The 48,928-nt window shown below is 42.0% G+C and carries 44 protein-coding genes and 1 tRNA gene; 25 read left to right on the top strand and 20 right to left on the bottom strand.

Features of this window, described 5'->3' with window-relative positions; genetic code table 11:
* The first annotated feature begins 498 nt into the window (after positions 1 to 498).
* From QZZ23_RS10915 to QZZ23_RS10905, 3 genes are read left to right on the top strand one after another with little or no spacing between them, the layout of a single operon-like run.
* Entirely contained in the window at positions 499 to 747 is a 249-nt protein-coding gene (locus QZZ23_RS10915; RefSeq protein ID WP_292469971.1) for a thioredoxin family protein, read from the top strand.
* 5 nt (positions 748 to 752) lie between these two features.
* Complete coding sequence (trxB, locus tag QZZ23_RS10910) at positions 753 to 1,667, top strand: thioredoxin-disulfide reductase (RefSeq protein WP_292469969.1); 915 nt, start codon at positions 753 to 755, stop codon at positions 1,665 to 1,667.
* 35 nt (positions 1,668 to 1,702) lie between these two features.
* On the top strand, positions 1,703 to 2,122 hold the full coding sequence (locus tag QZZ23_RS10905) for a DUF2111 domain-containing protein (protein WP_292469967.1): 420 nt from the start codon (positions 1,703 to 1,705) through the stop codon (positions 2,120 to 2,122).
* A 9-nt stretch (positions 2,123 to 2,131) separates the two neighbouring features.
* On the opposite strand, the gene QZZ23_RS10900 is transcribed toward QZZ23_RS10905, so the two are convergent.
* Complete coding sequence (locus tag QZZ23_RS10900; protein ID WP_292469965.1) at positions 2,132 to 2,344, bottom strand: hypothetical protein; 213 nt, start codon at positions 2,342 to 2,344, stop codon at positions 2,132 to 2,134.
* Positions 2,345 to 2,438: 94 nt separating this feature from the next.
* On the opposite strand from QZZ23_RS10900, the gene larB reads away from it, so the two are divergent.
* From larB to QZZ23_RS10870, 6 genes are all read left to right on the top strand, one after another.
* Entirely contained in the window at positions 2,439 to 3,224 is a 786-nt protein-coding gene (larB, locus tag QZZ23_RS10895) for a nickel pincer cofactor biosynthesis protein LarB (RefSeq protein WP_292469963.1), read from the top strand.
* Positions 3,225 to 3,274: 50 nt separating this feature from the next.
* Positions 3,275 to 4,459, top strand: coding sequence for a nickel pincer cofactor biosynthesis protein LarC (gene larC, locus QZZ23_RS10890; protein WP_292469960.1), 1,185 nt, complete (start codon positions 3,275 to 3,277; stop codon positions 4,457 to 4,459).
* Positions 4,460 to 4,558: 99 nt separating this feature from the next.
* Positions 4,559 to 5,455 carry a serine/threonine-protein kinase RIO2 gene (locus QZZ23_RS10885; protein ID WP_292469958.1) on the top strand — a complete coding sequence of 299 codons (897 nt, stop codon included), beginning with the start codon at positions 4,559 to 4,561 and terminating at the stop codon, positions 5,453 to 5,455.
* A gap of 32 nt (positions 5,456 to 5,487) precedes the next feature.
* Complete coding sequence (locus tag QZZ23_RS10880) at positions 5,488 to 7,467, top strand: DUF460 domain-containing protein (protein ID WP_292469956.1); 1,980 nt, start codon at positions 5,488 to 5,490, stop codon at positions 7,465 to 7,467.
* Between the two features lie 40 nt (positions 7,468 to 7,507).
* On the top strand, positions 7,508 to 8,128 hold the full coding sequence (locus QZZ23_RS10875) for a molybdenum cofactor guanylyltransferase (protein ID WP_292469953.1): 621 nt from the start codon (positions 7,508 to 7,510) through the stop codon (positions 8,126 to 8,128).
* 27 nt (positions 8,129 to 8,155) lie between these two features.
* Complete coding sequence (locus tag QZZ23_RS10870; RefSeq protein ID WP_292469951.1) at positions 8,156 to 8,689, top strand: hypothetical protein; 534 nt, start codon at positions 8,156 to 8,158, stop codon at positions 8,687 to 8,689.
* Positions 8,690 to 8,776: 87 nt separating this feature from the next.
* Here the strand turns inward: QZZ23_RS10870 and QZZ23_RS10865 are convergent, their stop codons facing one another.
* The 5 genes from QZZ23_RS10865 to QZZ23_RS10845 form a co-directional block, all read right to left on the bottom strand.
* Positions 8,777 to 10,048 carry a hypothetical protein gene (locus QZZ23_RS10865; protein WP_292469947.1) on the bottom strand — a complete coding sequence of 424 codons (1,272 nt, stop codon included), beginning with the start codon at positions 10,046 to 10,048 and terminating at the stop codon, positions 8,777 to 8,779.
* 61 nt (positions 10,049 to 10,109) lie between these two features.
* Entirely contained in the window at positions 10,110 to 10,742 is a 633-nt protein-coding gene (locus QZZ23_RS10860) for a CDP-alcohol phosphatidyltransferase family protein (protein ID WP_292469945.1), read from the bottom strand.
* Positions 10,742 to 11,857: an aminotransferase class I/II-fold pyridoxal phosphate-dependent enzyme gene (locus QZZ23_RS10855; RefSeq protein ID WP_292469943.1), complete on the bottom strand. Its 1,116-nt coding sequence runs from the start codon at positions 11,855 to 11,857 to the stop codon at positions 10,742 to 10,744. The genes QZZ23_RS10860 and QZZ23_RS10855 overlap by 1 nt, the downstream gene beginning before the upstream one ends.
* Positions 11,847 to 12,839 carry a phosphocholine cytidylyltransferase family protein gene (locus QZZ23_RS10850; protein ID WP_292469941.1) on the bottom strand — a complete coding sequence of 331 codons (993 nt, stop codon included), beginning with the start codon at positions 12,837 to 12,839 and terminating at the stop codon, positions 11,847 to 11,849. Before QZZ23_RS10850 ends, QZZ23_RS10855 begins: the two co-directional genes overlap by 11 nt.
* 91 nt (positions 12,840 to 12,930) lie before the next feature.
* The gene (locus QZZ23_RS10845; RefSeq protein WP_292469939.1) at positions 12,931 to 13,776 is read right to left on the bottom strand and encodes a metallophosphoesterase; all 846 of its coding nucleotides are present in this window, start codon (positions 13,774 to 13,776) and stop codon (positions 12,931 to 12,933) included.
* A gap of 289 nt (positions 13,777 to 14,065) precedes the next feature.
* Here QZZ23_RS10845 and QZZ23_RS10840 point away from each other — a divergent pair, with 289 nt between their 5' ends.
* Positions 14,066 to 14,707 carry a tetratricopeptide repeat protein gene (locus QZZ23_RS10840; RefSeq protein WP_292469937.1) on the top strand — a complete coding sequence of 214 codons (642 nt, stop codon included), beginning with the start codon at positions 14,066 to 14,068 and terminating at the stop codon, positions 14,705 to 14,707.
* A 23-nt stretch (positions 14,708 to 14,730) separates the two neighbouring features.
* On the opposite strand, the gene QZZ23_RS10835 is transcribed toward QZZ23_RS10840, so the two are convergent.
* The 5 genes from QZZ23_RS10835 to QZZ23_RS10815 all read right to left on the bottom strand — a co-directional run bounded on the left by QZZ23_RS10835 (position 14,731) and on the right by QZZ23_RS10815 (position 20,142).
* Positions 14,731 to 15,969: an MBL fold metallo-hydrolase gene (locus QZZ23_RS10835; protein ID WP_292469935.1), complete on the bottom strand. Its 1,239-nt coding sequence runs from the start codon at positions 15,967 to 15,969 to the stop codon at positions 14,731 to 14,733.
* 16 nt (positions 15,970 to 15,985) lie between these two features.
* Entirely contained in the window at positions 15,986 to 18,226 is a 2,241-nt protein-coding gene (locus QZZ23_RS10830) for a DNA topoisomerase I (RefSeq protein ID WP_292469933.1), read from the bottom strand.
* 310 nt (positions 18,227 to 18,536) lie between these two features.
* On the bottom strand, positions 18,537 to 19,034 hold the full coding sequence (locus tag QZZ23_RS10825; RefSeq protein ID WP_292469932.1) for a ferritin-like domain-containing protein: 498 nt from the start codon (positions 19,032 to 19,034) through the stop codon (positions 18,537 to 18,539).
* A gap of 36 nt (positions 19,035 to 19,070) precedes the next feature.
* Positions 19,071 to 19,745: a peroxiredoxin gene (locus QZZ23_RS10820; RefSeq protein ID WP_292469930.1), complete on the bottom strand. Its 675-nt coding sequence runs from the start codon at positions 19,743 to 19,745 to the stop codon at positions 19,071 to 19,073.
* A 1-nt stretch (position 19,746) separates the two neighbouring features.
* Positions 19,747 to 20,142, bottom strand: a complete 396-nt coding sequence (locus QZZ23_RS10815; RefSeq protein WP_292469929.1) for a Fur family transcriptional regulator — start codon at positions 20,140 to 20,142, stop codon at positions 19,747 to 19,749.
* A 242-nt stretch (positions 20,143 to 20,384) separates the two neighbouring features.
* Here QZZ23_RS10815 and xth point away from each other — a divergent pair, with 242 nt between their 5' ends.
* Positions 20,385 to 21,158 carry an exodeoxyribonuclease III gene (gene xth, locus QZZ23_RS10810; protein WP_292469926.1) on the top strand — a complete coding sequence of 258 codons (774 nt, stop codon included), beginning with the start codon at positions 20,385 to 20,387 and terminating at the stop codon, positions 21,156 to 21,158.
* 42 nt (positions 21,159 to 21,200) lie between these two features.
* Here the strand turns inward: xth and QZZ23_RS10805 are convergent, their stop codons facing one another.
* Together QZZ23_RS10805 and QZZ23_RS10800 are read right to left on the bottom strand one after the other, a co-directional pair.
* Complete coding sequence (locus QZZ23_RS10805; RefSeq protein WP_292469924.1) at positions 21,201 to 21,653, bottom strand: TIGR00725 family protein; 453 nt, start codon at positions 21,651 to 21,653, stop codon at positions 21,201 to 21,203.
* A gap of 32 nt (positions 21,654 to 21,685) precedes the next feature.
* Positions 21,686 to 22,207, bottom strand: a complete 522-nt coding sequence (locus QZZ23_RS10800) for a DUF367 family protein (RefSeq protein WP_292469975.1) — start codon at positions 22,205 to 22,207, stop codon at positions 21,686 to 21,688.
* Between the two features lie 175 nt (positions 22,208 to 22,382).
* Here QZZ23_RS10800 and minD point away from each other — a divergent pair, with 175 nt between their 5' ends.
* The 4 genes from minD to QZZ23_RS10780 all read left to right on the top strand — a co-directional run bounded on the left by minD (position 22,383) and on the right by QZZ23_RS10780 (position 27,256).
* The gene (gene minD, locus QZZ23_RS10795) at positions 22,383 to 23,180 is read left to right on the top strand and encodes a cell division ATPase MinD (RefSeq protein ID WP_292469922.1); all 798 of its coding nucleotides are present in this window, start codon (positions 22,383 to 22,385) and stop codon (positions 23,178 to 23,180) included.
* An 84-nt stretch (positions 23,181 to 23,264) separates the two neighbouring features.
* Positions 23,265 to 25,349 carry a type II/IV secretion system ATPase subunit gene (locus QZZ23_RS10790; RefSeq protein WP_292469920.1) on the top strand — a complete coding sequence of 695 codons (2,085 nt, stop codon included), beginning with the start codon at positions 23,265 to 23,267 and terminating at the stop codon, positions 25,347 to 25,349.
* Positions 25,342 to 26,265, top strand: a complete 924-nt coding sequence (locus tag QZZ23_RS10785; RefSeq protein ID WP_292469918.1) for a type II secretion system F family protein — start codon at positions 25,342 to 25,344, stop codon at positions 26,263 to 26,265. The genes QZZ23_RS10790 and QZZ23_RS10785 overlap by 8 nt, the downstream gene beginning before the upstream one ends.
* 1 nt (position 26,266) lies before the next feature.
* The gene (locus QZZ23_RS10780) at positions 26,267 to 27,256 is read left to right on the top strand and encodes a type II secretion system F family protein (protein WP_292469916.1); all 990 of its coding nucleotides are present in this window, start codon (positions 26,267 to 26,269) and stop codon (positions 27,254 to 27,256) included.
* A gap of 28 nt (positions 27,257 to 27,284) precedes the next feature.
* Here the strand turns inward: QZZ23_RS10780 and QZZ23_RS10775 are convergent, their stop codons facing one another.
* From QZZ23_RS10775 to QZZ23_RS10765, 3 genes are all read right to left on the bottom strand, one after another.
* On the bottom strand, positions 27,285 to 27,860 hold the full coding sequence (locus QZZ23_RS10775; RefSeq protein ID WP_292469914.1) for a FumA C-terminus/TtdB family hydratase beta subunit: 576 nt from the start codon (positions 27,858 to 27,860) through the stop codon (positions 27,285 to 27,287).
* On the bottom strand, positions 27,860 to 28,699 hold the full coding sequence (locus QZZ23_RS10770) for a fumarate hydratase (RefSeq protein WP_292469913.1): 840 nt from the start codon (positions 28,697 to 28,699) through the stop codon (positions 27,860 to 27,862). The genes QZZ23_RS10775 and QZZ23_RS10770 overlap by 1 nt, the downstream gene beginning before the upstream one ends.
* Before the next feature lie 18 nt (positions 28,700 to 28,717).
* Positions 28,718 to 28,803, bottom strand: a tRNA-Leu gene (locus tag QZZ23_RS10765).
* A gap of 221 nt (positions 28,804 to 29,024) precedes the next feature.
* Here QZZ23_RS10765 and QZZ23_RS10760 point away from each other — a divergent pair.
* The gene (locus QZZ23_RS10760) at positions 29,025 to 29,273 is read left to right on the top strand and encodes a winged helix-turn-helix domain-containing protein (protein ID WP_366931347.1); all 249 of its coding nucleotides are present in this window, start codon (positions 29,025 to 29,027) and stop codon (positions 29,271 to 29,273) included.
* 32 nt (positions 29,274 to 29,305) lie between these two features.
* Here the strand turns inward: QZZ23_RS10760 and QZZ23_RS10755 are convergent, their stop codons facing one another.
* Positions 29,306 to 29,770: a hypothetical protein gene (locus QZZ23_RS10755; RefSeq protein ID WP_292469911.1), complete on the bottom strand. Its 465-nt coding sequence runs from the start codon at positions 29,768 to 29,770 to the stop codon at positions 29,306 to 29,308.
* Positions 29,771 to 29,905: 135 nt separating this feature from the next.
* Between QZZ23_RS10755 and QZZ23_RS10750 the strand changes: the two genes are divergently transcribed.
* The gene (locus tag QZZ23_RS10750) at positions 29,906 to 33,331 is read left to right on the top strand and encodes a DNA polymerase II large subunit (protein ID WP_292469909.1); all 3,426 of its coding nucleotides are present in this window, start codon (positions 29,906 to 29,908) and stop codon (positions 33,329 to 33,331) included.
* Positions 33,332 to 33,374: 43 nt separating this feature from the next.
* Here the strand turns inward: QZZ23_RS10750 and mmp10 are convergent, their stop codons facing one another.
* A complete protein-coding gene (gene mmp10, locus QZZ23_RS10745; protein WP_292469908.1) occupies positions 33,375 to 34,610 on the bottom strand; it encodes a methyl coenzyme M reductase-arginine methyltransferase Mmp10 in 1,236 nt (411 codons plus the stop codon).
* A gap of 365 nt (positions 34,611 to 34,975) precedes the next feature.
* Between mmp10 and mcrB the strand changes: the two genes are divergently transcribed.
* The 6 genes from mcrB (at position 34,976) to QZZ23_RS10715 (ending at position 42,173) form a co-directional block, all read left to right on the top strand.
* Positions 34,976 to 36,280, top strand: coding sequence for a coenzyme-B sulfoethylthiotransferase subunit beta (gene mcrB / locus QZZ23_RS10740; RefSeq protein ID WP_292469906.1), 1,305 nt, complete (start codon positions 34,976 to 34,978; stop codon positions 36,278 to 36,280).
* 48 nt (positions 36,281 to 36,328) lie between these two features.
* Complete coding sequence (mcrD, locus tag QZZ23_RS10735; RefSeq protein ID WP_292469903.1) at positions 36,329 to 36,823, top strand: methyl-coenzyme M reductase operon protein D; 495 nt, start codon at positions 36,329 to 36,331, stop codon at positions 36,821 to 36,823.
* 7 nt (positions 36,824 to 36,830) lie between these two features.
* Positions 36,831 to 37,433: a methyl-coenzyme M reductase I operon protein C gene (gene mcrC, locus QZZ23_RS10730; RefSeq protein ID WP_292469901.1), complete on the top strand. Its 603-nt coding sequence runs from the start codon at positions 36,831 to 36,833 to the stop codon at positions 37,431 to 37,433.
* A gap of 12 nt (positions 37,434 to 37,445) precedes the next feature.
* Complete coding sequence (mcrG, locus tag QZZ23_RS10725) at positions 37,446 to 38,195, top strand: coenzyme-B sulfoethylthiotransferase subunit gamma (protein WP_292469899.1); 750 nt, start codon at positions 37,446 to 37,448, stop codon at positions 38,193 to 38,195.
* A gap of 10 nt (positions 38,196 to 38,205) precedes the next feature.
* Entirely contained in the window at positions 38,206 to 39,924 is a 1,719-nt protein-coding gene (gene mcrA / locus QZZ23_RS10720) for a coenzyme-B sulfoethylthiotransferase subunit alpha (RefSeq protein WP_292469896.1), read from the top strand.
* A 200-nt stretch (positions 39,925 to 40,124) separates the two neighbouring features.
* Entirely contained in the window at positions 40,125 to 42,173 is a 2,049-nt protein-coding gene (locus QZZ23_RS10715; protein WP_292469894.1) for a hydantoinase/oxoprolinase family protein, read from the top strand.
* A gap of 27 nt (positions 42,174 to 42,200) precedes the next feature.
* On the opposite strand, the gene aroA is transcribed toward QZZ23_RS10715, so the two are convergent.
* Positions 42,201 to 43,481, bottom strand: coding sequence for a 3-phosphoshikimate 1-carboxyvinyltransferase (gene aroA, locus QZZ23_RS10710; RefSeq protein ID WP_292469891.1), 1,281 nt, complete (start codon positions 43,479 to 43,481; stop codon positions 42,201 to 42,203).
* Between the two features lie 309 nt (positions 43,482 to 43,790).
* Between aroA and QZZ23_RS10705 the strand changes: the two genes are divergently transcribed.
* Complete coding sequence (locus tag QZZ23_RS10705; RefSeq protein WP_292469889.1) at positions 43,791 to 44,225, top strand: DUF488 family protein; 435 nt, start codon at positions 43,791 to 43,793, stop codon at positions 44,223 to 44,225.
* A gap of 12 nt (positions 44,226 to 44,237) precedes the next feature.
* On the opposite strand, the gene htpX is transcribed toward QZZ23_RS10705, so the two are convergent.
* Positions 44,238 to 45,095, bottom strand: a complete 858-nt coding sequence (gene htpX, locus QZZ23_RS10700) for a zinc metalloprotease HtpX (RefSeq protein ID WP_292469887.1) — start codon at positions 45,093 to 45,095, stop codon at positions 44,238 to 44,240.
* 484 nt (positions 45,096 to 45,579) lie between these two features.
* Here htpX and QZZ23_RS10695 point away from each other — a divergent pair.
* The coding region (locus tag QZZ23_RS10695; protein WP_292469885.1) for a GLUG motif-containing protein at positions 45,580 to 48,928 on the top strand (3,349 nt) is incomplete at its 3' end.

The following is a 48,928-nucleotide window of genomic DNA, read 5'->3' as shown; positions in this document are numbered from 1 at the left end:
GAAAATGTTTTGTCTAATTAGAATGGAAGAGGTTGGGAGCTGATTAGATAACCTCGATATCCAATAAGATGCTAGACAATAACATTTAATAGAGAGTAAAGTTTTCCACTCTATTTTTATTTTATTCACATTCTGGATTCATTGCAAAGAAGAACGGTTGTGTAGATTGGTTTTTCACGGACTAGAATAAAGACGTCTGGTATTATTGATATATAAAGTTTGATTCTGATGGGCAGAAAAACCTATGAAGAGGTATGTCAGACTAAGATGGTCTGGGAAGTAAGAGAGCTGCACATTATACTTATTCAAGTTCGAAATTTCCCTGTCCAAGGTCTTTTTGCCCTGTACTTTTCACAAATTCATCTATGATGTTCTTCTTCAAAAGATAGCAGGTCAATGAGACTGGTTAACAGTGAAAACTAACTTTTTACAGTCATTAATTTGATATACTCTACTAACTAATAGAATAATGACCAGTAAAAAGGAGTGTGGAATATAATGGTAAAGGTTACTTTAGTTCATTCTGAATGGTGTCACTTTTGTCCTACTGCAAAGAAAATGTGGCGGGACTTGAAAGAACAGTGCGATTTTGAGTACGAGGAAGTAGAATTGGACACGCCTGAAGGAAAAGAGCTTGCAAAAAAGTTCAAGATCCGTTCAATACCTACAACGATCATTGATGACAAGGTTGCCTTTGTGGGAGTTCCTGACAAAGAAAAGGCAAGCAACGTTTGTGATGCTAGCTGATTGACATGCATGATCTCATTATTATAGGAGGGGGTCCCGCAGGATTAACTGCAGCTATATATGCGGTTCGTTATGGCCTTGATACCCTTGTACTTGAAAAGAACGTTGTTCCTGGACAGATATCTACAGCCGATAAGGTGGAGAATTATCCGGGCTTTTCCTCGATATCAGGAATGGAACTAATGCAAAAATTCAGCGACCATGCAGAAAAGACAGGTGTGAAGGTACAGGTCACTGGTGTGAAAACTGTCAGGGACGCAGGTGACAGAAAAATAGTTGTAACAGATGACGGTGAGCTTGAGGCGCTTGCAGTGATAATTGCAACCGGTGCAAATCCCAGGCATTTGGGAGTTCCCGGTGAGGAACGTCTGCTTACAAAAGGGGTTTCATATTGTGCTACCTGCGATGGTCCATTCTATAGTGGTCTGGAAGTGATCGTTGTAGGCGGTGGTGAGTCTGCGGTTACCGATGCTCTCATACTTTCAGGTATTGCAAGTAAGGTCCACGTGGTGCACAGACGTGATGAGCTACGGGCATGCTCTCTGCTTCAGAAAAGGGCGTTCAGTACAAAGAATGTCAGTTTTATATGGGACACTGAAGTGCAGGAGATCAAGGGCGAGGAACTCGTTGAAAAGGTTGTCCTGAAGAACACGAAGACAAGTGAAATGACCGAGATGGATATTGATGGTGTCTTTATCTATGTAGGCATTGACCCAAACACTGCAATGGTGGATGTTGACAAGACAGATGTAGGGTTTATTGTAACCAATGACCGGATGGAAAGTTCGGTAAGCGGGATATTTGCAGCAGGTGACTGCAGAAGAACTTCCATGTGGCAGGTTGTTACAGCTGTTTCTGATGGTGCGGTAGCAGCTATATCTGCTCATGAATATATTACGTCTGTTAAATTTGATAACTAAATTCTCTTCCATTCAATTAAAAAGGTGAGTCTAAAATGATATGCGATGAAGAATCCAGTGGTGCGTTTTGTCTAAAAATATGCTCTGACTCCACGTCTGATGACCTGGAACCAATAGCAATTGCAATACACTCCCTTCTTGGGATTCCAATAACCATTCGCAGTCTCAACTGTAGAGGGATTCGGATGGAAAGAGGAATGATAATTGACAGGGAATACACCGGTCCGATACTCGAAGAGGTCATCAGGACAAACAACACTATAAGAACCGTGCCTACAGAGGGAATATACAGAGGCAAATCAGTTGTAGTAGCTCCTATCAGGACAATTCAAGGTGAAGCTATCGGTGCAATAGGTGTTGTGGATATTGTTGCAGCCCTTGACATCCTCTCAATGTTCAAGGAATACCCCGGAATAGTTGATGAAGTGGAAGAATCAAGAAGGAAGATGAAATAATAACATATACTATCTAAATTCTTTCATTTTCTGAAATTTAATTGCCTTACTTATCACAAAAGCTACAATAGAAATCGCTACTGCAAGTAATATTACCATCAATAAGTTTCCATTTTCTGCCGCCTTCATCAGGCTATAGAAAAGGAAAACACTCAAAACCATGCCTATTACCAGCAATATAACAGATGGCATGCTGTAAATTTTCCCAAGTAGTCCTTCCATAGTTGGTACAACATTTTATCCATATTATAGTTTTCTATTCGTATCCTCTGTTTACTCTTAAATACCAGTTCATCTAAAATAGACGTGAATAAAAATGGATCTGAAAAGCGTATTAAACAAGCTGAAAAATAACGAAACGGACATGGAAACTGCAGAGTCCCTTATTCGTTCTATGGGGTACGTTCCCGTCACAGATATCGCCAAGATCGATATATTCCGCAAGCATCGTACGGGTATCATGGAAGCGATACTTGCTGAGGGCAAAGACCCAAAGGATGTTGTAGAAATAGCAAAAGCACAGGTAGCCGCAACAGGTAGGGTGCTTATCACCAGACTTGGGGATAAACACAGGGAATTGCTGATCTCAAGTTTTAAAGCTGAAGAACTTGAATGGACTCTTCATTCAACAGCCGCAGTGGTCCATAACGGGACGCCTGCACCCCGAACAGGTGGCGTTGTTGCAATAATCACTGCTGGTACTGCTGATATTGACGTTGCGGAGGAGGCACGGATGGTGGCATCCGAGATGGGGTGCGATACAGTTGCTATTTATGATGTCGGTGTTGCCGGATTTCATAGGCTTATCGGTGAGATGCAGATATTGCAGGACAAAAAACCGGATTCCATTGTCGTGGCTGCCGGAAGGGAAGGTACTCTGCCAACGGTTGTCTCAGGTCTTATGGACGTTCCTGTCATAGGACTGCCTGTATCAACAGGATACGGTGCCGGTGCAAAGGGAGAGGCTGCCCTGTTATCAATGTTGCAATCATGCTCCGTGCTTTCTGTTGTGAATATAGATGCAGGGTTTGTTGCAGGTGCTTTTGCAGCAAGGATAGCCAACAGGGTTGCTGAGGCAAGGAGCCGTAAACCTCAGGAATAATCACTTGTTTAATGTTTACAGTTTGAAATATACAACTTGGAAATGATAATATGAGATCCCTGATATTCGATCCATTCTCAGGTGCAGCCGGAGATATGATACTTGGAAGCCTCATTGACCTTGGAGTCGATGGCTCAAAGATACGTGAGATCATTGAATCCGCAGTTGATGTGTCAGTCTCTCTGAACCGTGCCAATAAGAAAGGCATCGATGCTACTGATGTTCATATACATGTACCACATGAGGAACATTCACGACACTATCATGAGCTTGTAGATATCATCATATCTGCAGGTCTGCCTTCACAGGTTGAAAAGAGTGCCCTTGATGTCTTTGCCATCATGGCAGAAGCCGAGTCTAAAGTACATGGCGAGTCCTTGGAAAAACTCCATTTCCACGAGGTTGGACAAAATGATGCCCTTGCTGATGTTATTGGTTCATGTGCAGCTATCCATGAACTAGGTGCCGATTCAATTTTCTGCACTCCTGTGAATGTAGGTGGTGGCAGGGTAAAAGCCGCACACGGCACCATGGCTGTACCGGCACCTGCAACTCTTGAGATTCTAAGGTCAGGCAATCTTCTTTCATACGGTTCAGGTAACAGGGAATTACTAACTCCTACAGGTGCTGCTTTATTGTCCTATTTTGCAAAGCCCATTGATAATCTTCCCAAAGGCAAGGTCCTTTCTGTAGGTTACGGAGCGGGAGATGCTGATACAGAAGATCCAAATGTATTGCGTACCATGCTCATGGAAGTTGCCGACGTGCTGACAAAGGACCAGATAGAGGTACTGGAAACCAATGTGGATGATGTAACCGGTGAGGTACTGGGAAACCTGTTTGATAAGTTACTTGCCGCAGGAGCACGGGATGTTGCCATCACTCCTACGATAATGAAGAAAGGCAGGTCCGGTCATATTATCAAGGTCATAACAAAGTCACAGAACAGTGAAAGGGTTGCCCGAGAGATTATGAAAGAGACTGGTACCTTGGGGATACGTGTGATTCCTACTGTCCATCGTTTTGTTGCTGACCGCAGGATGGACACGGTAAGCATTCATTTAAAGGGTGAGGAATTCACGGTTGCCGTAAAGATAGCTCAGGACAAGACAGGTGAGATATTGCACATCTCTGCTGAGTATGAGGACTGCCGCAAGGTTGCTGATAAAGTTGGTCTGCCATTGAAGGAAGTTATCAGGCGGGTCGAGGAAGAGGCGTGGGGGAAGTTTGAATAGACTTCCTTCATATTTTATTCGTATTATCTTTTTTGTTTTATCTCTTTATTCTTTGACCTACCACAAACAATCTAAACCATCCCGGCAATTAGAAAGCAAATGATAGACGACGTTGTGAAGTTATTCAACAAAATGGATAGCAAAGACCTGCGCATCCTCACAGGTATTGAGCTTAGCATGAAGCACTTTGAATGGGTGCCGGTGGAGGAGTTACTGAAGTTCACCCGCCTACCGTATTCTTCCCTTGAGTATAAGCTTAAGTTGCTGATAAGGAACAACATGGTCATCGGGACCAACCAGCCATATGAAGGTTATCAGATATACTTCGATGCCTACGATGCCCTTGCTCTTAATGCATTTGTAAAAAAGGGAGTTATCAGTGCAATTGGTGATGAGATTGGTGTTGGAAAGGAATCCGTGGTCCATGAGGCTGTGAGACAACCGGAACTTGGTCTGGGTGATCCCCAGGGTGTCATTCTGAAATTCCATAGAGAAGGCAGGACCAGTTTTAAGAGTATCAAAAGGTCACGCTCTCATCTTGACGGAAAGGATCATTTTTCATGGATATATGCCGCAAGACTTGCTGCACAAAGAGAGGCAGAAGTCATCAGGAAACTATATCCTGATGTGTCGGTTCCAAAGTTAATTGATAGTAATCGTCATGCTCTTGTCATGGAAGTTGCAAAAGGGACTCTTCTCTACAAGACAAAGCTTGCAGAGCCGCAGTGGTTCCTTGATGAGATACTAAGGCAGGTAGCCATAGTCTACGAAAAAGGCTACATACATTCTGATCTTAGCGAGTACAACATATTTGTTATCGATGGCGGAGTGCAGTTCATAGACTGGCCGCAGTCTGTGGAAATAAGCCATCCTCATGCGGATGAGCTGCTTGAAAGGGATGTCTCCAACGTACTCACACATTTTAAGCGCAAATACAATATTAAAATGGATGTGGGTGAAGCCATATCACAAATAAAAAGTGGTATAGAGTCATAGATATATCCTAGTAACAACATAAAATAAACTGTATGCAAAACGGTGTCATATACGGCATTGACATAGCAAAGGGCTCTTCCAGAGCACAGGTAGCTCCCAGATATGCCGTTGCCGTTCTCAAGGATGGCGAAATAAACCATTATACTATGGTCCGGTTACACAGGATATTCCGGATGCTGAACCAAGATCGTCCTGATTACATTGCAGTAGATAACATTTTTGAACTCGCCCCAAATAAAAGGGAACTAATACATTTTCTTGAAAAACTCCCTGAGAATACAAAACTGGTACAGGTCACCGGGGGTATCCGCCAGAAACCGCTGCTTCGGCTGGCCAAGGAACACGGCCTTTCCCTAAATCAGTTCGACCCGAATCAGGAAGCAGAAGCATGTGCAATTCTTGCAAGTCTTGGTGTAGGTGCTGAAGTATCTCTTTTTGAAGATATCACCCGCATAAAAGTAAGTCGTGCCCGTTCCCTTGGCAGAGGTGGATGGAGCCAGAACCGTTACCGCAGAAAAGTACACGGTGCTGTCAGGGAAAAGAGCAGGGAAGTAGAGTACACCCTGCGCAGATTCTCCCGGGAAACTGGATTCACTTTCTCCGAACATATCACTGAAGGTTTCGGTGGTTATGTCCGGGCAGAATATACTGTAAGTGCAAGACGTGAACGTGTACCGGTCAAACCATCTGCAAATGCTGATGTACAGGTCACTGTTAAAAATGTTGAAAGGGATAAGATCCAGTACCTGCCGATCAAAAAAGCAGGACGCAAATATACTATCGTCGGAATTGATCCCGGAACAACAGTAGGAGTTGCCATTCTCTCTCTTGACGGAGAACTGCTTCTTTCTGATAGTACACGTGGTATCTCACACGATGAAGTTGTCAAGTTGATAGCCGACTACGGTAAACCTGCACTGGTAGCCACAGATGTCTATCCTGTTCCGTCAGCCGTTGAAAAGATACGCCGTAGTTTTAAAGCGGTTGCCTGGACTCCCGGAGGGGAGATAAGGTCTGAGGATAAGATTGCAATTGCCCGGGAATTCGGATACTCCAATGATCATGAGCGTGATTCACTCACTGCAGCATTATCTGCATACAAAGCTTACAAAAATGTATTCACAAGGGTTGAGAAGAGAACTCCTAAATATCTTGATGTTGACAATATAAAGTTCCATGTTATCAATGGTGATTCCATAGATGAAGCTATTGAAAAGGTGGCAGCCGAGTCAAAGATACAGGTAAGGATAAAACCGGGACCTGAACCACAAAAAGAAGAGCCTGCAGATGTGGATGAACAAATAAAAAAGCTGCGTAGTGAGATCAGTCAAAGGAATTCCCAGTTAAAACAGCTCAAAGAGTATGTTGCCGAACTGAAATACCAGAGTGGACAAAAGGAAAGACTCATCGAACAACTTGAAATGCACATCAAGAAGGTAAAAAACTCTATTTACCGTCAGGTTAGGCGTGAAAAAGAGATGCAGATAAGGGATAACGAAATCGAACGTCTCAATAAGGAGCTTAGTAAAACAAAAAAAGCCTTGCGTAACCAGCGTAACCAGAACAAACGCCTTAAACAGATACGTAAAAAAGAAGTGCGGGGCGAAGGTCTTCCGGTAAAAGTTATCTCATCATTTACAAGAGAAGCGATACAGCACACAAAGGAGCTGTATGGTATCAAGGAGAATGATGTTATCTATCTGAACGATCCAAGCGGCGGAGGTCCTGTAACTGCATCATTGCTGGTCGAATCTGGAGTAAGGGCAGTTCTCATAAGTGAGGATATGCCACATAGTGCACTGGAATCATTCTATGATGGTGAGGTTCCCGTATTGAAGGATATGCAGATCCAAATCATTGGTGACCTTGCTTCTGTGAATCCTGAAATTCTGGAAAGTGCAATAGGTGTATGGCAAAAAGGGGCTGATGAGCGGCGTAAGGAAAAAGAACATAAGCAGGTCCAGTTCATTCTTGAAGAATACAGAAGTGAACGCAGGAGAGGACTTGCTTAGATAGGGTGCTTGCAGGAAAACGAATGAGAGGTTACAGTTTATGAAAAGGTCTTCACTATTACTGGCAGGTGGTTTAGGAACTCGTCTTGATGGAAGGGAAAAAGCATTGCTGGTATGCCAGGACAGCACTTTGCTACAACGTACTCTGACAGTACTGGAAGATATCTCCGATGAGGTTATAGTGTCACTAAGGGATGATGAACAGGTGCAGCAATTCTCCAAATATATGGGGGATAGGAAAGTTGTAACCGATAAAATTAGGAACGCGGGTCCGCTTGCGGGAATGTTTGCAGGTTTTGAGGAAGCTTGCGGGGACTATGTTTTTACGGTAGCATGTGACATGCCATTTCTCAATGGGCGCTTAATCGATATGATGTTTGATATGGTAGGGAATCATGATGCTTTGATGCCTATTAGTGAGTATGGCAAAAAGGAACCTCTACATTCTGTGTATCGCCGGGACAAGATGCTTGCAGCAATTGAAACTGCCATGGAGGACGGGCACAGGAGCATACTTACTCCGGTATCCTATCTGGAAAATATTTTATATCTGGATGCCGATGCAATGAAAAAAATAGACAAAGACCTTAAAAGTTTTGTCAACATAAATACACCATCAGATATGGTAAAGCTGGATAACCTTAATCCTGATGATGTCTGATTGTTCTGCCGGCAGGGATGTGTCAAAATGATAGATCATGGTATTGTTATAGAAAAAGCTATCTGGAAAATTGCAGATGAGTACGACATTGATATTGAGGTCGTGGAGAATGCGATAAACTTTTCAGAAGAACCACTGGACCTTAATACATTGGTCACAGAAGGTATATTCTGCTTCAGAGGACCGAATGATAATGTTAAATATGACAATGCATCCATCTGTCTTTCCAATAAAATCCTTTCAAACATCGGTGTGGCAAAAGTTCTCATTTCTCTTATGTGCGAGAGAATTAGGAAGTGGGACCATGAAGATATAAATGTCCTGTTGTCACTGCTAAAGAAAGTAGTTACAATAATGGAACTCAATCCTGATGAATATCCGGGTCTTCAGGCATGTAGTATTAACCCCGCTGAACTACCATCTGAGAAGATACCGGAGGACATTGATGACAATTATTATGTATGGGCAATGGACAAAAAAGGTATGTGTCTGGTGGGTATAGATGCCAACAGGCTTATGCATATAGATGATATAAGGAAAAATATTACAGGCAAATGTTAGTGTTGATCATTCATCAAGCCATAAAATTTATTTTTAAGTATTTTTTCTTATATTATTGCTATTTTTCTTTATGTTATACAGGTTTGATTAAAACCATTTAACACCTATTTCTTTCAAATTTTCTTCCATTTTAAAAATCTCATCCATGTTTTGGGCTAACATTATAACAGCAAAATCACCAGATACCGGTAACGAGTCACAACAAAAAGGAAATACAGAGTTTGATTTTTTGCCGTCATATAGTATTGGACCAATACGTTCAATGAGTTCAGGAAATGAACACACTGCTGTTTTCATTTTCATAAACTTCCAGTATGGAATAGGGAATGTCAGTTCTTCAATGTTATCTACTATCATGCCCACATAGGAGGAACCATTAAAACGAGCATTATTTTCAACCGGAAATATACCATCATTCGACACAATGTAATCAATGCCTACTACTCCCCGATAGCCTGATTCAAACATATTGTTTACAATTTCTGCAGATGTTTTGGTAATATAATTTGAAATATCGGGTGAAGTTTTTGCCCCTTTAAGTGTACCAATGTGTATCATGCCTCTTTCGCATATCTGATCTCGCATACCAAGAGAATGCACAGTTCCATTTCTGCTAATTACCCACTGATCATTCGGAGAAGACGATACATTCAGAAAAGGCTCAATAATAACTGTTTTTTCACCGCTGATTGCAATTTCGTGATATATATCTGAAATATCATTGCCTTTTGTTTTGTATAAAGACATGCCTGCTTCGCCTATAGTACCTCGAATTATAACCGTTTCACAGGTTGAGAGATACCCTTCGATAACGTTTTCCATCTCTACGCAATTATTAGTATCTTCAGGATACATGTCAAATAAACTGCCTTCAACAACAGATATGTCCAATTTTCGACATAAGGTCTTAAAAGCGGATTTATCATTATACGTTAGTGTTGCAAGTTCAGTAGCCCCGAAAAGATCAGCTCCAAGGGCCTTTGCAGCTTCGGCCTCCATGCACCCTGAAAACCATGGCACATATATAGGCAGTTTCCCAAGCCGTCTGATTATTTTATTGACTGGTTCAGGATCATTAATGATCAGTTCTGAAAGAGTCATTTCTGGAGAATGAATATTATATTCGGCAATATTATCCGACCCAAGCCCATGAGAACGCAGCCATTTATGATAGTCACGATCCAGTTTTCCACGTAGAACTACCAGATCATCATGGCGTGCAATTGGAAGTGCTCTGTCACATTTTGAATGTACAGATGCATCACGGCGAGGGAACTGAGAGAAAGAATCTGCTCCGTAAACTATTAACTCATCATCATTGTTTGAGATACATTTCCTTAGTGGCTGGTAACCATACATATGGTGTACCTCCTTTTTTAATTATAATCTGATTCAAATAGAATGATATTTGTTCAGAAAATCATATGTAAATAGCTGTCAATCCCATAACGTAAATCAGGAGAACAGAAAACCATTTACTGGAAAACTTTGGGGTTCTGATTGGTGCTACATTAAAGGCAGCTATGATCATTAACAGTGCATATACAGCTATTGTAAAGACCGGCTGGCTGAAATAACTATTAAACAGAAAGATAAAGGCAAGAATAAGGACATTGTTGTCAAGTGCTAATCCCATATATGTCGAGTTATCGACAAGACCGAAAACATTGAAGTAACTCAGCCTTATTACACCAACAGCAACAATTACGAAAGCACCGGGCAGGAACCACGGACTAAAATTTCCATAGCTTAAGAGAAATACAGCGGGGCAAATTCCAAAACTTACTATATCTATCAATGAATCAAGCTGTCCGCCAAAAGCCCGATATTCATCAGTTCGTCCTTTCATCCGCCGGGCAATTAATCCGTCTCCCCAGTCAAAAACAACAGCCCAGAGCATTCCAATTATCGCAATTGACAAATTGCCTAATATAGCATAGTATATACTAAGGACAGCAAACAACAGTCCTGCAAGAGAACAGATATTTGGAAGATCTCTGGCAAAAGCAAGCATTCCTATCTGATGCGATTGCTGCTGATCAGAATCGTTCATCAGAGTGCTTCCACTTTATTTGAGTTAATAACATCTACCAACGATTCAACTAATTTGCAATTTTCTGCTTCAGTACGGCTGGCGATACGAACATAACGGCTGGAATCGGGTAGGGTCTTGTCCAAGCAGTGTTTTATGTACATGTTATGCTCAATGAACAATCTCTTCGTGACTTCAGGACCACTTTGTGCGTGATCTGGGAGGCGACAGAAAATAAAGTTTGCATCAGGTTTATAAACGATTATTCCAGGGATAGTGCACAAGTGTTTATATAGATTATACCTGTCTGTCCGTACCTGCTTACAGCTATCGATAAATTCCTGTCTGTAATCAGGCAATATTCGCAGAAACTCTTCGGCAAATCCGTTAATATTCCATATATGCACGCCTTTTCTTACAGATTCAGCAAATTCTAAATTTGCAGTTAGCATGTACCCGATTCTGAGACCACAGATGCCATAGGCTTTGCTCATGCTTTTAAGGATTGCTATATTTGGATAATGTTCGAGTTCATGTTCCAGAGTTGCCTTATCAGGATCATGCACAAAATCCATGAAGGATTCATCGATGATCAACATACAATCATGGTCTGCAAGTTTTTGTGCAAGAGATATTAGATCGGACTTGGGAACTAATATCGATGTAGGGTTATTAGGTGTTACCACAACAGCAACATCTGCTTTAACTTTGATCGCTTCATCAGCGAATTTGTCTACATCTAATTGAAAAGATGGAAATTCAAGAGGAAATTCAACTACTTTGCCTAATGGTGCTGCATTCACATATTCATTAAAAGATGGTACTGGAACGATCAACTTGCTGGCTATGTGGCCGGATATGATTTTGATAAGTTCGGCAGCACCGTTTCCTACAACGATCCTTTCAGCAGGCTGGTCGATCAGATCACCGATGAGATCGGCAAGAGCATCCTGTGCAATCGGGTAGTTAAGGACAAGGTCATGAATTTTATCTTTTAAAGTTGTAAAAACTGCCTCTGGCGGGAAATACAAATTGTAAAGATAAGAATGATCAATAAAGTCATGGTGATAGTAACCACCATGTTGTCCGGATACGAATTCGTATTTTTCAGTTTGAGTCTTGTAATTATGTTGCATCAGGTATTATTTCTCTTAAATGATTTAGAAAAGGCACTTCCTTTTTTAAAGGATGGGCTTTATGAATTGCCTTTAAATTCAATGGGTTAGACTGGGTCAACGGGCTTAGGCTGGAAAGTGAACGAGTAACCGCTTTTTCTCCATGTTTTTTGCGTGTCAAAAAAAAGGGTCTTGATATTCCAGATATCTTTGGCATGATATTGTAAGGAATTATCGTTTCATATTTGTCTGCTGAAAATAGTTTCTCAGCTTTTGCAAGGTCTGCAATTGTGTCTATTTCGTACCATCGCTTGCCATCAAATGATACTGTTTCAAGAGATAGACTGCCATCAGCTACCATTTCCGCAAAAACGTTTTCATAATAGTCATTTACTTTGCCGGCTGAAATGTACTGACCCAGCCTTTCTTTAATGCTATGCCACGAAGGGAGGGAAAAACTGTAAATATTGACAGTCTTGTATCTTATCTCATCAAGAGGGCCGGCAATACCGCTTTGGAATTTCTTAACATGATGTGATCTACTGGCTGTAACAGTGGAACCATTCATCCATGGTTGCATACATCCAACGGCAATTCGGTCAGGAGAGCACATACCATCCAGAAGGGATTCATCAAAGATGAGGTCGCTTTCAATAAGTAAGAAAGGCTCATTAATAATATCCCGCGCCATCCAGAGTGAATAGATGTTATTGGTGGTCGCGTAAAGGGGACTGAAAATATAATCGATTGTCATACCGCAGGAACGCGTTTCTAAAAAGTCACGAATACATTTTTCCTGATATCCTGTGACAATGACAAGACGTTTGAAGCCTTGTTTTTTCAAATTAATGACAAGTCGTTCAAGTATAGAAGCCTCATGAACCATTGTAAGGCACTTCGGTGTGTCGCTTGTTAGAGGATACAAACGACTGCCCTTGCCAGCTGCCAATAATAATGCGGTTGTTATAACTCCATTATCACTATTGCTGTGATTCGAATTCATTGGAAATCCGATTGGTTGGTATTCATCGTATATATAAGACTGTCAACTGTATTAAAGGAACTTATAAAAGTATTATTTCTGAAAGTCTTCCCTAAAATATTATTTCGTGTTTGAAATGTACCCTCTCCATCTCTGAAAAGATTCGTATCAGATGCATATGCATATCTTCGCTGCCCACATTTTCATAATACAAGAACATGTTATCATCATTGGGATGATTGCTAGAGGATAAACTGCCACACATAGAATGAATAAATGAATGACCTTGGTATAGATCATTGGCTTGCATAATTTCCAGTTCGTGAGTATGACCGCAAAAAACGTATTCGATTTTATGTTTTTGTACAAAATCAATAAGTGCAGCGGAATTTTGTAGGGGAAGCTCATCTGTACCCAAAATAGAATAATGGGTAATCAACAAAAGCAGGTCATATTCTAGCTGTTCAATTTCTTTTGAAACAGCATTTAGCATCTCTTTTTCAACATACCCTTCATCACTATATAGTTCAGCGGTATCGATGCTGAGAATTAATACCTTTTTTCCAGTAATCGAAATAGATTTAATGAAATTCAGATCGGTAAAATTCTCATCAACCTTAGTGATTTCCCGGTTTAAAAAAAGGTTTTTCTTTGTTGTTTTTATTGTTTTGGAGATAGTTATTATCTCGGAGCTATCAATATATTTCCGGAATAGTTCATGGGAGCGCATATTCCTTTTGTCATGATTGCCCAAAGTAGAGATTACATTTTTGCACTTTATTCCTTTTAGGAAACGGCCTGCTTCAGCACATTCATCTTCCATGCCATCTGTTGTATTGTCCCCTGTGTTGATTACGATGTCAGCATCAAACGAATTGATCATATCAAGCAGAATTTGATCGTCTCCATCCCAGTGACGAGGACCGAAATGCATATCCGAAATATGTAATATGTTCATATAATCCTCCTTGATTATAATGTTGTACGTATAAAAATAATACTATACTCTGTTTCCTTATGTTAACTAGGTTTGCATGAAGTAACTTATTTTGGAGATTCTTTTAAGAAAATCATCTCAAATTAGAAATGGAGTTTTAAGAACGAAGTTGATATACTTTTCATAGCGGCCGAATAATTTCGATAACTTAATTAATATGTTATGTACATTAAGGAAAAGTAAAAATTAAGAATATACTGTTTAGACACGATATTATGCTGTGTTATTTATCTTGGAGTTGGTCAGCTGGATGGATCCTGATAAACCGGAAGAATGGTTCAAATTAGCATTTGATGCCGAAGATCCGGAAGAGAAGATTGAGTATTTTTCGCTTATACTGGAGTGTGAGCATCTGGATCCTGAGCTATGGAGCAATGAGGCTATGGCGCTGGTATGGAACAATAAGGGCATAGCGCTTTCTTTTCTGGGACGGGATGAAGAAGCGGTGGAATGCTTCAGGAAGTCTGTTTTTCTTAATAAAAACGATGTTGATGTTTTATGTAATATGGGTGTGGTTCTTTTTAATATTGGTCGATATGAAGAGTCCATTAAATGCTATAACCGGATACTCACCCTTGATCCCAACAATGAAAATGCATGGGTAAACAAAGGGGATATTCTGGAATTGATGGGAAATCATAATGAAGCCATTGAATGCTATAGCAAAGTTCACAAGGAAATAGAACTGGATAATAAATTTGCGATTGTGTGGAACAAAAAAGGACTTGCTTACTTTGGTCTTGGAAAATATGATGATGCAGCGGAATGTTTTACCAGAGTCCTTAAAATAGACCCTGAACATAGTGATGCAATAGAAAATCTGAAGGCTGCAATGGTAAAAGCTAAAAAGGTGAACGATGATATGAAATATCAAAGTTCTTCCTATATGTGAATAAAATTGTCTTATATTTTACTTTATAATGTAAAGCGTTCACCGATTTCAGGTGCGAATGTCTCAACACCTATTTCTTCTTTAATCCAGTCTGCAAATCCTTCGCAGTTATCTCCATGCATCGTGAAGACATGCTCAGTTCCATTGTTGCAGAAAGCCCTTACCATTTCTTTAAGCTCCCTGTCCCCGGAATGGGCGGAAAAATCATATTGTTCTATTTTTGGTTTGAGGTGCTGGATAACTCCGTCATTGTCTATGTTGCCAGTATCCATTGCCATTCTGCCGTTGGTGCCCTCTACCTGATATCCTGTAAGTATTATCTTTGATTTCGGGTCCTTGTACAGTTTGTTGATGTAATAAAGCACAGGTCCACCGTTGAGCATTCCGGCCGTAGTTACAATTACGGAAGATTCAAGGGCTATTTTATTTCTTTTATGGCCAGTTACCAGTGTGGCATTATCAAATGCCTTTTTAAGGTGAGTTGGATTGTGCAGGTATTCAGGATGTTTTGACATGATCTTGTATGCCTGTACACCCATTCCGTCAACGTAAGCCCTGATGCCGTATGCATCCAGAAGCATCAGTATTTCCTGCGTTCTTCCAATAGCAAAGGCAGGAATTATCACACTGCCTCCTATGTTCAGTGTGTCATGAACGGAATCAATGAATTCCTTTTCAATTTCTTTTCTGGGAAGATGTTCATCTCCAAAATACGTGCTTTCAGTTATTAGTATGTCTGAATCAGGGAAGTCAATTGCACCAAGAACCAATCGCGTGTCAGCAGTATTGATATCTCCTGTATAGAACAGGCTTTTATTCTCTTTGTCCCTTACATGGATAGCTGATGCACCGGGTATGTGTCCGGCATTCAGGAACTCAACATCGTATCCATGTACGTTAAATTCAATTCCTGTATCTACCTGTTTTGTTTGATGCGCAAATTTAGAGAGTTCAATGGCGTCATATGCCGGCATCTCTCCTTCTCTTTCTGCAATTCTTAATGTATCCTTTGCAAGCATATATGTAAGATCAAAAGTAGGTGGTGTCATGTAGACATCAGGTTCAAAGTCCATGAGATTTGGAATTGCACCGGAATGGTCTATGTGTGCGTGGGATAGAAGCACAGCATCAGGACGCGACCCATTCAAGGGGTACTTAACGTGTTCTCCGGGAGATACCCCGTAATCCATCATTAGCTTATCATCGACAAGAACTGCCGATCTTCCGACTTCCCTGCATGCACCCTTGAATTCCAATTCCATTTATACTTCACTCCTGTCAATCTATTTCAGATTGCCATTTCTTTAATTTCTTAACAGGTATACTTGTAACTTTCGCAAGTTCTACAGCATCTGCGGTACATAAGTCTTCTACACTGCAAATACCGGCATCAGAAAGTTTTTCCGCAGTAACCTTCCCAATCCCTGATATGTCATTGATCGTCTTCGGACGCTCTTTATTATTGTCAGTGCCTTGTTTTTCTTTCTCCTCTGCTTGCGATTTTTGCCATTCGAGGAAATTACAATGTGGACATCCCAGGTTCCAGGGTCTTTTTCCTGAATTGATGATGCGTATGTGGTACATTCCATGTTCTTCGCACAATTTATCCGTAACCACTACCTGCCCTGAGCGTGGGAGTGGCAATGCGAAATTGCAGTCCGGGTAACCGTCACATCCTATAAATCGTGAACCTCGCTTTGACCTCATTACCATGAGGTTGGACTCACAATTGGAACATACGCCTATGATCTTATCCTCGCGAAGACCGGCACGTAGTGATTCGCTGATATCTTCCTTGTTTATTTCAAGTTCTTTGAATATGAGTCCCAACATTTCCCTGGATTCGTTCAACACTTCATCTTCTGGTATTTTACCTTCTGCTATCCTGTCCATATCAGCTTCAAGTTTGCTTGTCATGTCAGGTTTGGACATTGTTGGTGCGAATGTTTCAAGGGTGTCCACAACTGCAATTGCGGTTTTTGTGGGTTGCAGGGGGTTTCCATGCACATATGCTCTGGAATAGAGTTTGCTGATAATCTCATGGCGTGTTGCTTTGGTACCGAGTCCCATATCTTCCATTATCTTAATGAGTCTGCCCTGGCCGTATCTTCCGGGTGGTTGTGTCTCTTTAGCCTCAACTTCCACTTTGTCCACTTTGAGCTTATCGCCTTCGGTCAGTTCTGGTAACAGTCTGTCCTCAGGTGCATTATAATGATAATACCATCTCCATCCGGGAACAACGAGTCTTGCACCATTTGCTTTGAAATCCTCTCCGTTTATGTCGAATTTCGATTTGATGGTCTCCCATTTTGCAGGGTCGGCAAATGTCGCAAAAAAGCGCCTGACCACGAGTTCGTAAAGTTTCCATTCCTGCTCATTCATTTCTGATTTTTTGGCAAGGGATGCAGGGAAGATAGGTGGATGGTCTGTTGTCTCTTTCTTGCCTTTTGTAGGTACAAGTTCTTCTTTTTCAAGTAATTTGAGTGCGTATTGCTTGAAAGCACCGGTCTTGAATATCTCTATCTGTGCCCTGAGATCAATACTTTCAGGGTAGACTGTGTTATCGGTTCTTGGATATGAGATGAAACCGTTTGTATAAAGTGTCTCAGCAATTCTCATTGCATTAGCCGCTGTAAAACCGATAGAACTCGCAGCACCAATGAATTCGGTAGTGTTAAAAGGCGTTGGTGGTTTGTCTATCTTCTCGGAAGTGGTGAGTTCGATTACAAGAGCATCATCGCCTACTGATACATTTGCCATTGCAGCATCTACTTCTGCTTTCTCCCAGAAACGCTTCGTACGATGTTCTACCTTGAACTGTACTCCGCTTTTACTATCCAGTATTGCTGATAGTTCCCAATATGGTTTCGGGATAAAAGCATCTCTTTCCTTCTCACGCTCCACTATTAGTGAAAGAGTGGGTGACTGTACTCTTCCTACTGAAAGGAACATTTTTCCAAGGCGTCCGGCCGCAAGAGATATGTAACGAGTCATTGAAGCACCCCATACAAGGTCTATGACCTGTCGTGAATGTCCGGCATCTGCCAGGTTGAAGTCAACATTCACAGGGTTTGAAAAAGCATCGTCAATAGCTTTTGGGGTAATGGCACTGTAATGTACACGTTCAAATACCACATCAGGATTGATCTCTCTGATTATGTCAAGGGCTTCAACTCCAATGAGTTCTCCTTCCCTGTCGTAGTCAGTTGCAATGGTTACTTTGGTAGCTGTTTTTCCCAGTTTCTTCAGTGCAGCTACTATTTTTACCTGTGTCGAAGTTGTGATCACATCTGCGTCAATAAGCTCGTTTGCCTCTACTTTTTGCCAGTTGTTGTAGGCTTTGGGGAAATCCAGTTTTACAATGTGTCCACTAAGTCCTATAAATATCTTTGTTCCTTCATCTGATTCATATTCATATGTATCTACTCCGCTTACACGGACCTGTTTTGTCTTCCCGGGAGCCAGGATAGCAGCTATCCTTTTTGCTGCAATGTGCTTTTCTGCTATGATGAGATGCATGTTATCTCCGTGATTTTTGAATAGTCAATAAATGTGTTATTGGATGTTACATTAGATAGTTCTGATCGAAAATCTTTATTTTTATACGGTTATTTAATGACTAAATCTAACAAACATTCTTCTAAATATATCTATCGCAAATCCAAAAGATATGGAAACTTGGATGTATGTAGGAAAAACACTATCAAGTAACAGTATTATGAACTGTCAACATGTGTGCACTGACGCACAGTATCAAAAAAGTAGATGAACATTTCCTATCCCTTTTACCGGGACAGAAAATGACCAATCTTATCCAGCCATTGAATGGTTAATCCATTCTTTGCATAAGTTCGATATCTTCCATGATGGCCTGTAGGTCATCTTCATGCTCGATCTCATCGGTAAGGATCTGTAATACCATTTCGTATGTAACAGGGTCCTTATCCTTGACCTTTCCAAGGATGGAATTGTACACCTGGATAGCACACTGCTCTCCTTTGATGTTCTGCGCAAGTATCTTTTTCACAAAAGGGTCCTCTGGAGATTCGTATCCGCAGTTGCTGAGTTTCTCCCAGTCCATTGGGGAGAGGACAGGTGTTCCACCAAGCTGTAATATCCTGTTGGATACCATATCAGCATGGCGCAGTTCATCTGTGGCATGCTGGAGAAGTTCAGCTACAGTAGCTTCTCTCATTGGTCCTTTGATAACCTTTGCACCAATCCAGTACTGGTAGTATGCCAGCCACTCATCTGCGAGTGCCTTGTTCAGTAAATCTATCAGTTCATTAACATCTAAGTTAAGTATTTCAACGCCTTTTGTTCCCATAATTGGTCACCTCTAAAATATATTTTTGCATCGTACTTAAGACTGTTTCCTGAGGCACATGAACCAGTCAAGGCAGTACTTTCCTTCTTCTTCAGTCTCAACTCTTTCCTTTGCAGATCCGCATGATCCTGGTGGTGGAATGATTACATCGTCACCTGGTTGCCAGTTGGCTGGAGTTGCAATATTCTCCGCATCTGACTTCTGCATTGCCAGAATTAATCTCTTGATCTCATCCATGTTCCTTCCATTGGATAGTGGATAATAGAGAATAGCTCTTACCTTTGCCTTTGGGTCCATCATGAATACTGCTCTTACTGCCTGGGTGTCCGATGCATTTGGTTGTACCATCCCAAACTTCTTTGCAACATCCATTTTAAGATCTTCAATGACAGGGAAATTCACTTCAACGTCTTTCATTCCCTTGTACACGATCTTTTCTTTGATGGTCCTAAGCCATGCAATGTGTGCATAGATACTGTCAATGGAAAGTCCGATTAACTCGGTATTTAATTCCCTGAATTCTTCCTGCATTGTCGCAAATGTCATAAATTCAGTTGTACATACTGGTGTAAAGTCAGCAGGGTGACTGAAAAGAATTACCCACTTCCCTTTGTAATCTTTTGGGAAATTAATTTCTCCCATTGTTGTTTTTGCTTTAAATGACGGTGCATCGTCGCCTATAAGCGGCATTGTTACTATTTCTTCTTCCATATTACTCCATCTCCATGCATTTTTTGCATATCCCGTAAAAATTAGTATCGGATGATTCTATTTTGAAGTCATCTATTTCTTCTGCTATGCTCATGGCATATTGGCTAAGCTCTTCTGATTCGTAGTCTCTTATTTCTCCACATTCTATACAGATTGTGTGATGGTGAGGTATCAGATTGGATTCAAATCTTGAAACCCCTTTTACATTCACCTCCTTTATCAGGCCTTTTTCAGCCAGGAACTTCAGATTACTATAAACTGTAGCCTTGCTGATACGTGTTAATTTTTGTCTTACTCCCTCATAGACATCATCTACAGTAGGATGACCATCAAATTCCCTGAGAAAATCCAGGATCTCAATCCGCTGGTTTGTGTACTTGATGTCTTGTTGTTTCATATTTGTCCCACTTTTTTGTTTTTCATATTTCTCACATCTCATATGTAAGAACAAATCCTAAATAGTAATTATTATTATTTAAGCATTATTCTTATTTAGTATTTAGACCTATTTAGTACTATATATCATGATCGTTCTTAGTAGGAATATGGTTTTTCAGGCTCAGGAAAAATACAAGCTGTTGAGCAAGATACTTAATAGATAAGTTCTCAACTACTCATCAAAGTTCCCGGAGACACAAAATGAGCAACATAAGGATAATTTCATGGAATGTAAATGGTATCAGGGCAGTTCACAAAAAGGGTTTCCTTGATTGGTTTAATGAAGAGGGACCCGATATACTCTGCATCCAGGAAACAAAAGCCCGCAGGGAACAACTTCCTACTGAGATGCTTGAAATTGACGGTTACCTCAATTATTTTTCCTCCGCTGAGAAAAAAGGTTACAGCGGTGTTGCTATTTACACTAAAAAAGAACCGGTTGATATTAAATGTGGATTCGGCATTGATAAGTTTGACAGTGAGGGCCGCATTCAGATAGCTGACTATGGGGACTTTGTCCTTTTCAACATATACTTCCCTAACGGTAAGGCATCCACTGAGAGGCTTGATTATAAAATGGAGTTTTATGATGCTTTCCTTGATTATGCCAATACCCTCAAGTCTAAAGGCAAGAAAATTATCGTATGTGGGGACGTTAACACTGCGCACAAGGAAATAGACCTTGCCCGCCCGAAAGATAACGAAACAGTCTCCGGTTTCCTTCCAGAAGAACGTGCTTGGATTGACAAACTATTAGATAACGGATATGTGGATACTTTAAGAATGTTCAATGAAGGACCGGAGAACTATACTTGGTGGAGTATGAGGACAAGGGCAAGGGAAAGAAATGTTGGATGGAGAATAGATTACTTCTTTGCAAGTGACAATATTAAAAACAATATAAAAGATGCGTTCATTCTGCCTGATGTAATGGGTTCCGACCACTGTCCAATAGGCATCAACCTTGAATTTTAATCTAAAAATAAAATGAATAAACAATAAAATCCAGTTGTATTCTTACATTTCAATGCTGTTAATTGCGATTCTGACAGCATCCTCTGGACATTTTGCTTTAATGGTGCCTTCAATATCCCATTTTGAATCCAGTGTAACTACGGTTTTGCCCATTTTCAGGGAGTGTGCTATTTCCGAAAGCGTGCCAAACTCTCCTCCGACAGCTATTAGTGCATCAGCAGAGCGTGCAATTATGACATTGCGTGCATGTCTCATTTCAGTCACAATTACTATGTCTATAAAAGGATTAGCAGTTTTGCGGCTATCTCCCGGGAGAATCCCAACTGTGGTTCCACCTTCCTTTTTAGCACCGGCAGCCGATGCTTCCATTACCCCTCCATGTCCTCCACAGATAAGTATAGCATTCTTTTTTGCAATCTCAGCGCCTACTTCTTCTGCTATTTGCCTCAAATTTAGATCACATGAGCCTGCACCAATAACTCCTATTTGTATCAATTTCCCACTTCCGATTGTCTCAGCCTGTCAGTTTACATATATTCACTTTGTATCTTTAAGATATCTTTGCTATCTTTTGCTTGTGAGTATTCCTCAAGAGGTTCGTGGTTCAGTTCAATGAACGTGTGCCCCCAGTTGAATTTGGACATGATTTTCTCTGCCTGCTGTTTATTTCCCAGTATGTACAGAGTGGCGGCAAAGGCCTCAACTGATGTGAGTTTGAAAGGCCTTCCAAAATTCACTGGATTTGCAGCAACAAGGTATGGCAGTGCACGGTGTTCAAGTCGCAGTTTCATCAGTTGAGGAAACACCCTTTCAACTTCTTCCCATGAACAGTCAAGGACAGTGATTCCTTTTTTAGTATTATCTGTAGGAGACAGAGCTTTTTCTGCCATTGGGTCAAGAAGTATGGACCCTGAAGGTATTCTATCTATTTTTTCAAAAAGATTCACAAGTCCGAACTTTGCCATTTTCTTGCCAGTGCATTTCTTTGGATCACATTGTTTTGCGTGATAAAGGAAGAGATTAATGTCCTTTTCTTCAGGTAGTGTCATGTGAACAAGATGTTCTCTGATCATATATATTGATAATTGATACATCAAATTTATCAGTATATTATATAGATATGTATTTATATTTATAAGTGATATTTAGTTTAGTATATACTTTAGATGACATGATATTGACAGGTCTTCAACTGGAAAGGAAACTATAATATAGAGGCATTTTATGACAGCAACGACTATTACGATTGTTTCAGGGAAGGGTGGTGTCGGCACAACTACGGCTGCAATTAATCTTAGTGCTGCACTTGCAGGGTTTGCAAAAAAGACTCTTATAATTGATGCTGATATCGGAATGCCCACTATCGGGCTGATGTTGGGATTAGATACTTCAAAAGCGAGCCTTCATGATGTTCTTGCAGGCACTGCAGATTTAAAAGACGCCATTTACGATGGTCCAAATAATCTGCATGTTTTACCGGGAAGCATTTCTCTTCACAGTTTTTTGAACGCAAATACCGACATTATCGGTGAGATCATAGATGGTATAAAAGAAAAATATGATTTTATTGTCATTGATTCTCCCACAGGTATCAACAAAAATTCTATTAATTCCATATCACTTGCAGATGAGCTTATTCTGGTCGTAAACCCGGATATAGTATCCCTTGCCGGTGCAATGAAAATAAAGGCAATTTCTGATAACATGGGAAAACCTTTCCGTGGAGTTTTTCTCAACAGGACAGGTGTTACTCAGAATGAGTTAAGTGCAGAACGAATTGAAACAGCTCTTGGTCTCAAAATACTGGCAACAATAAGGGAAGATAATAACGTGAAGAATTCTCTGGCCTTTAAAGCACCAGTTGTCGTTAAGTATCCAGGTTCCCAGGCAGCAGTTGGCTTCAACAAAGAAGGGGCTGAAATAGCAGGCATAAAAGTATCTGCTGAAACTGTTGGAAGGGAAGCAGGAAAAGATCAGAAAAAGAAGGGGAAGAAATTTTCATTGTCAAAGGACAAGAAATGACCTCGCAATCAAATTCATGATTAGATGCTGTATGGTTAATTTTGAAGAAAATTATATGACCACTAATATTGGGGTTGGTAGTAATTGAATAACATTTCAGGTGACCGAACTGAAGATAAAGATGATGAAAGCGGTCTTCCGGTTGAAACGGTGAGTGTTGATGACAAGGGGCTTTTTTTAGAAAGAGAAGAAGTTCCTCTTTTATATCCGGAAGCCTCGGAAGATGATGGATCTGAAGAAATTAAACCTGACTCTTCTTCAGATATCATAGACTCTTCTGCTATTCCTGTTGAAGGGATTTCAAATGAAAAACAGGATGAAGAAGATGAGAGTACGTTGTTAGATCATGTCTTGGCAGTAGATCAGGATGATTTCATAAATGAACTTGCAGATCTAATCTTGCCGGATGCAGAGCCTGTGAGCATCGAGAGCCTAAAGAGTAGGGTTGATGAAGTCTATATTTCATCTTATAGTGATGCTGTTCCGGATGATAGGGAATCCTTCTGGGAAAAGACCATTTCTGAAATATTGAAAATAGAGCCAATTGAGGACGAATTTGTCATCGATGAAGAAGAAACAGAGTCAGTAATTGATCGCGTCAGTAAACTTTTTTCCAGAAAGAAAGTAAATCTTGATCCTTACAATGTAGTAGACCATGGGCCTATTGTGGATCTTACCATGCCTGTAGACAGTCCTTTTAAGGAAGTTGAGTTATATGAGGTAAATCCTCTTTACGGTTACATCAGAATAGCATATGATCCTGAATCCCATGAATTTCAGTATCAGGCTGTTAAACCGGTTCTTTCCAAAAAAGAACAGGAACTTCTGGATGCTATAAAGTTAAAGTTCGTTGAAACTCTTGACGTAAATCTCAAAAAGGTATCCCGTAAGGATGCAGAAGAGTACCTATCTGAAAATATGTATGAGTATCTGAAAGAATTCCAGATAGATATCTCTCCGAGAAAACGTGAGAGGATCAGATATCATATTGTTCGTGACTATGTGGGCTACGGTATGATAGATGTACTAATGAGGGATCCATACATTGAGGATATTTCATGTGACGGTCCTAATACGCCTATATATATTTACCACAAAGAATACAACTCAATACCTTCAAACATAGAATTCGCTTCTGATGATCAGCTGGATTCATTTGCTATCAGGATTGCTCAAATTTGTGGCAGACACATATCAATTGCAAGACCATTGCTTGATGCTACTATGCCTGATGGTTCACGTATACAGATGACATTAGGCAGAGAAATTACAACTCGTGGAAGTACTTTTACTATAAGAAGATTCAAGGATAATCCAATCACTCCTGCAAATCTGATTGAATTCCATACTTTCTCAACTGCAATGATGGCATACATGTGGCTTGCTGTAGACTCGAGCAAGAGTCTTGTCTTTGCAGGAGGTACTGCTTCAGGTAAGACAACAGCCATGAATGCAGTTTCACTTTTCATCCAGCCGGAAATGAAAATTGTTTCCATTGAAGATACAAGGGAACTTAACCTTACTCATCCTAACTGGATACCTGGTGTTACCAGACAAGCATTCTCCGGAGAGGAAAAAGGTTCCATTGAGATGTATGAACTCTTGAGAGCATCTCTTAGGCAGAGGCCTGAATACATCCTTGTAGGTGAAGTTCGAGGAGCTGAAGCTTATGTTCTTTTCCAGGCAATGTCAACTGGTCACACTACATTTTCAACCATGCACGCTGATTCAGTGCAATCGGTGGTACACAGGCTTGAGAATCCTCCTATTAACGTACCAAGGATTATGATCCAGGCACTTGACCTTGTGGCAATACAGGTACAGGTCAAAGTGGGTGATGAACGTGTCAGGCGTTGCAAGAGTCTTACAGAAATAGTTGGTGTTGATCCAAGAACAGGTGAACTTCTTACCAATGACGTGTTTGTATGGGATGCTTCAAAGGACATGTTCCAGTATTCAGGTAGATCCTATGTTATAGAAAGTGTTATGGAAAGCCGTGGCTGGACTGAAGAAAGAGTTCGTGATGAGTTAAAGCAGCGACAGGATATCCTCGAATGGACCCGTGTAAAGAAGATAACGCATTTCAGGGATTTCACAAAAATTATTGTGGGTTATAGCCGTGAACCGGAAATGATAATGAAAGTTGTAAGGCAGGAATTATATGGTTAATATTTATGAAGTTTTTGCTTACAATCTTTTTGGAAAATACTATGAAAAGAGAAGGCTTGATTTTTTTGGCCTTCGTCATAGTATCCTGAAGAACAGAATGGATGTTAGTTATGATGTCTTCATGTCCAGTGCACTGTTAAGTTCCATTCTGAGTGCTTTTGGTGCTCTTGGTTTCATTTCATTAATTCTTCTGGTGTTTGGTGTCCCAGACGTGAAGGCTACCAGAATCATGTTCCCTGGATGGGTTGAGCCGTTAATTCAGTACAAGCCTATTATTGTAGGTGTAATACTTGGTTTAATGTTCACAATTCTGGTGTTTGTAGTTGTCTACAAGTTGTTCCAGGCATATCCTTCTATAATGGCAGGAGACCGAAAAAGAAGAATTGACAGCATGCTTCCATATGCTGTGAACTACATGTCTGCAATGTCCGGTGCAGGTGTGCTTCCCGTTGATCTTTTCAGATCACTTGCAATAAATGACATTTATGGTGAGATGTCAGTGGAGTGCCGCTATCTGGTACGTGATCTTGAGATACTTGGTCAGGACCTTGTCAGTGCAATGAAGAATCTTGCAGTTACAACTCCTTCCACTTCATTGCAGGACTTCCTGCAGGGTGCAATTACGGTTGTGACGTCTGGTGGTCAGCTTGAGTCCTATTTCAAGATAAAGACGGATCAATATATCATGGAGAATCGTCAGACCCAGAAAGAATTCCTAGAGACATTGGGCCTTATGGGTGAAACCTATGTGACGGCTTTTGTTGCTGGTCCTCTTTTCCTTGTGGTGGTTATATCAATTATGTCAATTATGGGAAATGCACAGATGGCTTTCCTCTATATCATTATTTACGCATTGATACCAATTGGCAGCATAATGTATGTGGTAGTCATCAGTATGCTTACTCCGGAGGCATAAAATGAAGATACTTGATTTTTTCCGAAGAGAAACACAGTCCAGTGAATTGCTTACAGAGGAAGAACTATCTGTGCTTGAAGACAGTCTGATAGATGCAAAGATGGAAGAAGCAACTAGAAATGTGCTTGTGAAAAACTTCTTCAAGGAACCGGTGAAAACACTTAGCCTAAATCCGGAATATACGTTTGCTCTTAGTATTCCTGTAGCTCTGGTATTTTTTATGATTGGATTTGCCATTACCTGGGGTACACCAATAATTGATGATGTAATCATTTTCACAGTCCTTCTAGCTGTAACACCTCCTTCCATTGCTTTTCATAAAAAGTACAAAAGGACAAGTACAATCGAGGAGTACCTCCCTACTTTTTTGAGGGATATATCTGAAATGAGTAGGGCAGGGTTAACTCTTCCAAATGCTGTTAATACTGTAGCTAAAGGTGAATATGGTGCTTTGACCAAGGAAGTCCAGATAATGGATTCCTCAATGTCATGGGGCGTATCTTTTGAGGAGTCATTGAAAACTTTCGCAGTTAGGATATCAACCCCTATTATTGTAAGGTCAGTTTCCCTTATTACCCAAGCAAGCAAGGCTGGAGGTCGTGTATCTTCTGTCCTCGAGGCTGCTGCCCGTGATGCAAGAGAAGTAAAAATGCTGGAGCGTGAAAGACGTGGTAACATGATGGTGTATGTGGTTATCACTTACATGTCATTCTTCGTTTTCATTTTTGTAATAGCCATGCTCACTGCTACCTTCGTGCCAACCATGGCAGAAGCAGGTAAGGCTGCATCTGCAGCAGGTGCAGGAAGCAGTTTCATTGGGGCTTTCGATCCGGCAAAGTATACCCGTCTGATGTTTCATGCAACAGTCATTCAGGGTTTCATGAGTGGACTGGTAGCAGGGCAGATGGGTGAAGGTTCGGCGTTTTTGGGTTTAAAACACTCTATTATTATGACACTTATCGCCTGGAGTATCTTCACTTTCTTGATTTGAAACAAATATTAAAAATAAATAGTCTGGCTTATTCGAGTTTGGAATAAGCCGCCTTTGCTTTTTTACTAATTTCCAAGAACAGGTCATTTTTATGTGAGTCTATTCCAACAACCAGAGGTCCGAAATCTTTTACTTCAAGTTCCCATACTGCTTCGGGCATGCCTAAGTCCAGCCAATAGACGTGGGTTACTTTTTGAATGCTCATAGCTGCCAATGCGGCGCATCCTCCTGTAAAAGCAAGGTAGACCGCCTTATTATCCATAGATTCTTTTACATTGTCCATTCCACCTTTTCCCACAAAGGCACGGACATCATGTATCTTGAGAAGTTCTGGTGTCATCTTCGACATGCGGGCACTTGTAGTAGGTCCGGCAGCAACAACTTCCCAGTTCCCATCCAGTTCCCGCATAAGGGGCCCACAGTGATAGATTACAGAACCTTTCAGGTCAAAGGGCAGTTCTTTCTTCTCCTCTGCCATTTCCAGGATTCTTGCATGAGCTTCATCCCTGGCTGTGTATATAGTTCCGCTCAGGTATACTATGTCACCGGCATTGAGTTCTTTAATATCTTCTTCTTTCAATGGAGTTCTCAGTCGATACACCATTATTCATCATCACCCAGGGTTACTGATGCATGACGATTGGCCCAGCACTGGATATTTACAGCTACAGGGAGTGATGCAGTGTGACAATGAGCTTTTTTGATATGTACTGCAAGTGCTGTTGTCTTTCCGCCAAGTCCCATTGGTCCTATTCCAAGGGAGTTGATGTCCTCGAGCAGATTTAGCTCTTCTTCATTCATATCGTCAACATTTTTAAGTAGGGCTGATTTCGCAATTCTTGCGGCCTTGTCAAAGGAGCCACCAATGCCAACACCAACTATTATTGGTGGACATGGTTTACCACCTGCATTCAGAACAGTCTCAAGGACAAAATTACGTATCCTGTCCTTTTCAGTTGGATTTAGCATTTTTATTGCGCTCATATTCTCTGAACCTGCCCCCTTTGGAGCAACAGTTATTTTGATATTGCTTCCTTCTGTCAGTTCATAATTTATATCAGGGATCCCTTTTCCGATGTTATTTCCGCTGTTATTGCGATTTATAGGGTCCACGGCATTAGGGCGAAGTGGAATGGATTCGGTTGCTACTCTAACGCCTTCAAGGATAGCATCCTCAAGACTGAAGTCTAAAACAGCTTTACGTCCAAGTTCAACAAAAAATATGAGTATTCCTGTATCCTGGCAAATGGGAACTTTCGTGTTGCCCGCAATTTCGATGTTCTTAAGGATTGCTTCAAGTTGTTCCTTTGCAACAGTGGATGTTTCATCTGTCACAGCCATTTTGAGGGAATTGACAACATCATCTGGCAACATGGTCTCTGCTTTTTTTAGAATATCAAAAACAGCCGATACAACCGTATCATAATGAATTGGATTGGACAAAAAAGATCACCTTTGATGTGGTGCGGGAGAAGGGACTCGAACCCCCGAACGCCTACGCGAGTAGATCTTGAGTCTACCACCGTTGACCGCTTGGTTACTCCCGCATCAGGAGTTAACGATACCTCTATTGCAGTATTTATTATAAATTTAACTGTTGCCTTGCTTTTCAAATTATGTATACGTTTCATAAATCCTTTGTTAAGAATATATTATTGTTAGGGTCGATGATGTTAAATACGTGTTTAATGATAATTTAAATAGACTATTATTTACGCACTGCTATAATTTACGCACTGCTATTTGTTAGTTTTAGCGTTAAACTTGGATAGAATGTGGGGGCATTACTATTAGGCGGAGTAGGTTAGATATCATAATAGCTATATTAAAGATAGCACAGGACGGGGCTAAAAAAACTCAGATAGTTTACGGTGCGAATCTGAATTCTACAATTGCTAACAAATACCTTACAAGTCTTGAGGAAAAACAGCTCATAGAGCAAAAGGGAGTTTTTTTTGTAACAACTGACAAAGGGAAATTATATCGGGAAATGGCCAGTGAATTAGATATTTACTGACCTTCGTAATTTCTCTTTTTTTCTTTTTAATTTTATACCGGTCCAAACAGTTGTGACAGTTTTAACAATATATTTGCCACGGTAAATTTAACATTGTCCACAAAACCCACGGGTTCGATTATTATCTCCCCGTTATCCTTTGCATCAAGGAAAGTAGTCAGTGGATCTTCAGAATTAAGTATACTTTGAACTGTGTCTTCGTTTGTTCTCATAACTATGGTTTCTTCAATCTCAGCGGTTTCATCGATTTCTTCATAAACAGTCACATATGCATTTTCAGTGACTGCTTTTATATAGATATCTTCGCCATCATTTTCCATTATAACCAGTTTGATAACTTCATTGCCCAGAAGGCTTTTAAGAAAAGAAGGCAAACTATCTGAAATCTCATTGTATTCATTCACCTTAATCTCAAGGTCGCTGACAATGTCTGCATTGGCAATAGGTATAAGCGCAGTTAGCATTAACATTAATATGATGATTTGTTTTTTATCCACATCCCTCCTAAGGTTTACGCTAGTTAAATAATAATTATTTGTACTTCAATCTATTAAATAATAATCCATACACTTAATGCAGGAAAATAATTTTAATGACTAAAGCATAGTACAGGTCAAAGAAGGCTGTTCTTTATGGGTGAAATAGTAGTAAGCGATTCAATGCGAGAGTATTTTGAGGAGATTGAATCAAAGCTTCACAGGGAAATAGATATCGCAAACAGTGCACGTTCAAAAGGCAGGGACCCAAAACCGCATATAGAGATTCCTCTGGCAAAAGACCTCGCAGACAGGGTAGAGAATCTCATTGGTGTGAAAGGTGTAGCTGAGCAGATAAGGATATTTGATGAGACTATGTCTCGTGAAGAAGGTGCTCTGGCAATAGGCAAAGCTGTTGCAGAGGGTGTTGTTGGGGAATTTGAATCCAAAGAAGCTGCAATAGAAGCTGCTATACGTGTATCCGTTGCCATGCTCACAGAAGGCGTGGTTGCCGCGCCAATTGAGGGAATAGATAAGGTGACCCTTGGCAAGAACGATGACGGAAGCGAGTTTATCAGGATATTTTATTCGGGTCCTATACGCAGTGCAGGAGGTACTGCCCAGGCACTTTCGGTTCTTGTGGGTGACTATGTGCGCCGTGCGGTTGGTATTGACAGGTTCAAGCCACGTAAGGAAGAGGTTGAGAGATATGTTGAGGAGATCCTGCTTTACAGGCGTGTGGCAACCTTGCAGTATACTCCATCGGAAGATGAAATAAGGCTTATCGTGGAGAACTGTCCTATATGTATTGACGGGGAACCCACGGAAGCTGAAGAGGTTGAAGGTTACAGGAACCTTGACAGGATAGGTACCAACAGGGTACGTGGCGGTATGTGTCTTGTGCTTGCAGAAGGTCTGGCTCTGAAAGCCCCGAAGGTTCTCAAACACGTCAACAAGCTTGAAATAGATGGATGGGATTGGCTGAACACACTCATAGCCGGAGCGAAGAGTAGCGATGATGACGATGATGATGGTTTTATCGGTGTAAAACCAAAAGACAAATACCTGCGTGATCTGATAGCAGGCAGGCCTGTGTTCTCGCATCCGATGCGTCCCGGTGGGTTCAGGTTAAGGTATGGCAGGTCAAGAAACACATCCTTTGCAGCCGCCGGCATAAGCCCTGCCAGTATGTATATAATGGATAGTTTTATCGTTGCAGGTACCCAGCTTAAGGTGGAGCGTCCGGGAAAAGCTGCCGGAATGGCACCGGTAGATAGTATAGAAGGTCCTACTGTCAGGCTCAGGTCCGGTGATGTTATCAGGGTGGATGATGAGGAACACGCAATACAGATTCATCCTGAGGTTGAGTGCATACTTGATATCGGGGAGATATTAATCAATTATGGTGATTTCCTCGAGAATAATCATCCTCTTGTACCATCTTCATATTGTTTTGAATGGTGGATACAGGAGTTTGAGAAGCAGGTCACAACTACGCCATACTTACGAAGTGAACTGGAATTACCTTCACAGGAACTTGCACTTGAACTGTGTGACAAATACGGTGTTCCACTGCATCCTGCATTTACATATCTCTGGCACGATATCAAAATTGATGAGTTTACTACACTTGTTGCGTTTGTAACAGAGAACGGCATCCTTTCAAATGATGGTGCAAGTCTTGAACTTCCACTGGACACAATCATCGAAAAAGGGATGAAGACACTTCTTGAGCATTTGCTTGTCCTGCACAGGGTGGAAGAAGGGAAGATGATCATTGGTGATCCTCTGCCTTTTATAAGGTGTATGGGTCTGAATAAGGACCTGACTAAGAAATGGGATGCTCTTGAATCCGCAGACACCATAGGAGCTGTCAATGAAGTGAGCGGGCTGATAGTGCGTCCACGTGCACCTGTGAGGATTGGTGCAAGGATGGGACGCCCGGAAAAATCAAATAAGAGGAAGATGACTCCTGCTCCGCATGTATTGTTCCCGATAGGGGATTCTGCCGGGAATACCCGTAAAATGGAAGCTGCTGCAGGTTACATGTCCTCTATGAACGGGAAGGTCGGGCAGATCCGTGTGGAGATTGGCAATCGTGTGTGTTCTGGATGTGGAAAAGACACATTCTGGTATCGTTGTGATTGCGGCGAATTCACAGTTCCTAAATTATCCTGTCCTCGGTGTGGTATATCCGTACAGAAAGAACTTTGCCCTAAATGCGGTTCGAAAACTACCTGTGTGAAAATGCAGAACATCGATTTCAAAGAGGTCTATCAGGCTGCTTTTGAAAACCTCGGTGAGAGGGATACTAATATCGAGGTAAAAGGTGTCAAGCGCATGATGTCCGGCACAATGACTCCTGAACCCCTTGAAAAAGGTATCTTGCGGGCCAAACATGATCTCTTCACTTTTAAGGACGGGACGGTCAGGTATGACATGTCCGACATTCCGCTTACGCATATTCGTGCCGATGAACTTAGCATCACGGTTGAGCAACTGAAGAAACTGGGGTACACTGAGGACATATATGGCAAACCCCTTGAAACAGAGGATCAGGTAGTTTGCCTTAAAGTGCAGGATCTTGTTGTTTCCTATGATTGTGGTGAATATCTCCTGAGAATTACCAAATACATCGATGATCTGCTTGTGAAGTATTATCATGAAGAATCTTACTATAATGCCGAGACCATCGACGATATTGTGGGTGTGATGCTCATGGGTCTTGCACCGCATACGTCAGCAGGTGTCCTTGGACGACTTATAGGTTTTACTAAGGCATCTGTGGGTTATGCGCATCCGTTCTTCCACGCAGCAAAAAGGAGAAACTGCGATGGTGATGAGGATTGTGTCATGTTGTTAATGGATGGTCTGATGAATTTCTCGAGGGATTACCTGCCTGAAAAGAGAGGTGGGAAAATGGATGCACCTCTTGTGCTTACTACACGTATAGATCCAAGTGAGGTTGATAAGGAGGCACATAATATCGATGTGTGTGATCATTATCCACTTGAGTTTTATGAAGCGACCCTGAATTATACAAACCCCAAGGAATTGGAGGGTAAAATTGACCTCATAAGTCGCAGACTTGGAACTCCTGAGCAATATGATCATTTTATGTTCACACATTCTACCAATGACATTGCTTCAGGTCCGCTTCACAGTGCCTACAAGACCCTTGGGAGTATGGTGGAAAAGATGGATGCACAGCTTGCATTGGGGGATAAGATACGTGCTGTTGACGCTTCCGATGTAGCTGAGAGGGTACTTATATCCCACTTCCTGCCGGACATGTTCGGTAATCTCAGGGCATTCTCCCGTCAGAGTACAAGGTGCCTTAAGTGTGCTGCAAAGTATCGCAGGCCACCGCTTACAGGCGTCTGTCCTAAATGTGGCGGATCTGTCATACTGACAGTTCATGAAGGGTCTGTGAAAAAATATCTTGAAGTATCAAAGAAAGTAGCCCATGATTACAATGTCTCGAGTTATACGAAACAAAGAATAGAAATTATTGGGCTGGATATGAAATCCCTTTTTGAGAATGACCGCTCAAAGCAGACGGGGCTTATGGAGTTCATGTAGCCGTATCTGCTTTTCTCAATATGTTCTGATGGTATTCCAATAGTTATTCTTTCAAAGCCACACCAATGGCATTTATCCCGTGGATGAGCTCTGTCAGTTGTTCTATCTCAAATTCAAGAACATCTTCTTTTGAAAGGCCTATTGACATCTCTCCGTCATATGTAAGCATTTCAGGTCCCCTGCGGACAAAGCGCGAGACCCCGTCTCTGGAAAGTGCTGCTGCAGCTTCCGGGTCATGCACAAATGCCCTTCCAGGTATTACGACAGTTTCCTTTACATCTTTGAGATCGAGCTTTTGCAGGTCTTCGATGGTAATGAGGCATCCGATGTCCTTATCAACTGCAACGACATTTACTGGACTTCCAAGTTTTGTGAAAATTTCCTGAAGTCTTTCCTGAGAAGCTCTGCTGGAAAGTATTGTAGCATCTTTTCTGATTTCAGGAAGCTTGTCAAGTGCTTCCTTTTCATTCCTTATGGCATATGGTGAGCCAATGAGTGTGTCTTCAAGTGGTGTTCCGGTGATGCGCAGGTTGTGTTTTGCAGCAGCATCGCGGACAATTTGTACGAATTCATCTATGGAATGTGTTTCAATATTTTCCATCACAGGGGCGTTGTTCAATATGAGGCCTTCTTCTGTCCTGTTAGCAAAGCGCATGAGTATTGCTCCTTTTGCTCCCATTTCCTCAAGATCATGCAAGGTATTGTCAAGGACTTTACCATCGTTGATTCCGGGAATAAGGACTATTGCAGCATATACGTCACAATGCTGGCAGAATTGGCGTAGTACTTCAAGTGCTGCTTCTGGTTTTGGATCTCCCATGTATTTCTTTCGCAGGGCCGGATCTGTGGCAAAAACAGTGAAAGAAACTTCGGTCACTCCGTACTCAATAAAGAATTCAGCTTCATCACCTTTATCAAAACCTTTTCCGCTGGTGTATCCGAGGTGTATTGGTAATCCGAATTGGGCAAGGTTGGCGACGAGTTCCATGAGGTCAGGATAGCAACTGACATCCCCACCACCGCTGATGGTTATCTTGTCTATGTCCCCTGAACTCATCAGAAGCCTCTGGTAAAGTTCCTGAAAGACGTATTGTGCAGGTTTGAAGCCGGAGTAAGCTTCCCTTACTCCTCTGGTACAATAGTCACAGCCTTTCTTAAAAGGAAAACAGTATTTGCATCCAAATGGGGGATTTTCTTTAACTTTTTTGAAATAGCAGTATGTACAGAAGCCTTTGCAATCTATTCCAGGATTGCCCCCTACGTCAGCGGTGATTTCCATAGAACGGATTACATATTATAGAGGTACTTAAAGGTTTGTGGATATTCCCTGATATCAGTGTTCCTAATTGAAAATTCCGGTTCATTTTTTCATTTTATTTAAAGTTTATGTGAAGCTATTCCTGTTGCTTACATATTCAATTAATTTGATGAATTAAATTTGCTTGCGTTTGATGATTGCGAAATTGTCTCAAAACGATGCAAAAGGTTTAAACGTCATTGTTGCTTAATAATTCCGAGAATCCCGATGGAATCTTTTCGTACAGAAATTACTGTGTGGTACAGAGTAATTGACTTTCATTCGCTAATCTGTACGTTTCCATTAAATGGGTGATTTCTGAATAGAAACATAGGAGGAAAATATACGTGTCTGATAAAATAGACATTTACGACGACAGAGGCAAACTGTTGGAAAGTGGCGTTGATCTTTTAGATATTGCGCCAACAAGGAACGCAGCGATTCAAAATATCATCAAAGATACTAAGAGGACAGTTGCTGTAAACCTCGCAGGAATCGAAAAATCATTGAAGACAGGCGCTATGGGTGGAGCAAAAAAGCAAATCCTTGGTAGGGAACTTGACTACGATATTGTAGGTAATTCAAGTGCAATCATGGACGCAGTAACAAAGCTCGTAAGCGTTACCGAAGACGACGACACCAATGTAAAGGAACTTGGTGGCGGAAAGCAGCTGATTGTCCAGATCCCAAGCATCAGGACACAGATCGGTGCTGACTACGTATCCGCAAGTACCGTAACCGGTGCAGCAGTAGTTCAGACAATCATTGACATGTTCAACACTGACATGTTCGATGCACCAATCGTAAAGTCTGCTGTATGGGGAAGCTACCCACAGACAATGGACATGAAAGGCGCAAACATCGCATCCATTCTCAGCATTCCACAGAACAACGAAGGTCTTGGTTACTCCCTGAGGAACATCACAACAAACCATGTAGCAGCAATTACCGGTAAGAAGGCAATGAATGCAGCAGCACTCTCATCCATCTTCGAGCAGGTAGGTATGTACGAGATGGGTAATGCTGTAGGACCATTCGAGAGACACCAGTTACTCGGTCTTGCATATCAGGGTCTTAACGCAGGCAACTACGTTTACGACATCGTGAAGGAGAACGGTAAGAGCGGTACAATCGGTACTGTTATTCAGTCCACAGTTGACAGAGCTCTTGAAGCAGGTGTCATCTCAGTTGACAAGACAGCACCATCCGGCTACAACTACTACAAGGCAAACGATGTTTCCATGTGGAATGCATGTGCAGCAGCAGGTCAGCTTGCAGCAACCATGGTAAACTGTGGTGCTGGAAGGGCAGCTCAGAACGTATCCTCAACAATCCTCTACTTCAACGATATGATTGAGAAGGAAACAGGTCTTCCAGGTTGTGACATGGGTAGAGCACAGGGTACTGCAGTAGGTTTCTCATTCTTCAGTCACTCCATCTATGGTGGTGGCGGACCAGGTATCTTCAACGGTAACCACGTTGTAACCAGGCACTCCAGAGGTTTCGCAATTCCTTGTGTATGTGCAGCAGTTTCACTTGATGCTGGAACACAGATGTCCACAGTAGAGAAGACATCCTCACTTGTTGGTAACGTATTTGGATCCATTCCAGAGTTCAAGGAGCCAATCAAGGCAGTGGCAGGTGCACTCTAAGACACACACCCTCCTTAAAATTCACAGATAATCATAAAGGTAACAATAATGTCCGATACGCTTTCAGACGCAAACTATGTGCAGCTTGAAATATTTCCTTCAAGGTTGCTAAAGCCCGAAACAGCCCAGAATTTACTCCGTGAGATCACTGATCTTGAGGGAATCATAAGGCTGTTTGTTCATGGCCCAAGACTTCCCCAGACCGTTCCTTACGGACCTGCCACAGGACTGCCTGTGAACCATCCTGGGAACACTGTAATCGAGGTTGCAGGTCAGGCAATAGAACTTGCCGTGTATGTTGGCAGCATCCGTATGGAAGTTGTGGACGTAGATGTAAAAGAGCAGGTCAGGGAAGTTTGTGAGAATGTTCTTTCAGTACCCTTTGAGTTTAGAGAGGGTAATTTCATTCCAAGGAGACAGACTGTCAGCGATTATGCAAAACGCGGACCTGGCGCTGATCCTATGATGATTGGAATGACTGATCCTAAAGGCAAACTGAAAGACCAGCCAGTATGTATCCTTAAACCTGACGACATGGAATAGTGATAATATGTTTGACCGGGAAACACAAGTTGTAGATTGCAGACACGGGATGGGTCTTGGCAGAGGTGGAGGACTCGCACAGCGAGGTACTCTTTCCGAAACTGGCAGGCCTGATGTGATTGCAGTTGCAATGAGTCCCGGAAGAAGACATATCACAAAACCAGTCTGTGAACTCACATATGGCATGCGCCGTGAGGAAATCCAGGTAAGTGTGCTTGTGCTTAACACCGGTTCAGGTGTTCCGGATACCAACGTGGGTTCCGGCTCTTTTGGAATAAGTCCTGAAGAGATAGCACAGATAAACAGACACAAAGTTGCTGTTATCCACACAGGGAACATCAGGGACCATGTGGTAAGGAAAGTAAAGGCAATTCTTGAAGAAGCTGAAATTCCTGCAGTAGTTGTTTGTCAGGCCCTCGTTGATTTCGAGGATTTTGCAAGGGCAGGAGTAAAGACACGACTTGTTAAACCTATTGATAGTGATATTTTAGCAAAGGGAAGGGTTATGGAAATTGTGACAGGAGTTACACGAGGGGAATCATGTTCAAGGGAAAAACTGAACGAACTCGTGAAAGCTGTGAAAACCACAATGAGATCATTAGAGAATTAGGAGTGAATAATTATGGCATATGAACCACAATATTATCCAGGAGCAACATCCGTTGCTGAAAATAGAAGAAAACACATGTCAGGTAAAGTGGAGAAAATAAGAGATATCTCCGACGATGATCTGACACTCATTCTTGGACACCGTGCACCAGGTAGCGACTACCCAAGCACACACCCACCACTTGCAGAGATGGGCGAGCCAGAATGCTCAGTCAGAGAAATGGTAGAACCAACACCAGGTGCAAAAGCTGGTGACAGGGTAAGGTACGTACAGTTTGTTGACTCAATGTACAATGCACCATCCACCCCATACTTCAGGTCCTACGCAGCAGCAATCAACTTCAGAGGTGTCGACCCAGGTACACTTTCCGGTCGTCAGGTCGTTGAAGCTCGTGAAAGAGACATGGAAGAGCTCGCAAAGTTCCAGATGGAAACTGAAATGACCTGCCCAGCACTCGCAAGTCTTAGAGGTGCAACAGTACACGGTCACTCACTCAGGCTTCCTGAAGATGGAGTAATGTTCGACATGCTTGACAGGTGCAGAAAAGAAGGCGATGTAATCATAATGCACAAGGATCAGGTAGGAAGACCTATCGACAAGAAGGTCAACCTTGGAAAGCCAATGTCTGCAGAAGAGGCAGCAAAGAGAACAACTATATACCGTGTTGACAACGTTGCATTCAGAGACGATGCTGAAGTCATTGAATGGGTACACAGGGTATTTGATAAGAGAACCATTTATGGTTTCAAGCCGGAAAACTGAGGTGATGATAATGGCAAATGACAAACAGAAGATGTTTGCAAAACACATGGAACTCAAGTACACAAAAGAGCATGGTACTAACAAGATGGAAGGCGGAGACATCACAGACAAGACTGTAACATATTACAGACTTGGTGTCGATCAGAATCCTAGAAAATTAGAGATGAAAAAGGCTGGAAAAGAACTCGCAGATAAGAGGGGACTTGTCGGTTACAACCCTATGATGCACTGTGGTGGTATCCCACTCGGTCAGAGAGCACTTACACCATCCTTCCTTTCAGGAACAGATGATATGGTCGAGATCGATGATCTTCACTACGTCAACAACGCTGCAATGCAGCAGATGTGGGATGACATCAGAAGGACCGTAATTGTCGGTATGGACATGGCACACGAGACCCTCGAGAAGAGACTCGGTATCGAAGTCACACCAGAAACAATCAACCACTACCTTGAGACACTGAACCACGCACTTCCTGGTGGAGCAGTCGTTCAGGAACACATGGTTGAGACACACCCAGCACTTGTGGATGACTGTTACTGTAAGATCTTCACCGGTGACGATGAACTTGCAGATGAGATCGACAAGCAGTTCCTTATTGACATCAACAAGGAATTCCCAGCAGAGCAGGCAGAGCAGCTCAAAGCAGCTATCGGCAAGACCTCCTGGCAGGCAGCACACATTCCAACAATTGTCAGCAGAACCACAGACGGTGGTCAGACAAGCAGGTGGATGGCTATGCAGGTCGGTATGTCATTCATTTCAGCATACAGCATGTGTGCTGGTGAAGCAGCAGTAGCTGACCTTTCATACGCAGCAAAGCACGCTGGTGTTATCCAGATGGGTGAAATGCTTCCAGCAAGACGTGCACGTGCACCAAACGAGCCTGGAGGAATTCCATTCGGTCACCTCGCAGATATCGTACAGACAAGCCGTGTAGATGCAGACGACCCAGCACACGTAGCTCTTGAAGTAGTCGGTGCAGGATGTATGCTTTACGACCAGATCTGGCTCGGTTCATACATGTCCGGTGGTGTAGGTTTCACTCAGTACGCAACAGCAGCATACTGTAACAACATCCTTGATGACAACCTCTACTACAACGTTGACTACATCAACGACAAGTACGATGGTGCAGCAAACAAGGGTACAGACAACAAGGTAAAGGCAACTCTTGATGTAGTAAAGGACATCGCAACAGAGTCCACAATCTATGGTCTTGAGAACTACGAGAAGTACCCAACAACCCTTGAAGACCACTTTGGTGGATCACAGAGAGCAACAAGTCTTTCAGCAGCAGCTGGTTCCGCTGTATCCCTGGCAACAGGAAACGGAAACGCTGGTCTGTCAGGCTGGTACCTCTGTATGTACCTGCACAAGGAAGCACTCGGAAGACTCGGTTTCTTCGGATACGACCTGCAGGATCAGTGTGGTGCTACAAATGTACTCTCATACCAGTCCGACGAAGGTCTGGCTCTTGAACTGCGTGGACCAAACTATCCAAACTACGCAATGAACGTAGGTCACCAGGGCGGATACGCAGCTATCACTTCTGCTGCACACGCTGGACGTGGCGACGCATACGCAGTCAATCCACTCATCAAGGTCTGCTTCGCGGACAAGCTCTTGCCATTTGACTTTACAAAGCCAAGGAAGGAGTTTGCCAGAGGAGCTCTCAGAGAGTTCGAGCCTGCTGGTGAGAGATCACTCATCATTCCAGCAAAATAATTTTAAAACAAGTGTAGGCTTTATGCCTACTACTTATTCTTTTTTGGTTATTTTCTTACTTTGATTCAGTTTTTGCTCTGTTTTCTGTTTACCTACTGTTTCTTTCTGCATTGCGTGGTAATGCTTAAATATTGCAAAACCATTCAATTTTACACTACAAATTATTAAATATGATTTTTATTTTAAAGGAGTGAACCAAAATGCAATACAGTCTGGGCATTGATGCCGGAGGAACTTTTACAGACGGTGTTATTATCCGTGACTCTGATGGAGTAATACTTGATGCCACTAAAGTGCTTACAACTTATCCAGATCCAATTGGCGGGATTAAAAAAGTAATAGACTCGTTGAATCCTGATTATGTGAAAGACGTAAAACTGGTTTCGGTTTCGACCACTCTTTCTACAAATACCATACTTGAGGATACAGGTTTCCCGGTAGGTGTCATTCTGGTTGGCGATTATGTGATTCCTAAAGAAGGCTTCCCTGCAAATTACTATGTGAGACTCAGTGGTGGCCATACCAGTAACGGTGAAGAAGCTGCGCCTCTTGATGAGGATGGGGTCAAACAATTTGCCCTTGAGGTAAAAGACCATGTTGCGGCATTCTCTGTGTCTTCTTTTTTCAGTAATCGTAATTCTGAACATGAACTTCGTGTCAAGCAGATAATCCGTGAGCTTACAGGGCTTCCTGTGGTTTGCGGACATGAACTTTCCCAGGAAGTAGGTGCATATGACAGAGCTATTACTGCATATCTTAATGCCCAGCTTTTGCCAATCACACATAAATTCATTCAGTCTATTATGACTGACATCAAATCCAGGGGAATTGATGCAAACCTTCTTATGCTTAAATGTGATGGCTCTGTTGTGGGTATGGATGAGGCACTGGAGCGTCCGATTGAATCGATATTTTCCGGACCTGCTGCAAGTCTTGTGGGCGCAGCCTTCCTTACAAAGTATGATACCTGTGCAATGGTGGATGTAGGAGGTACCAGTACGGACGTTGCCCTTATCAGGAACGGTGTTCCTGAACTGAGTAATCAGGGTGCTATTGTTGGCGGATGGAAAACAATGGTAAAGGCTATCAGGATGGAAACATCAGCAACAGGTGGTGACAGTCATGTATGGGTTGAGGATCAAAAGTTCTATATTGGTCCTAGAAGGGTTATCCCTCTTTGTCGTGCCGCTGTTGAATATACTGGTTTCCTTGATAGATTGAAAGAGTCTAAGTCTCCTTCAAGAAAGCTTCTTTGTGAAAATGTACAGCCAACGAAATTCTTTGTGCGCACAGGCCTGAAGCCACTTGAACTATCAAGGACAGAGGAAGAGATATTTGATGTTATCCAGGGTGTCCCTGTTTCCTATGTCGATATTTTCCAGCGTCTTAAGAAACAGCCAAGTGTACGTGGGCTGGATGGTTTAATTCAGAAACGTCTGGTGCAATCAATTGGTTTTACTCCTACTGATGCTCTACATGTGCTTGGTGATTTCAGAACATGGGAAACAGAAGCCTCCATGATAGGTGCTGAAAGACTTGCCAAGCAGCTAAGGGTCAGCAAGGAAGAGGTCGCTACCATGGTAAAACAGAAAGTTGCAAAGAACATGGCATCAGATCTTGTTTCTTATCTTGTTGACGGAATTCCGCAGGCAGTTGTCGATCAAATGCTTTCCGGAGACAACTACACTCGCTTTAAGGTAGAAACTCCGGTTGTATTACTGGGTGGTCCGGTAGTTGCCTACAAGGAGGAGATGGAAAAACTCATTGATGCTAATATAGTTGTTCCTAAACATGCCAGTGTGGGTAATGCTGTAGGAGCTCTTGTAGGTAAGGGTATCAAACGTGTTGAGGTACTTATCAAAAGAGACTTTGCTCCGATCACAGGTGAAGATGTAACGGATGAGGAGTTGAAGAACACTAAAGAGGTCATCAGTTATTTTGTTTTCACTCCGGAAGGCAGAGCAATTTACCAGGATTATATAGGGGCGTTTGAATTTGCCCGCGACACCGGTAAGAAAATCATAATGGAGTACATGAAATCAGCGGGTTACTCCAAGGATGAGGTTGAGATTGAAATCACCAAAAAAGACCTTATGGTAAGGGAGGGTGAAGAACCTGTTGAGAGTAAGGTTATTGTAGTTGGAATTGGCACATCCAAACTTGTCGTGGAAAAAGACGTAATTCCGGATTACATGCGCAAAAAAGCCATTAGTAGCAGATCTGCTGAAAGTTCTTATTCTGGAAAGTAAAGGGAAGTTATCTTCCCTTATTCTTTTTTATTTGAGAGTATTTATCTGTGCTCCAAGAGCGATCATTTCAGCAAAGAAGTTGGGGAATGATATTTCCACTGACTCTGCTGTGTCTATTACTGTGTCTCCTGCGACCATACCTGCAATAGTAAGGGCCATTACGATCCTATGGTCATGCCACCCGTGCAGTTCTGCACCATGTAGAGTTCCGCCGGTGATTATTAGCTGGTCCGGCTCTTCCTTGACAGAAATTCCCATCTTGGTCAGCTCAAGTGCCATGGCATGAAGCCTGTCCGTCTCTTTATAGCGGACATGTTCTGCATTTTCAATGACAGTAACACCTTCAGCACATGCAGCAAGCACGGCGATTGTAGGTACAAGGTCAGGTGTTGCTCCTGCATCAAATGTTGTTCCTTTAAGGCCGTTACCTTTGACTTTTACAATTCCATTTTCCTTGTTCCATGAGACCTCTGCTCCCATGCGTTCAAGGACATCGATTATCTCTACATCTCCTTGTCTGGAAGGGAAGAGGTTCTTAACGGTAACTTCTGATTCTGTCATGGCTGCAGCAGCCAGCAGATAGGAAGCTGATGAGAAGTCTCCCGGGACGGTATAATCTTTAAGGTTGTATTTCTGGTTGGCAGGGATTATGAATTTTATAGTGTTGCCTTCTTCTACCAGTATTTCAGCACCAGCCTGTTCAATGATCTCTATTGTGACATCAACATAAGGTCTTGACTTCATTTCTCCTTTTATGGAGAGGGTTGTACTCTGAGTTGTCAGAGGACATGCGATAAGAAGTGCGGAAATGAACTGTGAGCTTATTGATCCATCTATGGTTGTTATTGCACCTTTAAGTCCTCCACGTACTACAAGGGGGGCACATCCATTTCCGCGGGTGGAATATGCTTCTACACTAAGTTTGTTCATTACATCAAGTAAGGGCTGGTTTGGTCTGCCTCTTATGGAGCTGTCGCCTGTAAGAACAGTTACTCCGTTTGTAAGTGCAGAAACAGCTGTCATGAAACGAAGGGTGGTTCCTGAGTTTGCTACATCAATAACATTATTAGGTACGAAGGGTTTACCGTTAACTCCCCTGATATGAAGCTGATCTTCGGATTTTTCAATAGTTGCTCCCAGTGCCTCACATGCACGTATGGTTGCAAGTGTATCAGCCGATAGAAGAGGCCGGTGAATTGTGCATTCATCCGACAGGGCAGCAATGGTGATTGCCCGGTGTGTATAACTTTTAGACGGCGGTGCAAATACTTCACCATTGATCTTTGAAGTGCTGACAGATACTTTCATTTTATCCTCTTTAATTGTAAATTTGAATAAGATATACAATTTGATCTCCTTAAGACGCCATTCCCATATGCATCTAAAAGGGTATTATACTAGTTTAAACAAAACCAATATTAAATTTTCCTTGTAATACGGCAATACCATGGACAAATAGCCTTTCTCAATGATATTCTTATCGATAAAAGGGGAAATTTCAATGCTCTAATGGTATTATCAATCCTGTCCAATCAATATTTGCTGAATGATTATTATGCATAGCAACATTCAAATTGAAATAATGCCTCTCCTATTACATAATTAATGGTGTCAAGAATGAAATGCTATACTATAGGATATGGAAATCGTAAGATAGATGATTTCATGGATATGCTCATTGAGAACGAGGTGACTCACCTTGTGGACATAAGAAGATATCCGCAATCAACATTCAAGGATTACGATAAAGAATCACTGGAATTGCTGTTTCCAAAACATGGGATACTTTACACCCATTGCGAAGGCGTTGGAGGGATGCGTGATTCTACTTATGTGGAATATATGAGTACCGATCCTTTTAGGAGCAGTCTGAGAAAGCTTCTGGATCATGTCCGAAAAGTAAATGAAAATGATGGTAGAATTGTACTAATGTGTGCGGAAAAAAGTCCGAAAGGGTGCCACAGGGAATATCTTTCTATAAAACTTGAAGAAAATGGTGTAGAGGTCATCCACCTCGTAGAACAAGGACAGACAAGCCTCTTTAGTTTCTAAATGTTATTGATCTTACATTGCACGAAGACGTCTTACACGTTCTTCTGTTACAGGGTGTGTCCTGAACAGGTTCATAAGAACACTTCCCTTTAATGGGTTCACTATGAACATATGTGCAGTGGTCTGGGATGGCTGTACATCGCCTCTTCTCTGGCGGTAATTTTTACTTCCGTATTCAAGTTTCTCCAATGCGCTTGCAAGTGCCCAGGGTTTCTGGGAGATACGCGCTCCTTCTTCATCGGCTGCAAATTCTCTTGATCTTGAAATAGCAAGCTGTATAATTGTTGCTGCCAGCGGTGCAACGATGGCAAGTGCAAGGAAACCGATTATATTGTTTGCACCGTTATCGTCCCTTCCGCCAATTCCTCCGAATATGGCTGCCCATTTGACCCATGTAGCTACCATAGTGATAACACCGGCAATGGTTGCAGTAACGGCACTTATCAGTGTGTCACGGTTCTTTACGTGTGCCATTTCATGTGCCAGTACGCCTTCAAGCTCTTCTGCTGTCAGAAGGTCCAGTATTCCCGAGGTTGCAGCGACAGCTGCATGCTGTGGGTCTCTTCCTGTTGCAAATGCATTTGGCATGGAGGTATTTACAATATATACCTTTGGCATTGGCAGGTTTGCACGCATTGCCAGTTTCTGTACAATTCCATAAAGTTCTGGAGCTTCAGTTGAAGTGACTTCCTGAGCATGGTACATTTTCAGGACAATTTTGTCACTGTACCAGTAAGTTCCAAAATTCATGATAATCGCGAATATAAATGCAATTATCATTCCTGACGTCCCACCTATCATCTGACCGACGATAACCAATAAACCGGTAAGGGATGCCAGTAACAATGTTGTTTTTATCATATTTCCCATGATTTTCCTCTTAGATATGGTGTCATTTCTAAGTATATTTGCATTGTTTGTTCTTCTATAAAAAGTTATTTACTATACAAGTGCATCCAAAAGTAACCAGGATTACGCATTGCGGAAAAAGAAGGAACGTAGCTAATTCCTGAAAGTAAGCATTCCCATTGATACTGCTAAATCTATTGTTACTGGTTTTAATATGCCAGGGAAAATACACAATGCAAATCAGACAATGACATTTTTAAACAATATCATAGAACCTGAATACAAAAATATTAGTACGCAATCCCGACATACCTGTCAGGGCTATGCCTATTCTTAAAATGGGATTTCTCAAGATTAATATTAAAAGGTTTTAAATATATCAATATATAATATCGTATATATATTAGTATGGTAAGGCAGTCCCGGTAAAAAAAGTCTCCAGATAAATCGATCATATTATCGTATTCCAGTAAACATCGCCTGAATGAAATCCCGAGGCAAGATCATGATAACAGCATCAACAAACTCTCATACACACAAAAGCAATATTCACACATCAAAATTCAAGCACAGCATCCTAAAAATATCAATTTTGCTGATGCTTTGTTTATCTCTCAGCATACCTGCATCAGCCGCCACTTTCTCCGGCGGCAACGGTACGATTGGAAACCCTTATCAACTCTCGTCTGACAGCGACATTGATACTCTGTCAGCAAGCTCTGGATATTGGGGCAATCAATATAACTTCATACTGACACAAGACATCACACTTGTGGGCAATCACACTCCAATTGGTAATATCAACACAAAGTTCACAGGTAACTTTAGTGGAAGCGGATTCGCAGTAAAGAACCTGACCGTTTATCAGGCTGGAGATTATGCCGGATTCTTTGGCTCTATAGGTTCTGGTGCTAACATCCATGATATTGGAGTAGAAATAAGTTCAGAAGGTGTTACTGGCAATAATCGTGTCGGCGGTCTTGTCGGGTATAATTATGGCGGCACTGTGAACAACAGTTATGCTACGGGTAATGTTACCGGTAGCGCTACTGATGTTGGCGGTCTTGTCGGGTATAATTCCGGCAATGTGAGCAACAGTTATGCCACTGGCAATGTTAGTGGTGGTAATTCTGTCGGCGGTCTTGTTGGGTATAGTGGTGATGATGATACTGTGAGCAACAGTTATGCCACTGGTGATGTAAGTGGTAGTCTTTATGTCGGCGGTCTTGTCGGGTTAAATCGTGGCATTGTGAACAACAGTTATGCCACTGGTAATGTTACCGATAGCACTAATTATGTTGGCGGTCTTGTCGGGTATAATTATGGCACTGTGAGCAACAGTTTTGCCACTGGTAGTGTTACTAGTAGTCCTTCTGTCGGCGGTCTTGTTGGGGTTAACAACGGTGGCACTGTGACCAACAGTTATTATTCCAGTACGGGTTCGTATACGAATAGTCTTGGTACTTTAACCTCATATGCCAACTTCACCAGTTTCGCATTCGTTTCAGGAAACTCAGGTCTTTACTGGAATGAAAGTGGCAATAATATCACAACAGCCGATGACTCTGGCTTTGTATGGAAGATGGTGGAAGATTACACTCTGCCGTACTTCCAGTATCAGGATATGCCTGCACCGATTCCATACGTGGAGTCCATATCGGTGAATAGTGGTATCAACAACAGTGCCGGAAGTACATCATTCCTGCTCAACGTCACAGGATGTAGCTTTAACATCACAGATACTGTCTTTGTAAACCTGACAATGGCTGGTCAAACTCCGATAAATGGAACAATTAACAATATCACATATACTACTATCAACACTACATTCGATCTAACACAGGCTATTGCAGGTGACTGGTCACTGTACGTCATCAACCCGGACGGACAGACCTCAATAGCGAAAAACTTTACAATTTCAGCCTTGATTTACTCCGGTGGCAGTGGTACAGAAGCTGATCCTTATCTGCTCTCAACTGACAGCGACATTGATGACCTGTCAGCAACTTCTGCTGATTGGGGCAGTAACTTCACACTGACACAGGACATCACACTTGTAGGCAATCACACTCCGATTGGTAATGACGGCACAAAGTTCACAGGTAACTTTAACGGAAGCGGATTTGTCATTCAGAACCTGACCATTTATCAGACTGGAGACAAGGTCGGATTCTTTGGCTATACAAATACCGGTGCTAACATCCATGACCTTGGAGTAGAAATAAGCTCAGATGGTGTTATTTCAACAACTGGTGATTATGTCGGCGGTCTTGTCGGATTTAATGATGGCGGCACAGTAACCAACAGTTATACCACTGGAAGTGTCACAGGTTATGATCGTGTCGGTGGTGTTGTCGGGTGGAATAGTGGCACAGTGACCAACAGTTATGCTACTGGCAATGTTACTGGCAGTGGTAATAATTATGTTGGTGGTCTTGTCGGGTATAGCGAGGGAACTGTGAGCAACAGTTATGCCACTGGCAATGTTATTGGTATTCTGTATGTCGGCGGTCTTGTCGGGTGGAATAATGTTGGCATTGTGAGCAACAGTTATGCCACTGGTAATGTTGATGGAAGCGATAAAGTCGGCGGTCTTGTCGGGTATAATACTGGCAGCGACACCACAGTGGCCAACAGTTATGCCACTGGTAATGTTACTGGTAGTGGTAATTATGTCGGTGGTCTTGTTGGGTATAGTTCCGGAATTGTGGCAAATAGTTTTGCCACTGGTAGTGCCACAGGTGGTACGCATGTCGGCGGTCTTGTCGGGTCTAATGCTGGCACTGTGAGCAACAGTTATTATTCCGGCGTTCCGGTTGCTGGTGCTGGAACTACCTCTTCCTTTGCCAACTTCACCAGTTTCGCATTCGTTTCAGGAAACTCAGGTCTTTACTGGAATGAAAGTGGCAATAATATCACAACAGCCGATAATTCGGGTTTTGTATGGAAAATAATAGATGGCTATACCCTTCCGTTCTTCCAGTATCAGGATATGCCAGCACCGATTCCATACGTAGAGTCCATATCGTCAAGTAGTGGTATCAACAACACTGACGGCAGTACATCATTCTGGCTGAACGTCACAGGATGTAGCTTTAACATCACAGATACTGTATTTGTAAACCTGACAATGGCTGGTCAAACTCCGATAAATGGAACAATTAACAGTATCACTTATACTACGATTAACACTACATTCGATCTGACACAGGCTATTGCCGGTGACTGGTCACTGTATGTAATCAACCCGGACGGACAGACCTCAATAGCGAAAAACTTTATAGTTCAATCCCTTTTCATACCGGGAACACCTGAAAGTTTCACAAACACCACCGGCAATTTCTGGGTGAGCCATAGCTGGAGTGCAGGAACTGGAGATGTGAGCGATTCCTATAACGTAAGCTACAACGGGAACTGGCAGAACGGTACGACAAACAGTTTCAATCATACCGTACTTTCTGCTCATGCCTGGTCCAACATCACAGTCTATGCATACAACGCCACTGATTCCACAATTTCACTAGGAGCCAGTGACAACGTTCAGGTTTCTAACAATGCAGTCAGCATTCTCAATGTAACTGACATTACGGTCAGTGAAGGGGAAAATGTTACCTTTGACATCAACTTCACGGATGCAGATAGCGATACACCGGTATTTGGCTGCAACAATAGTGCCCTGTTCGATACTTTCAACACCAGTACTGGTGAAGGTTTGTGGATAACTGATCTCAGTGATGCAGGAACCTACTACGTTGAATTCAACGTAAGTGATGGTTATGGATCAGTTGATTCTCAGGTAATGAACATCACCATAAACGATGTCATAATTCCAGTTGCCGATATCAATGCTAACA

The sequence above is a fragment of the Methanolobus sp. genome, from assembly GCF_016278385.1.
In the GTDB taxonomy this organism is placed as follows: Archaea; Halobacteriota; Methanosarcinia; order Methanosarcinales; family Methanosarcinaceae; genus Methanolobus.
Note: the sequence above shows the minus strand (reverse complement) of the source record. Positions and strands in the feature narration are given on the sequence as shown.

Bases quoted from the DNA above. Each gene is read 5' to 3' on its own strand.
- QZZ23_RS10915 (WP_292469971.1), top strand. From the start codon at position 499: ATGGTAAAGGTTACTTTAGTTCATTCTGAATGGTGTCACTTTTGTCCT.
- trxB (WP_292469969.1), top strand. From the start codon at position 753: ATGCATGATCTCATTATTATAGGAGGGGGTCCCGCAGGATTAACTGCA.
- QZZ23_RS10905 (WP_292469967.1), top strand. From the start codon at position 1,703: ATGATATGCGATGAAGAATCCAGTGGTGCGTTTTGTCTAAAAATATGC.
- QZZ23_RS10900 (WP_292469965.1), bottom strand. From the start codon at position 2,344: ATGGAAGGACTACTTGGGAAAATTTACAGCATGCCATCTGTTATATTG.
- larB (WP_292469963.1), top strand. From the start codon at position 2,439: ATGGATCTGAAAAGCGTATTAAACAAGCTGAAAAATAACGAAACGGAC.
- larC (WP_292469960.1), top strand. From the start codon at position 3,275: ATGAGATCCCTGATATTCGATCCATTCTCAGGTGCAGCCGGAGATATG.
- QZZ23_RS10885 (WP_292469958.1), top strand. From the start codon at position 4,559: ATGATAGACGACGTTGTGAAGTTATTCAACAAAATGGATAGCAAAGAC.
- QZZ23_RS10880 (WP_292469956.1), top strand. From the start codon at position 5,488: ATGCAAAACGGTGTCATATACGGCATTGACATAGCAAAGGGCTCTTCC.
- QZZ23_RS10875 (WP_292469953.1), top strand. From the start codon at position 7,508: ATGAAAAGGTCTTCACTATTACTGGCAGGTGGTTTAGGAACTCGTCTT.
- QZZ23_RS10870 (WP_292469951.1), top strand. From the start codon at position 8,156: ATGATAGATCATGGTATTGTTATAGAAAAAGCTATCTGGAAAATTGCA.
- QZZ23_RS10865 (WP_292469947.1), bottom strand. From the start codon at position 10,048: ATGTATGGTTACCAGCCACTAAGGAAATGTATCTCAAACAATGATGAT.
- QZZ23_RS10860 (WP_292469945.1), bottom strand. From the start codon at position 10,742: ATGAACGATTCTGATCAGCAGCAATCGCATCAGATAGGAATGCTTGCT.
- QZZ23_RS10855 (WP_292469943.1), bottom strand. From the start codon at position 11,857: ATGCAACATAATTACAAGACTCAAACTGAAAAATACGAATTCGTATCC.
- QZZ23_RS10850 (WP_292469941.1), bottom strand. From the start codon at position 12,839: ATGAATTCGAATCACAGCAATAGTGATAATGGAGTTATAACAACCGCA.
- QZZ23_RS10845 (WP_292469939.1), bottom strand. From the start codon at position 13,776: ATGAACATATTACATATTTCGGATATGCATTTCGGTCCTCGTCACTGG.
- QZZ23_RS10840 (WP_292469937.1), top strand. From the start codon at position 14,066: ATGGATCCTGATAAACCGGAAGAATGGTTCAAATTAGCATTTGATGCC.
- QZZ23_RS10835 (WP_292469935.1), bottom strand. From the start codon at position 15,969: ATGGAATTGGAATTCAAGGGTGCATGCAGGGAAGTCGGAAGATCGGCA.
- QZZ23_RS10830 (WP_292469933.1), bottom strand. From the start codon at position 18,226: ATGCATCTCATCATAGCAGAAAAGCACATTGCAGCAAAAAGGATAGCT.
- QZZ23_RS10825 (WP_292469932.1), bottom strand. From the start codon at position 19,034: ATGGGAACAAAAGGCGTTGAAATACTTAACTTAGATGTTAATGAACTG.
- QZZ23_RS10820 (WP_292469930.1), bottom strand. From the start codon at position 19,745: ATGGAAGAAGAAATAGTAACAATGCCGCTTATAGGCGACGATGCACCG.
- QZZ23_RS10815 (WP_292469929.1), bottom strand. From the start codon at position 20,142: ATGAAACAACAAGACATCAAGTACACAAACCAGCGGATTGAGATCCTG.
- xth (WP_292469926.1), top strand. From the start codon at position 20,385: ATGAGCAACATAAGGATAATTTCATGGAATGTAAATGGTATCAGGGCA.
- QZZ23_RS10800 (WP_292469975.1), bottom strand. From the start codon at position 22,207: ATGACACTACCTGAAGAAAAGGACATTAATCTCTTCCTTTATCACGCA.
- minD (WP_292469922.1), top strand. From the start codon at position 22,383: ATGACAGCAACGACTATTACGATTGTTTCAGGGAAGGGTGGTGTCGGC.
- QZZ23_RS10785 (WP_292469918.1), top strand. From the start codon at position 25,342: ATGGTTAATATTTATGAAGTTTTTGCTTACAATCTTTTTGGAAAATAC.
- QZZ23_RS10780 (WP_292469916.1), top strand. From the start codon at position 26,267: ATGAAGATACTTGATTTTTTCCGAAGAGAAACACAGTCCAGTGAATTG.
- QZZ23_RS10775 (WP_292469914.1), bottom strand. From the start codon at position 27,860: ATGGTGTATCGACTGAGAACTCCATTGAAAGAAGAAGATATTAAAGAA.
- QZZ23_RS10750 (WP_292469909.1), top strand. From the start codon at position 29,906: ATGGGTGAAATAGTAGTAAGCGATTCAATGCGAGAGTATTTTGAGGAG.
- mmp10 (WP_292469908.1), bottom strand. From the start codon at position 34,610: ATGGAAATCACCGCTGACGTAGGGGGCAATCCTGGAATAGATTGCAAA.
- mcrD (WP_292469903.1), top strand. From the start codon at position 36,329: ATGTCCGATACGCTTTCAGACGCAAACTATGTGCAGCTTGAAATATTT.
- mcrC (WP_292469901.1), top strand. From the start codon at position 36,831: ATGTTTGACCGGGAAACACAAGTTGTAGATTGCAGACACGGGATGGGT.
- mcrG (WP_292469899.1), top strand. From the start codon at position 37,446: ATGGCATATGAACCACAATATTATCCAGGAGCAACATCCGTTGCTGAA.
- mcrA (WP_292469896.1), top strand. From the start codon at position 38,206: ATGGCAAATGACAAACAGAAGATGTTTGCAAAACACATGGAACTCAAG.
- QZZ23_RS10715 (WP_292469894.1), top strand. From the start codon at position 40,125: ATGCAATACAGTCTGGGCATTGATGCCGGAGGAACTTTTACAGACGGT.
- aroA (WP_292469891.1), bottom strand. From the start codon at position 43,481: ATGAAAGTATCTGTCAGCACTTCAAAGATCAATGGTGAAGTATTTGCA.
- QZZ23_RS10705 (WP_292469889.1), top strand. From the start codon at position 43,791: ATGAAATGCTATACTATAGGATATGGAAATCGTAAGATAGATGATTTC.
- htpX (WP_292469887.1), bottom strand. From the start codon at position 45,095: ATGGGAAATATGATAAAAACAACATTGTTACTGGCATCCCTTACCGGT.